The sequence below is a fragment of the Blattabacterium sp. DPU genome, assembly GCF_011290385.1.
Taxonomy (GTDB): Bacteria; Bacteroidota; Bacteroidia; order Flavobacteriales; family Blattabacteriaceae; genus Blattabacterium.
In genome coordinates this window covers 57,672-115,342 of sequence record NZ_CP049785.1, presented here as the reverse complement: position 1 = coordinate 115,342, position 57,671 = coordinate 57,672, and the positions used below count along the sequence as shown (strand labels likewise).

Sequence of the window (57,671 nt, the reverse complement as noted above, 5' to 3'; positions counted from 1 at the left end):
ACATGAAAAATGCATAAGATATTCTGGAATTTTTATTTCCAAAATAAAAATAGAACCATCTCCTTATTGGTTAATTTCTAGATTAAGATCTATAGGTATAGAATCTACAAATAATATAATAGATACATTATATTTTGTAATGTATGAATTAGGCCAACCCCTACATATTTTTGATATGGACCAAATAGAATGTGGAAAAATAATAATTAAAAATGGAGAAAAAAATACAAAATTTCTATCCTCGGACAACGTTATAAGAAAACTAGACAAAGAAGATTTAGTGATTTACGATGAAATAAAACCATTGTCTATAGCTGGAATGATCAATAATATTCAATCTAATATACATATTAGTACAAAAAATATTTTTATTGGAAGCGCTTCTTTTAATTCCAATATTATCCGAAATATTATAAAAAAACATTCAATACAAATAAAAACACAACATCTTTTTGAAAAAGATTCGGATCCAAATCAGACTGTATATGCTTTACAAAGAGTAGTTTTTCTTATCAAGAAAATAACAAAAAATGAAATCATATACTCTGATATAATTGATTGTTATCCTAATCCTATTTTTTTTTCAAAAATAAAACTTCGTTATAATAAAATTGTAAATATTATAGGAAGAAAAATATCTAAAAGAAAAATAAAAAAAATTTTATCATTATTAGAAATTATAATTCATTATGAAAATAATGAATATTTATTCATTAGTATTCCTTCTTATAGAACAGATGTTCAAAGAGAGATAGATGTAATTGAAGAAATATTACGAATTTATGGAATTCATAAAATTCCAATACATGATCAAATAAAAATATCCACACTTCCTAAAGTTTTTCATAAGACAGAATATGAAATACAAAAAATACTTTTTGAACAATTAGTTTCTTATGGATTTCAAGAAATTATTTCTCCTACTATGATCAAAGAAAAAGAATGTTCTTCTTTACTCAATTCTTTTTTTAATATAGAAAAAATTGAAGTAATGAATCCCGTGAATCAAAATCAAAAATTATTGCGTTTTAGTTTATTATTCAGTATGATAGAATGTATAATATACAATTATAATAACAATAGAATTGATTTGGATATCAAATTTTTTGAATTAGGAAAAATATATTTTAAAAAAAATAATAAATTTTTAGAAAAAACCTATCTTGGGATAATAATTTTTCAAAAAAAAATAACTGAATCTAAAAATTATATTTTTTTTTATTTAAAAGGAATTATCGAACAAATTTTTCAAAAAAGTGGGATTTCTAATTATACACAAATACTTTCTAAACATCTATTATTAGAAAATGGGATTTCTATATTATATAATCATAAAAATTTAGTTGAAATAGGAAAAATAAAAAAGTTGAAAAACAATGTGTTAAAAAAAAATGAAATATTTTATGCAGAGATTGATTGGCAATATTTAATATCTATTATTCAAGAAAAAAAAATAATTTATATTCCATTTTCCAGATACCCAACTTCAAGAAGAGATTTATCTTTATTAGTAGACAAATCTATTTCATTTGAAAGAATAAATCAATTAATCAAGAAAAAAGAAAATCACATTATTAAAAAAATTCAAATATACGATTTATACGAAGGAATAAATTTACCGATATCAAAAAAATCTTATACTATAAGTTTCTTTTTTGAAAGCCAAAAAGAAACATTAACTGATCAAATTATCAAAAATTATATGAAAAAAATTGAGTTTTTTTTGAAAAAAGAATTACAAGCTGAAATCAGAGGAATAGAAAAATGAAATTATATGAAATAAGACAATTTTTTGAAAATTTTTTTCAATCCGGTTTCTTGTTCTATAATATTTGATATTTCTTTGATATAAATTCTTTTTTGTTTCATACTATCTCTATTTCTCATGGTTACTGTATCTGTTTTTATCGTATCATAATCTACAGTAAAACAAAATGGAGTTCCTATTGCATCTTGTCTTCTATACAATTTTCCAATAGATTCTTTTTCATCGTAAACTAATCTATGATGGATTTTAAGATCATAAAATATTTTTTTTGCAATTTCTGGTAATCCATCTTTTCTAACTAATGGAAATATGGCAGCTTGAATTGGAGATAAATAATAGGGAAATTTTAATACTACACGTATTTTCCCATTTTTTAATTTTTCTTTTTTTAAGGAAGAAGAAAATATTGCTAAAAAAAGACGATCTAATCCTAAAGATGTTTCTATAACATAAGGAATATAATTTCTTTTTGATTCAAAAATTCTTAATTTTTTTTTCGAAAAAAATTCATGATTTTTTAAATCAAAATCTCTACGAGAGTGAATTCCTTCTATCTCTTTAAATCCAAAAGGAAAATGAAATTCTATATCTGATCCTACATTTTCATAATGAGCTAAATGATCATGATCACATAATTTATATGATTGTTTATTTTCTAAATTCAATTCTAAATGCCATTTTAATCTATTTTTTCTCCAGTATTCATACCATTTTATTTCTTCTTCTGGGAGTATAAAATACTGCATTTCCATTTGTTCAAATTCTCGCATTCTAAATATAAATTTTCTTGCAAAAATTTCATTTCTAAATGATTTTCCTATTTGTGCAATGCCAAATGGAATTTTTATTCTAGTGGATTTTAGAATATTATGAAAATTTGAAAATATACCTTGAGCCGTTTCAGGACGAAGATATAAATCTTTTTCATTTTTGATTTTGTACATCATATTAAAATGACGAATTTCTGTCCAATTTTTTGTCTTAAAAATGGGATCACAAATACACAATTCGTCAATTAAAATTTTTAACTCCCCCAAATTTTGATTTTGCAAAGATTGGAATAAACGAGATAATATTTCTTCTTTTTTTTTAGGATTATTTAAGAAATTTTTTTCTACATATTCTTGAATTAAAATTTCAGGACGATATCTTTTTTTAGAATCTTTATTATCAATTAATAACTCATTAAATTTATCAACATGACCAGAAGCATGCCAAACATCAGAATGCATTATAATAGAAGAATCCAATCCTATTATATTTTCATGAAGTTGGGTCATGGATTTCCACCAAAATTTTTTTATGTTATTTTTTAACTCAACTCCGTGTGGTCCATAATCATAAACAGCATTTAACCCTCCATAAATTTCGCTAGAAGGAAAAATAAAACCATAAACTTTTGCATGAGAAATTAAAAAATCAAAATTTATTTTACACATAAAGATAAATACCTTTCTAAATCTAATGCAGCCATACATCCGGTTCCAGCAGAAGTAATAGCTTGACGATAAACAGAATCTTGTACATCTCCAGCAGCGAATACTCCAGGTTTACTAGTTATAGTTTTTCCTTTTTGTACAACAATATATCCTTTTTCATCCAAATCTAATTTATTTTTAAAAATTTCTGTATTAGGAAGATGACCTATCGCAATAAATAAACCACTAATTAACACAATTCTGCTTGTTTTATTTTTTTGATTAAAAATTTTAATCCCTTCTAGAAAATTATCTCCAATAATTTCTATAACATTAGAAGAAAATAAAATATTAACATTTTTTTTTCGTGAAACACGATATTGCAAAATTTTGGATGCTTTAAAATAATTTTTTCTAACTATTACATATACTTTTTTACAAATTTTTGATAAATAATTTGCTTCTTCTAAAGCTTTATCTCCACCTCCTACTACTGCTACATCTTTTTCTTTATGGAAAAAACCATCGCAAATAGCACAAAAAGAAACACCTAATCCCATGAATTTTTTTTCTTTATTAATTCCTAAAAATTTGGGTTTAGAACCTGTAGCTACAATTAATCCTATACTTTCTATATATTTTTCTGTATCAAAAAAAATACGATGTACTCCTCCTTCTTTAGAAGATAAAATAACACGATTTACGGATTGATTTATGATTTTAGTATGAAAACGTTCTGCTTGTTTTTTAGAATTATTCATTAGATCATTTCCATGAATTCCTTCAGGAAATCCAAGATAATTATCAACATCAGTAGTCGTAGTTAACTGACCCCCAGGTTGATCTCCAGTAAAAATAATAGGATTCATATCTGCTCTTGCTGCATATATGGCCGAAGAATAACCAGCAGGTCCCGATCCAATAATTACACAATCTTGTATTTTTTTTTCTAAAAACATAAAAATTTTATAATTTTAATATTATTGTTTAATAATGCATTATTTAAATTTTTTTATCAGAAGACATTTACATTTAAAAATGATAAAAAATAGAATTCATATATTTTGCGTAATCAGAAAAAAATTTTATCTCTTTACTCAAGAAGAAGTGATACGACAATATATAATTTTTTTATTAAAAAAAATAAAAAACTATCAAAACTCCAACATATGGGTAGAGCATCCTTTAAAAGTAAATAAATTAAATAAACGACTAGATATTCTTGTCCAATTTCATAAAAAACCACATATACTTATCGAATGTAAAACACCAAAAATTCCTATTACACAAAAAACTTTTGATCAAATTTCTATATATAACAAAATAATAAAAGCTCCATTTTTAATGGTAAGTAATGGAGTAAATAATTTCATTTTTAAAATCGACAAATATAAAAGAAAATTTTTGTTTTTAAAATATATTCCATAAAAAAATTATTATGACAAAGAATCCATATATTCAATGAGATCTAATAATTTTGTAGAATATCCTACTTCATTATCATACCATGATATGATTTTTAAAAAATTGGAATTTAACATAATACTAGAATTGGCATCAAAGATTGAAATTCTTTCATCTCCTATAAAATCAGATGAAACAACAGCATCTTCAGTATATCCTAATATACCTTTTAATGTTGTTTGAGAAGCATGTTTCATACAAAATTTAATTTTATCAAAATTGGTACTATTTTTTAAATAAACCGTAAAATCCAACACAGACACATCTGCAACAGGAACTCTAAAAGCCATTCCTGTTAATTTTCCATTTAAACTAGGAATAATTTTTCCAACTGCATTAGCGGCCCCTGTTGATGATGGAATGATGTTGACTAATGAAGATCTACCTCCTCTCCAATCTCTATCGGATACAGAATCTACTACTTTTTGAGTAGCAGTAGAAGCGTGTATAGTTGTCATTAATCCCTCAGATACTACAAAATTATCATTTAGAACTTTGACAATTGGAGACATACAATTTGTAGTGCAAGAAGCATTAGATACAATATTTTGGCACTGTTTCATATTTGTATGATTTACTCCCATAACAAACATAGGAATATCATCTTTAGGTGGAGCTGATAAAATCACTTTTTTAGCCCCTGATTTTAAATGAGCATTAGCTAAATTTTTTGTTAAAAAAAGTCCCGTAGATTCAACAACATATTTTACATTTAAATTTCCCCAATTGAGTTTTTCAGGATTTTTTTCATTAGTAACCTTTATTCGTTTTTCATTCAATATTATATAATTTGTATCTTCAATACGAATATTTCCTTTAAAATAACCATGTATAGAATCATATTTCAACATATAAGCTAAATATTCTATAGATACTAAATCATTTATAGATACAATTTTAACATTTTTTCTATTTAAAGCAGCTAATAAAACTAGCTTTCCTATTCTTCCAATTCCATTAATTCCTATTTTGATAGACATATTTAAATAATTTTTTTGTTGTAAAATTAATTTTTAACTTTTAAAAAAGTCATAAAAGTGGATGACGGTATTTCAACTTTTCCTATTTGACGCATTTTTTTTTTCCCTTTTTTTTGTTTTTCTAAAAGTTTTCTTTTTCTAGAAATATCTCCTCCATAACATTTATCCGTGACATTTTTTCTTAAAGATTTAATCGTTTCTCTTGCTATGATTTTTCCAGAAACAGATACTTGAATGGGAATACTGAATTGATGTTTTGGAATTAATACAGATAATTCTTGACATATTTTTTTTGCTAAAAAAAAAGCTTTTGTTTTATGAACTAAAAGGGATAAAGGTTCTATTTTTTCGTGATTAATCAATACAGTAATTTTTTTTAGATCTGAACTTTTGTACCCAATAAAATTATAATCAAAAGAAGCATATCCATTAGAAATAGTTTTTAGTTTATCATAAAAATCAAATATAATTTCAGACAAAGGCATTTCAAACATAATTTTGATTCTTTCTGAATTCATATAATTATGGTGTTCAATCATAATTCCTCTTTTCTCAATGCATAATGACATAACACTTCCTATATAAATATCTTTAGTTATAATAGAAACCAAAACAAATGGTTCTTCTATTTTTTTTAATTTTTCCATTTCTGGAAAATCTGAAGGATGATTAATTAAAACTTTTTGATCATTTTTCGTATAAACTCTATAAGAAACATTAGGAATAGTAAGTATAATAGAAACCTCATATTCACGTTCTAAACGATCTTTCACTATTTCCATATGAAGAAATCCAAGAAATCCACAATGAAAACCAAATCCTAATGCAGGAGAAGATTCAGGTCTAAAAGAAAAAGCGGCATCATTTAACTGCAATTTTTCTATAGAAGAACGTAATTCTTCATATTTATCAGAGTTAACTGGATAAATACTAGCAAAAACCATAGGTTTAAACTTTTGAAATTTTTGTATTGCTTTTGTAGCTGGATTATAAGCATCTGTTATAGTATCTCCTACTTTTACCTCACTTGTATTTTTAATCCCAGAAACAACATATCCAACATCTCCTGTATTAATTTGATTTTTTGAAATACGTTTTATTTTTAAAGTCCCTATTTCATAAGCTGAATAAATTTTTCCTGTGGACATAAATCGTAATTTTTGTCCTTTTCGGATACAACCATTTTTTATCCTAAATAAAGCTTCAATTCCTCTAAATGGATTGTATAAATAATCAAAAATAAAGGCTTGCAAAGGGGCTTTTGGATCTCCTTTTGGAGCAGGAATACGTGTTATTATTTGATTTAATACATTATTTATGCCAAATCCATTTTTTGCACTAACTGGAATAATATCTTCCATTTTACATTCCACTAATTCCATAATTTCTTTCGTTACATATTCAGGAATAGAATCATACAAATCAATTTTGTTTAAAACTGGAATAATGACTAGATGATTTTTTAATGCTAAAGAAAGATTAGATATTGTTTGTGCTTGCACACTTTTTGTACAATCAACAACAAGTAAAGCTCCTTCACAAGCCGCAATAGAACGTGACACTTCATATGAAAAATCAACATGTCCAGGTGTATCTATTAGATTAAGAATATATATTTTATTTTTATATTTATATTCCATTTGAACAGCGTGACTCTTAATAGTTATTCCACGTTCTCTCTCTAAATCCATATCATCCAATAATTGACTTCGTTTTTTTTCTGAAACTGTTTTTGTAAATTCTAATAAACGATCAGCCAACGTACTTTTTCCGTGATCTATATGTGCGATAATACAAAAATTACGAATATAATGAATCATGATTGATTAAGTTTTAAAATAATTCAATAACCTTGAAGGGGATCGAACCCATACCATAGGAATCGGAATCCTATATTCTATCCTATTAAACTACAAGGTTAATTTTATCATATTTAAGTATGATGATTGAACATATTCATTGTTTTCTGTAATCCATTTTTTATAAATGAAAATATTATTTTTATACCTATGTCTAATTTGCAAAATACATAATCTATTTCTTCATTTGTCCAATTTTCCAATACATAAGAATCTATTTTTTGATCAAAATGATTTTTTTTTTAATGCCAAAACGAAGTCGTGCATAATGAGAAGTTCCTATTTCTTTTTCTATATTTTTTAACCCATTATGTCCTCCACTACCTCCTTGACCTCTTAAGCGAAAACGACCAAAATTCAAATAAATATCATCAGATATTACAATAATATTTTTTAATATTATTTTTTCTTGTATCATCCAATATTTAACAGCTATGCCACTTTGATTCATATAAGTGCTAGGTTTTAAGAAAAAAAGTAATTTATTATCATAATTGAATTTAGAAATAAAACCGAATTTTTTTTTAGAAAAAGAAAAAAAATATTTTTTAGATATTTGATCCAATATCATAAATCCTAAATTATGTCTATTTTTTCTATATAAATATCCTGGATTTCCTAATCCAATTATCAAAAATTTTTCTATACTATGTAAATTATTCATGATGAATTAATGAAGAATTTCATACACAGATTTTCCTATATCAGCTGGAGATTTAACGATATGTATTCCACTCTTTTCCATTATTTTCATTTTTTCTTGTGCTGTTTCTATTTTTTTTTCTATAATAGCTCCAGCATGACCCATCGTTCTCCCTTTTGGAGCTGTTTTTCCAGCTATAAAACCTACAACTGGTTTTTTATTTTTCAATTTTTTTATCCATTCAGCTGCATCAATTTCTAATTGTCCCCCTATTTCTCCAATCATAACAATACATTCAGTTTCTGAATCATCCAAAAACAATTTCATAATCTCCTTTATATTCATTCCGATAATAGAATCACCTCCTATGCCAATAGCTGTGGAAATTCCATAACCCCATTTTACAATTTGATCTGCCGCTTCATAAGTAAGAGTTCCTGATCTAGAAATTATACCTATATTTCCTTTTTTTTTAAATACTGAATTAGGCATTATTCCTACTTTAGATTCTTCTGGAGAAATAATTCCGGGGCAATTTGGTCCTATAAAATGAGATTTTTTATTTTTTAAAAAGTGTTTAACTCTAATCATATCTGAAACGGGAATCCCTTCTGTTATACAAACAATAATTTGTATATTCGCATAAATAGATTCTAAAATTGCATCAGTAGCAAAAGCATAAGGAACAAAAATTACGCTAACATTTCCTCCTGTTGAATTCATTGCTTCTTCTATAGTATTAAAAATAGGAATGCCTAAACACTTTTTTCCTCCTTTTCCCGGAGTGATGCCTCCTACTATAGTTGTTCCAAAATTGATCATTTGTTCAGTATGAAATAATCCTTCTTTTCCCGTTAATCCTTGCACAAGGACTTTAATATTTTTATCTATCAAAATGCTCATAATTTTTATGAATTAATTTTTATCTCCAATCATTTGAATTTTATTTTCTAACTCTTTCAACATAAGATTTATTTACTGTATTTATTTTAACAAAATCTCCTCTTTTAATAAAAGAGGGAACTAATAATCTTGTTCCTGTTTCTAAAATAACAACTTTATTTACATTATTAACGGTATCTCCCTTTTTTACATTTTCTGTCTCTTCTACTTTTAAAATTACTGTGGAAGGTATTTTAAAAAATAAAAAAATTTTTTCTTTTTCACTTTTAACATGAAAAAAAATAGATATTATCATCCCTTCTTTTAAAAATTCTATATTTACATTTTTTATTAACCTTTTTTCTATTTGTATTTGATCATAAGTACTATCATTTATAAAATAAAAAGTATTTTTTCCTTTATATAAATATCTATAGAAATGAGATTCTATTTGAACCTTTTTTAATTTATATTTTGCTGAAAAATTATTTTCTATAATATGACCAGTTATCAAATTTTTTAATTTTGTTCTAATAAAAGCATATCCTTTTCCTGGTTTTACATGAAGAAAATCAATAATTTTAAATATTTCATTTTTCCATTGTATATGCAATCCCTTTTTTATATTCATTTGATTGAAAATTTTCAAAACTTATCACAAATTTTTAACTATTTTTGCGACTACTTCTGCTTCCACTACAAGTTTGTTATTTACATACCCTTTTCCTTGCATATGAACAATCCCTCTTTTCATAGATTCTAATAAATAAACTTTAAAAACAATAATATCTCCAGGAATTATTTTATGTTTAAATTTTACTTTATCTATTTTCAAAAAATAGGTAGAATATAATTCAGGATGACTTAATTTATTTAAAACAAGTATTCCTCCAACTTGTGCGATGGCTTCTATTTGTAACACACCAGGCATGATGGGTTCTCTAGGAAAATGACCTATAAAAAAAGATTCATTCATTGTCACATTCTTGATCCCTACAATACTATTTTCTGTTAAATCTATAATTTTATCAACTAAAAGAAATGGAGGTTTATGAGGTAAAATTCTCATAATACTTTTTATATCTAAAAGAGGTTTCTTTTTTAAATCAAATTCAGGAATATCATTTTTTCTAAATGTTTGAATTTTATTCATTAACTCCTTTAAAAATTGCATAATAATATAGTTATCTGGATTATAAAAAATGAATTTACCTTTTAACTTAGTTTCCATTAAAGTTAGAAAGCCTAAAATATCTAAAATAAAATGTTTAGCAATTTCATTAAATGTTTGATACTGATCAGAAAATGTTTTATAAAAAAAAGAATACATAGAATCTTCTTTTATTTTACTAATTTTTTTGAAAGAAGAATTAATTATTTTTTTTCGCTTTTTTTTATCATTCAGAATACAAAAAATCTTTGAATTTGCAATTTTTTGAAATTGATATAAATGTTTAAAAATAATATTTTGCGCATAATATTTAGAGTTAAAATCTATAAAAATCATGATTTCAAATTTTTTAGCAGGTAAAACTAAGATTTCTCCTCCTGTTTTTGTATTCTCATAAGAAATAATTTCCGTTATAGAGTAATATTTTCTTATTTCGTTTTGTTCTATAATTCCCACTTTTTGAATTGCTTCTACAAAAAATTTAGAAGAACCATCCATTATAGGAATTTCCAAGTTATCTAATTCTATGATTACATTATCTAAATCCATACCTGTTAAAGCCGCTAAAACATGTTCAATTGTATAAATTTTGAATCCATTTTTTTCCAAAATAATACCTTTATCTATACTCTCCTTAACAAAAAAAGAATAATGTGCTTTGATACATGGTTTTTCTTTTATATCTGTTCTAACAAAAATGAATCCTGTATGGATTGGAGCTGGTTTGAAAGTAATAGTTACTTTTTTTTTAGTATATAAACCAAATCCTCTTAAAGAAATTTTTTCTGCAATAGTCTTTTGCTTTTCAAGCATATATAATATAAATTGAATAGAAATTTTACAAAAAAAATACCATAAAAATAAAAACTTTATGTAATTTCTCTCATATACATTACATGTTATATCATGAGTTTTTCAAGACGTATAATTTTCTTTTTTACAGGTTTTATTATTGGTATTTTGATATTATTTTTTTTTTCCTATCAAAAAAGATTATTGAATATAAAAAAGAAAAAAATAGTAGAAAAGAAAGATGTAAAATATTTTTATAAAAATATTAAAAAATAAAAAACAAATAAAATAATAAATAATATGAAAAGAACTTATCAACCTTCAAATAAAAAAAAAATAAATGTTCATGGATTTATGAAACGAATGAATACAAAAACAGGTCGTATGATTATATCTAGAAGAAGAAAAAAAGGAAGAAAAAGACTTGCCGTCTCTAATTATAAAAAATAAACTACAAAATTTTAAAATGTTCTATGTTTCCAATTTTAGGAAAACTTTCTCCACTTTTTCCATAATATTTTTTACCTGTAACGATAAATTCCTCGTAGGCAAAAAAATTGGATAAATCTCCTATGTCTACTATTTTGGTAATAGTATGAATATTTTTTTTTTCTAAATCAAATTTTTCAAATTTCATTAATCCTATGTCTACTAAAAATTTATTATATATTTGTACATTTCTGTAGATTTTATCTAATAAAATATTTTTGTTTTTCGGAATCAAAAAATAAGATTTATAATTTTTTTCCATATTTTCTATTTCGTGAGAAATATAATAAATTCCCGCAATAATAGACAGGAAAGCATATTTTCTAATAATTTTTTTTTCAAAATCTTTTGGATAATTTCCTGATTCTATTAGAACACAAGGATATCCTAACTTTTGTAACTGATCTCCAGTTGCTGTTGGATATAACTTTTCAGAAAATCTTCCTATTGATCCAATATTTGGTAAAATTTTATAAAGTTCTTTTGCTATAAAATTTATAATTCCCATAGATTTTTTTCTACTTATGGGGTAAGTTCCTTTTTTCAGAGATACAGATGGAGATAAAAAAGATAATAAAGCAGGGTTGAAGCTTTTATCTCCAACGTTGTAAATACTTCTTTGATCATGTAAATTAAATAAAACACTAGGTTTATTTTTTTCTATTTCTTTAAATAATATTTGTATTTCTGGAGATTGTAGCCGAATAGCATCTCTGTTTAAATCTATATTTACAGCATTCCTTCTTTGAAATTTTTCAGATCCATCAGGATTTAACATTGGAATAAATACAATAGTTAAACTTTTTTTTAAAAATTGAACTAAGTCACAATTTTCTTCCATTAAAAAAAAATGAAAAAGATCAAACATTGATTTTGTTCCAGTTGTTTCATTTCCATGCATTTGAGACCATATCAATATTTTTGTTTTTCCTATACCCCATTTGATTTTGAAAATCTTTCTTTTTTCTATAGACAATCCTATAGGAATAATAGAACATATATTTTTATACTTATTCATAATTTGCAATAAATCCGAGTATTTGAATATTTTTGATTGTCCAATACTTTTGTCTTTAAAACATTCATAATTATGAAATAGGAATGATATATCGAAAAAAAACATAATAAATTTTAATTTTCTTCTTTTAAATTACAATAAATTACAATTATGATTAATAAAAAAATTGTTATTATATTTCAAAAAAATATAAAAATAAAATATTTACTAAATTAAAAATGAATTTTAACATTTGTTATGAGAAATTATTTTAAAATAAATTATATCGAATCTATTTTACTAATAGTGGGATTTACTGCTTTAAACTTTTTCAATATAATTATTAGAAAATTATTAATTTATGTTAATCTACCTGAAAATATGATATTTTCAATATCGTATACTCTTCCTTTCATTTTTTTATTTATTTTTATATCTCATCAAGCTCAAAAAAAAAATATTTTTATAGATTTATCTATGAAATTATCTCCATGGTATATTTATTGTATTATTTTTTTTATGATGTTATGTATGATTATTATCAATGAATATATTTCTTCATTAGTTCCTAGAGAAGGACCAATATTAGGAAATATGTACAAAGAAATTGAAGAATTTATAAAAGAAGAAATTAAAAATCCAATCCCTTTCTTTTCTACTACAATATTGTTAGCACCTATATGTGAAGAAGTTCTTTTTAGAGGAATTATTTTAAATGGAATGTTAAAAAATAAGATACATCCTATTAAAGCTATTTTATTTTCTTCATTTCTATTTGGATTAACTCATATGAATCCATGGCAGTTTGTAGGAGGCATGATCATTGGAAGTTTTATAGGTTTTATTTATTTTATAACTTCTTCTATTATAGACTGTATATTATTACATGTTTTTAATAATGCTTTCGCTATATTCACTACGTTTTTCTTCATGAAAAATGAAGATCCTCTTTTTTCAAAAGAGGGAAATATGAATATTGTATTAATTTTAATAATGTCTTTCATAATAATAATGAGTGGGGGGATTTTTCTTTTTAAAAAAAAAAGTAAAATTTAAAACTCAATTATTTATTATTTTACCTCAATTAAAAGTAATTTCCTAATAAAGGACTGAATATTGTTTATAAAATAAATTATACTATTTAAAATTTCTCGATAATGAAAAAGTCTTCATTAACTATTTTGGGGTGTCATTCTTCCATTCCTACAAACAAGTTTTATCCCACTGCTCAAGTATTGGAGATGAAAGGATTTTCCTTTCTTATTGATTGTGGAGAGGGAACTCAAGTTCAATTAAGAAAAGCAAAAATAAAATTTAATAGAATAATACATATATTTATATCTCATTTACATGGAGATCATTTTTTTGGATTGATTGGATTATTATCTACTTTTCATTTATTAGGCAGAGAAAAATCAGTAAATATTTATGCTCCGAAAGGATTAAAGGAAATTATAGACATACATTTTAAGTGGTCTTGTACTAGACTTAAATATTGTATCGATCATATTGAATTATCATCTAAAAAATTGGAAAAAATTATGGAAAATGAAAAAATAGAAATTTTTTCAATCCCATTGAAACACAGAATTTATACAAATGGATTTCTTTTTAGAGAAAAACCCAGTAATAGAAAATTAAATATGGAAGAAATTAAAAAAATTCCCGATGTTAAAATAACAGACTATATGAATTTAAAATTAGGAAAAGATTTTAAAACTAATGAGGGAATAATTATTCCAAACTATAAATTAACATTTGATCCTCCCAAAATATTATCTTACGCTTTTTGCTCAGACACTTCTTTTTACTTACCTATAATTGAACATATAAAATATGTAGATTTATTATATCATGAGTCTACTTTTTTAAAAATAGAACAAAATAGAGCTATTAACACAGGGCATTCTACAGCTAATCAGGCAGCATATATAGCTAAGGAAGCTAAAGTAAAAAAATTATTATTAGGACACTATTCAAATAGATTTCCTAATATTAAAGAATTTGAAAAAGAAGCAAAAGAAATATTTTTTAATGTAGAAGCATCTGAACCTCTAAAAACATATTATTTATAAATCATATTACTAATTCTTTTTAAAGAAAAAAAAGATATAATTGATCCTATTATTAGGATAATACTTACTACAACAAAAGCATCTTCTACTGTAATTTTTATGGGAAAGGGGATTTTTTTTCCTACTTTAAATATTTTATATTTTTTTTGTATTAAAAAAACAATATAAGACATTAATAATCCAATTAAACAACCGAAAATAGTAATCATAAATCCCATATAAAAAAATATGGTCTTAATCTTATGCAAAGAGAATCCCAAACTCCATAATGTAAAAAGTTCTTTAACTTTATCTAATTGTAAAATGAAAATAGCACTAAATAAATTAAATCCAGTGATTAATGTCATTAATGTAAACAAAAAATATATAAATATTTTTTCTGTATTTAAAACCCTATAAAAAATTCTTTCTTTTTCTGAACGTGTTATGATATTAAATTTGGGACCTAATTTTTTTATTAAAATGTTTTTTATATTATATATATTAGCTTTATGATGAGTTTTTATTTCTAATCTATGAAAAACTTTTTTTTGTATTGTATTCTGAAGTTCATATAAATCACAAAATAAATATTTATTATCTATTTTAGAGCTAAAATGGTAAATTCCTTTTATATGAATTTTTTTTTTAATAAAAAATGGAATCAAAATATTTTTTTGATTTTTTTTATAATCAAAAATAAATATTTTTAAAGGTTTATTTATGATATGAAAAAATATGGGAAAATATGAAATCATAGAAGACCATCCTACATATATATTTAAAGAATCAAATATATTTATATTTTTTTTAAAATTTGTTTTTGTAAATTGACTCATTACTTTTTCATATTCCATATCTACTCCTTTTAATAAAAGAAAATATGTATGATTTTTATCATATAAAAAAACTTTTTTTTCCATAGTTTTAGAAAAAAATAGAATTCCTGGGACATATTTTATTTTTTTTATAATATTATCGTCAAAAAAAAATTTTTTTTCATTTGAATAGGAAATAGTAATATCAGGATAATGAATTTGATAAAATTTTTTATTTAAATCTTTTAATCCAGAAAAAATAAATAAAATTGTTGATAAAGAAAATGTGGAAATACTAATAGAAAAAATTGATAAAAAAACAATAATATTAACAATATTCGTTTTTTTTTTAGAAAAAAAATAACGTATAGATATATAAAAAGAAGTATTCAATAACCATTAATTTTTAATAGCATAAAAATCCAATTTTGGAATTTTTTTAACACGATATCTAAGTCTATCAGAAAGTAATTTTCTATAAAATCTAGATTTAGAACGAATAAATTTTAATATTTTTTTATCCAAAAAAGGATAAATACTAATATATACCTTTATTAGATTCATATCAGAAGTAATACATATTTTCATCAAAGTCACTAAAAATTTATTTTTACTTTGATTATAACAGATATCCTTATTAAGGATTTCTGCTATTTCCACAAAAAATATTGAATATAATTTTTCATTTTTAGTAAAATTCATTTCTTTTTTTTCATAGTTTTGTTTCTTGAATTATTTGTATAATAAAATCAAAAAATAAAAAATTTTCAAAAAATTTGTAATAGGAAAAATAATGTTGTAAAATTGTACATTTCTCTCTATTTTAGGTCCCATAGCTCAGTTGGTTAGAGCACCTGACTCATAATCAGGAAGTCGCTGGTTCAAATCCAGCTGGGACCATTATTATTTGCAACCGGGGAGGGATTCGAACCCACAACTTACAGTTTAGGAAACTGTTGTTCTATCCTATTTGAACTACCCAGTCTTAACATTTATAATAGAAACAATCGATCTTTTTTTTACTTTTTTAAAAGAAACATAACCATTCTTAATAGCGTATAAAGTATGATCTCTCCCCATTCCTACATTTATTCCAGGATGGTGTTTTGTTCCTCTTTGACGAACTATAATATTACCCGAATGTACATATTGATTCCCATATATTTTAACTCCTAATCTTCTTCCTATTGAATCTCTTCCGTTTCTAGAACTTCCAGAACCTTTTTTATGAGCCATATTTTATTTTTTTTTTTCTAAAAAAGAAATTATTTTTATTTTCGAAAATAAAGGTCTAAATCCATTCTTTACTCTATATCCTTTTCTTCTTTTCTTTTTAAAAATAATAATTTTATTACCTTTTATATGTTGTAATATTTCTATTTTTACACTTATGTTATCTAGAAAAGGATTTCCTAAAAAAAGTTTATCTTCTTTAAAAAATAAAAAAACTTGATTTAATAATATTTTTTCTCCTACATTCATAGAAATATAAGGAACATAAATATATTTGTTTTCAACAATTTTAAATTGTTTATCTTTTATATTAATAATAGCATACATTATAAATAATTTTTACCTTAATAATATTTTTTTTGCTTTTAAAAGACTTTCAAATAAATAATCAATTTCTTTAAAAGTATTATACACAGAAAAACTAACACGAATCATACCTGATACTTTAAAAAAATTCATGAGAGGTTGTGCACATAAATGTCCTGTCCTAACTGCAATTCCTAAACGATCTAAAATACTTCCTACATCAAAACAATGTAACTTATTTAAGTTAAAGGAAATAATTCCAGATTTTTCAGAAAAATCACTGGAATATCCATAGAATTGGATTCCATCTATAGATTTTAAACGTTTCATCGCATATGTTAAAAGTTTTTCTTTATAAGATCGAATATTTGATATACCTATTTCTTTTACAAAGTCTATAGCTGCTCCCCATACAACAATTCCTTCTATATTTGGAGTTCCTGCTTCAAATTTTAACGGTAAATCGGAATAAATTGTTTGATCAAAACTTACATTTTTAATCATTTCACCACCAAATTGATAAGGACATAACTTTTCTAATATTTTCTTTTTTCCATACAATATTCCAATTCCAGTAGGTCCATACATTTTATGGGCAGAAAAAACATAAAAATCAACATTTAAATCTTGCATATTCAAATATAAATTAGATGGAACTTGAGCTCCATCAATTAAAACTAAAGCTCCATATCTATGTGCCTTTTCTATGATATTTTTAACGGGATTAATAATTCCTAAAACATTAGATATGTGACTGATAGTCACTATTTTAGTTTTTTCTGAAATGAAAAATTCAAAATCTTTTAATTTCAAAAAACCATTTTTATAAATAGATATTATTTTTAAAATAGCACCTTTTTTTTTACAAAGAACCTGCCATGGAACAAGATTTGAATGATGTTCGATACAAGAAATGATAATTTCATCTCCTTTTTTTATAAAAGAGGCCAAACTAGAAGCTACCAAGTTAATCGATTCTGTAGTTCCTTTCGTAAATATAATTTCTGAAGAATATTTTGCATGAATAAATTTTTGAATTTTTTTTCTTACATTTTCTACATATAGAGTTGCTTTATGACTAAGATAATGTAACCCCCTATGGATATTAGAATTCATGGTTGAATAATAATTTTTAGTAGCTTGTATCACCTTTAATGGTTTTTGAGTTGTTGCCGCATTATCCATATATATTAAAGGATTAGAATATACTTTTTCTTTTAAAATAGGAAATTGATTTCTTATTTTTTGTATTTCTTTTTCTGAAAACATATGTTTTATAAATGTTTATCTAATTTTTCCTTCATTTTTTTATGTATAAATTTTTTCAACTCAGAAATATGAATAGGAATTAACATTTCTCCTAAAAAAGATAATAATAATAACATTTTAGCCTTTTTTTCAGGAATTCCTCTTGATTGAAGATAAAATAATTCAGATTCTTGTATGTTTCCTACAGTACAACCATGTGAACATTTTACATATTCAGAAAAAATCTCTAATTGAGGTTTAGCATATATACTTGCTTCATTAGAAAGAATAATATTATGATTTTTTTGAAAAGCATTTATTTCTTTTATAAATTCGTTAACAATTATTTTTCCATTAAAAATACCTTTAGATTTTCCACACAGAATATTTTTATATAATTGAAAACTATAAGTATTTGAATATAAATGATCTATTAAAGTATGATGATCTACAAATTGTTTTCCTGATAAAAGTGAAATTCCATATAAATAAGAATAAGCTTTTTCTCCATTAGAATAAAATTTTAAATTATTTTTTATAAAATTTCCTTGAAAAGAAAAAGTATAAACACTACACTTACTATTATTTTTTTGTTTTAAAAATGTATTATCTATTACAGAAGTTTCTTTTAAATCATTTTGTATTTTATAGTAATCAATTTTGCTATGATTCATAGCATAAATTTCACTTACAGAATTTATAAAAACTAAATGTTTTTTCAAACATTTATAATGTTCTATAATTTTAACATAGGAATGTTCTCCCACCACAATTAAATTCCTATTATTCAACATAATTTTAGATTCTTTACCTGTAGAAATATGTAATATCTCTATGGGAGATTCTAAAATAACATTGTCTGGAATATAAATATATGCTCCATCTTTTAAAAAAAGTGTATTTAAAGTATAAAATGCATCATATTGATATGACAGTTTTCCATAATAATCTTTAATATCGTTTTCTTTTAGTGATATTATATTTGATAAAATAATATTTTCCGCATGAGTAGAAGAAAGATAAGGATTATATTTTCCATCTATAAAAATCAAAATAAGAGATTTTTCTTTTTTAAGAAAGGTTAATTTTCTTATTTTTTTATATTCTACATTTTCTATTTTTATATTTTCTGTAATTATATTATAATCTTTTGAAAGAATTGAGTCAATATTCGTATTTTTCCATTCTTCATCTATAGAAGAAGGGAATCCTTTTTTGTTAAAGAAATCAGAATGTTCTCGTTGTAAAAAAGACATATAAGAATCTTTTTTTTTTACAGAAGAAAATTTTTTATTTAGTAAAATTATTTTTTCTTTTAACTGCATTGAGTTATAAAATTTAACGATTCTTTTTATACTTTATTTTTCACTATATGATCATATCCTTTTTGTTCTAATTTTTCAGCTAATTTTTTATCTCCTGACTGAATAATTTTTCCATCATATAAAATATGTACAATATAGTCTGATAAAATATGATCTAATAATCTTTTGTAATGGGTAATAATTAAAACCGAATTTTTATCATTTCTAAAAGTATTAATTCCTTTAGCAACTATACGTAAAGCATCTATATCTAATCCTGAATCAATTTCATCTAAAATCGATAATAAAGGATCTAACATCATCATTTGTAATATTTCATTACGTTTTTTTTCTCCTCCCGAAAATCCTTCATTTAAAGAACGAAATAAGAAATCTTTTTCAATATTTAATGAAGAGGATTTTTTGTTGATTTTTAATAAAATATCTTTAGCAGACATTTTTTCCATATTTTTTGCTTCACGAATAGAATTCACTGCTGTTTTAATAAAATTAATAATGGATACTCCTGGTATTTCTATTGGATGTTGAAAAGAAAGAAAAATTCCTAATTGTGCTCGTTCTTCTATAGAAAAATTTTTTAAATTTTGATTAAAAAAATAAATATTACCTTCAGTTATTTTATACTCTTTTTTCCCTGCTATGATAGAAGCTAGAGTGCTTTTTCCAGATCCATTAGGGCCCATAATCACATGACTTTCTCCTGCGTTAATTTTTAAGTTAATTCCTCTAAGAATTTTTTTCGTTTTTATAGAAGCATGTAAATTTTCTATATTTAACATAATTTTTTATTATTATCCAACAGATCCTTCCAAAGAAATTTCCAAAAGTTTTTGAGCTTCTATTGCAAATTCCATGGGAAGTTTTTTCAAAACTTCATTACTAAATCCATAAACAATTAAAGAAATTGCCTTTTCTGTATTTATTCCTCTTTGATTACAGTAAAAAATTTGGTTTTCTCCAATTTTTGAAGTTGTTGCTTCATGTTCTACTTTAGAATTGGAATTATATACACGAATATATGGAAAAGTATGAGCTCCACATTGATTTCCTATTAATAAAGAATCACATTGAGAAAAATTACGAGAATGCATTGCTTGAGGGGTTATTTTTACCAATCCTCTATAATTATTTTGAGCTTTTCCAGCAGATATTCCTTTCGATATAATAATACTTTTAGTGTTTTTTCCTATATGTATCATCTTAGTTCCCGTATCTGCTTGTTGAAAATCTTTAGTTAAAGCTATAGAATAAAATTGACCCATAGAAAAATCTCCTTTTAGAATACAAGACGGATATTTCCAAGTGATAGAAGAACCTGTTTCTACTTGTATCCAAGATATTTTTGCTCCTTTTTCACACAATCCACGTTTTGTTACAAAATTAAAAATCCCTCCTTCTCCTTTTTTATTTCCAGGGAACCAATTTTGAACCGTAGAGTATTTAATTTCAGCATTTTCTAAGGCAATAATTTCCACTACAGCGGCATGTAATTGATTTTCTTTTCTTTGCGGAGCTGTACATCCTTCTAAATAACTAACATAAGAATCTTTATCTGCGATAATCAAGGTTCTTTCAAATTGACCCGTTTGATTTTCATTAATACGGAAATATGTGGATAATTCCATAGGACAACGGACTCCTTTGGGAATATAACAAAAAGAACCATCCGAAAATACAGCTGAATTTAGAGCAGCATAAAAATTATCTTTTTTTGAAACAACTGAACCTAAATATTTTTTTACAATATTTGGATATTTTCTTAAAGCATCATTCATAGAACAAAATATAATGCCTTTATCTTTCAATTTTTTTTGAAATGTAGTTGCTAAAGAAACGGAATCTAATACTATATCTGTAGCTACACCTGAAAGCATTTTTTGTTCTTTTATAGAAATTCCTAATTTTTTAAATGTGTCTATTAATTCTGGATCTATTTCCTCCGAATTATTTAAATCTATTTTTTTTTTGGGAGCAGAATAATAACTTATATTTTGAAAATCTGGTATTTTGTATTTTATATTTGCCCATTTTGGAATATTCATTTTTTTCCATATAGAGAAGGATTCTAGTCTCCAATCTAACATCCATGTAGGTTCCTTTTTTTTTTCTGTTATTTTACGAATAACGTCTTCATTTAACCCTACTGGAATTTTATCGGATTCTATTGGAGTATAAAACCCATATTTATATTCAGAATTAGTAAAATTTTCTAATATTTTATTATTTTTTTTCATTATAATGAAAAACTTTTTCCGCATCCACAAGTATGTTTTGCTTTAGGATTTTTAAAATAAAATCCTTTTCCATCTAATCCATCTGAATATTCTAATGTTATTCCTTCTAAATAAGGAATGCTATTTTGATCTATTAATATTTTCATTTCTTTATGTTGAAAAATTTTATCCCCTTCTTGTTTTTTTTGATCAAAAGTAAGTTCATAAGACAAACCCGAACAACCTCCAGTTTTAACTCCAAATCTAACAAAAGAAATGTCGTGAGAAAGTCCCTCTTTTTTCATAAGAGAAATTAATTTAATTTTAGCTTTTTCGGATATAAAAATCATAATATCTTCATAATTTTTTAATTACACAAGATAAAGATAATTTTTTTGCATGATTATTTAATAAACCAAGTAATTTTTGTTACTCCTTCTTTTATACCCCATTTATTGGACATCCCTGCATTAATTTCTAAAATATATTTTATGCTAGTATTTGAAGGAAAATTCGTTATTTTTTCTATATCTCTCATAGGAGGAACATATTGATTCACAAAAATAACCGTATCAAATTGATTGATATATATAATATCTAAAGGAATTTGAACATTTTTCATGTTCATTTGTTTATACTCTTCTTGATGTTTGAATAAAAATAACATACCTCTATTTTCTTTTAAAAAAGACCTATATTTTAATCCATTTATTTTTTCTGTATCTCGATATGCTAATTCTATATCTATTTTTTTTATTATATGATTATTATTTATCAAATACAATTTTCCATTTTGAATAAATTCTATTTCTAGTGAATTTCCGATATCTAAAAACATATCAGAAATGTCATCAATTCTTTCAGAGGAATTTATAAAAAAACACAGAATTATCAAGGAAAAAAAAATCAATATTTTTTTCATAATGAAGAAAAATATTTTTTAATTTTTGAAAAATTAATAAGATAAAATCCCAAAATAATAAAAGGAATACTGAGCCATTGCCCTGTATTTATGGATAAAAAATTAATAATTTCTTCTCCTTGTGGTTCCTTAAAAAATTCTATTAAAAAACGCACAGACCAAAGTGAAATAAAAAAAATTCCGGACAAAAATCCTTCATAATTTTTTTTTCTTATTTTATATAAATACCAAAGTAATAAAAAAATTACTAGATAACCAATAGATTCGTAAATTTGGGTGGGATGTCTGGGGACAATTTCTCCATATTCTGTATCCATTTGTACAAATTTTACTGCCCAAGGCAATTTTTCATTACATGGTTTTCCTACTATTTCAGAATTAAAAAAATTTCCGATTCTAATAAAAACAGAAGATATTGATATAGGAATACATAATCTGTCACATAGCCAAATAAAAGATTTTTTATTTAATATTATTTTACTATAAAATAAAGTAGATAAAATAATTCCTATAGTCGCTCCATGACTTGATAAACCTCTATAACCGATGAATTCATATCCTTTTATAAATCCTAATAAAAAATTATGTTGATTTTCCCTTATAGGAAGGAAAGCTTCAATCCAATGATCTGAAAAATATGAAATATCATAAAATAATACTTGACCTAATCTTGCTCCTATAAGAGTACCAAAAAAAGTATATATAAATAAAGGATCCAAATATTTTTTATGAATATTATCATTTTGATAAATATATTTCATTATATACCATCCTAATAAAAAAGAAATCACAAACATTAGACTATAAATATGAATAAAAAAACCTTTCCATAAATTAAATTTTTGGATAGGATCCCAATTAATATATTCTAATGTTTTCATCTTTAAAATTGTTAATTGTTTGTTAATTAAATTGAATCTATCGGATCATAACCATATGGGCCCCACGGATTACATTTAATAAATCTTATGATACTTAAAAAAATAGCTTTGAAAAGATTCCATTTTTTCAATGATAAAATCATATAATTTGAACAAGTTGGTATATATCTACAATTATTTCCTATACATGGAGAAATACCAATTTGATATAATTGGATAATTTTTATGAATACAATTTTTACAATTTTCATGTTATTTATTTTGTAATGAAATTTAGTGAGGAACCGGCTTTAAACCATTGAATTTGTTTTTCATTATAAGAATGTTGAACAATGATTTTTTCTTTATATCCATTTTTATGAAATAACTCTACTTCTATATTTTTACCAGGACGCATATTTTTTGTATAAAAATGTATGAGATCTTCTTCTTGTATTTTATAGTAATCATTTGAATTTAAAAAAGTTACAGCTAAAACACCTTGTTTTTTTAAATTAGTTTCATGTATTCTTGAGAAAGATTGTACAAGAACAATACGAACTCCCAAAAAACGTGGTTCCATAGCTGCATGTTCTCTTGAAGATCCTTCTCCATAATTATTTTCTCCTACAATTAAAGTTTGTATATTTTTTGATTTATAAAATTTAGCTACATCATAAACAGAACTGTAAGTTCCTGTTATGATATTTTTTATTTTATTTTTTTCATAATTGAAGGCATTTATAGCACCCATTAACAAATTTTCAGAAATCTTTTCAAGATGTCCTCTATATTTTAACCATGAACCTGCCATTGAAATATGATCAGTCGTACATTTTCCTTTAGTTTTGATTAAAAGTCTAATATTAAGTAAGTCATTTCCATCCCATGATAAAAATGGAGATAAAATCTGTAATCTTTTAGAATTTTTTTTGATAGTTACAGATAAATTTTCTATATTTTTTTTTGGAAAATTTTCATATCCTAATTCTTTTGAAGAAAAAATCTTAAAAGGAATTTTCAGTGATTTAGGTTCATCAAATTTTACATACTCTCCGATTTCATTTTTCAACATATCTTTTCTAGGATCAAATGTTAAATCTCCAGAAAAAACTAAAGCCGTGACAATTTCTGGAGATGCTATAAAAGCATGTGTTTTTGGATTTCCATCATTACGAGATGAAAAATTTCTATTAAAAGTATGAACAATTGTATTTTTTTCGTTTGTTTTATTTCCTTTTCTTACCCATTGTCCAATACAAGGTCCACAAGCATTAGAAAAAATTTGAGCTCCAATATTTTTAAATATAGATATAAATCCTACCTCTTTCATAAGAGAATAAACTTTTTTGGATCCCGGAGATACCATATATTCTGAATTAATTTTTAATTTTTTCTCTTTTGCTTGTTGAATTATTGATATAGCCTTTGAAAAATCTTCGTAAGAAGAATTTGTACAGGATCCTATTAATCCTACCTCAATTTTAGTAGGCCAATTGTTTTTAATGGCTTCCTCTTTCATTTTAGAAATAGGAGTAGCCTTATCTGGAGTAAAAGGGCCATTAATATATGGTTCTAAAATATTTAAATTTATTTCTATCACTCGATCATAATAATGATACGGATTCTGATAAACTTCTGGATCTGCTTTCAAAAAATCTTTTATTTTCTCTGACATTATAGAAATTTTATTTCTCCCATTTTTATCTAAAAAATCTTTCATTTTAATGTCATAAGGAAATATGGAAGCCGTCGCTCCTATTTCTGCACCCATATTACATATAGTTGCTTTTCCAACACAAGAAATGTTATTGACCCCTTCACCAAAATATTCAATAATATGATTTTTGGCTCCTGAAACACCAATCATTCCAGACAATTTTAATATTACATCTTTAGAAGAAGTCCACCCATTCATTTTTCCTATTAAATTTATTCCAATTATTTTAGGAAATTTCAATTCCAAAAGTGATCCAGCCATAACTTCGGCTGCTTCAGATCCTCCAATTCCCATTGCAAGCATACCTAATCCCCCAGCATTAGGAGTATGAGAATCCGTTCCTATAATCATTCCTCCAGGAAAAGCATAATTTTCTAAAATAACCTGATGAATAATTCCTGATCCAGGATTCCAAAAATCAATTCCATATTTATAAGATGCTGATTTTAAAAAATTGTATATCTCTTCATTTTTTTCTATAGCATTTTTTAAATCTAAATCTGATCCATCTTTAGCAGATATGAGATGATCACAATGAATGGAAGTAGGAACAAACGTTTTGTTTTTTTTAGTTTGCATAAATTGAAGTAATGTCATCTGAGCTGTAGCATCTTGCATTACAATACGATCGGGTAAAAAATCCATGTAATATTTATCTCTCAAATTTTTAAATGCAAAATTATTTTCTGTTTTTTTTATTTCATTTATTCCTAAATGAGAATACAAAATTTTTTCCGAATAAGTCATAGGATGATCAATCACATTTCGAATATTTTCAATTTTATACAAAAAATTTGTATAAAAATCTCGAATCATATCAAGATCAAAAACCATAAAATTTTTATTTAATAATATTAATATACATAAATTATGTTTCGTTTAAAAAAACTCCGATTTTATTATAAAAATCAATGGGATTATCTATATGAATCCAGTGATCAGATTTTATTATGGTCCAAATTTTACATTTTGGAAATAACTGTTGTATATGATTATAATCTTTTTCAAGAATATAATTTGAATATTCTCCTCGTAAAAATAGGACAGGACCATGATATGAACCATTTTCTATTTTTTTATGAATTAAAGAATCATAATTTTTTTCAATGTTTAATAAAGAAAAACAAAAACATAGTTTTCCATTTTTTTGTTTTTTAACACATTTAGAAAAAAACGACCTGATTTTTATATTAGAAATCCATGTTTTTAAAAAAAAATCTAAATCTTTTCTTGTATTAATAATATTAAAATCTACTTTTTTTAAAATATGGATCAATTTTTTTTGATTGTCATCAATGTAATCCTTAGGACTGATATCCACAATAATAATTTTTTTTGGAATAATAGGATATTTTATAGAAAATTTCATAACAGTCTTTCCTCCCATAGAATGTCCTAATAATATAGGATGATTTAATTTATGATAATAAATATATTTTAGTATATCATCTGACATAATATCATAATTCATTTTGTTAGAAACAAAACTTTTTCCATGATTTCTCATGTCTAATAAATGAATTTGATGATTTTTTTCAAATTTTTTAGCAAAAGAAATCCAATTATCTCCATTACCAAACAAACCGTGAATTACTAAAACAGGAGGATAACCAGATCCATAAATTTTAGAATGTAGTATCATTTCGTCGATATTTATTATGAATTCTTTTCAAATAACTTTGTATTGTATTTTCTAGCCCCATATATATGGATTCATTAATTAAAGCATGTCCAATTGATACTTCTGATATATTGGGTATTTTTTTAATTAAAAAATAAATATTATCTAGATTTAAATCATGTCCAGCATTAATTAACATATGATTTTTAAGAATCATTTTTGCTGTATTAATATAAGGATCAATGCAACTCCATTTTTTTTTTGCATATCCTATAGCAAAATGTCCTGTATATAATTCTATTCTATCTGCTCCTGTATTTGCAGCATATGATACTAATTCTGGTTTTGGATCTAAAAATATGGAAGTACGAATTCCATAATTTTTTAATATTTTAATTTTATCAGTTAAAAAATCTTGATATAAAAAAGTATTCCATCCAGAATTTGATGTTATAATATTTTCAGAATCAGGTACTAAAGTAACTTGTGTAGGTTTAATATCTAATACTAATTTCATAAATTTTTCAGTAGGATTTCCTTCAATGTTTAATTCTGTTGTAATTACAGAATTTATATCATAAACATCTTTGTATGTAATATGTCTTTCATCAGGACGTGGATGTATGGTGATTCCTTGACATCCGAATTTTTGAACATCTATTGCTACTTGCAAAACATTGGGAATATTTCCCCCCCTTGCATTTCTTAATGTAGCTATCTTATTTAAATTTACACTTAATCTTACCATTTTTCTATAGTTTCTTTTCTAGTAACTTGTGTGACTTCTAAATTAAATTCTTTTGCCACTGTTAATAAATGATCAAAAACACTGGCTTGTATCTGTTCATATTTTATAGATTCAGAGGTATTTGTAAAACAATATAATTCTACAGGTAAGCCATAAGGAGTCGGTTCCAAATGTCTCACCATTAGAGTTTCTGATTGCGATATTTTTGGATGTTGTGCCAAATATTCTAATGCATATTGACGAAAAAGACCAATATTTGTTAATCTTCTTCCATTAATATTAATACTTACATCTATATTTTGTTTTCTATTGAAAATATTTATTTCTTTTTTTTTTTCTTGTATATAATTTTTTATTAAATATACGTTCTGAAATTTGTTTAATTGATCTGAATTACAAAAATGAAAAGATTGTATGTTGAATAAGATAGATCTTTTAATTCTACGTATATTTTTTTGACGCATAAATTCAAAATTAGTAACGGCTGTAGAAATTAAGTCATAAGTAGGAACACTAGTAATAGTTTTGTCAAAATTCTCTATCTTTGCGGAAGTTAAATTAATTTCAATAACGGTTCCTTCTATATTATATTTAGGAATTCTTATCCAATCTCCTACTTTTATCATTTTAGTGGAAGCCATTTGCACTCCTGAAACAAATCCAAGTATTGTATCTCTAAAAACCAAGATTACAAAAGCGGTGATAGCTCCTAAACTGGTTAAAATAGTAATGAGATCATTTTTTGTAAGAATAGCAATAATAATTAAAATGCAAAATATAATGGATATAATTTTCAGTAATTGTGAAAAAGAACGAACCGCTATAGTTTGATGATTATTTTCACTTGTGGCTATTCTCATAATAGAATTTACTACTCGAATTAAAAATTGTAAAACAATTAAAACGAATAATATATCAAATACTTTTTCTAAATAAATGATAATTGTATGATAGTTTTTAAAAAACGGTTCAATTAATATTAAACCAATAGATAATGGTAAAAAATGTGCTAAACTATCAAAAACTTTATTTTCATATAAAATATTATCCCAAACAAAATGAGTCGAGCTTACTATTCTTCTGCCTATAAAACGAATTCCTTTATTGAAAATAAACTCTAAAATTATTATAAATATAGTAAAAAGTAACATTTTACCAATTATAATTAGAGTTATGGTTCCCCATTTTTTTAAATCTAAATTATGGGTAAATTCATAAATTCCCTGAATTTCAAAAGTAATTGTGATTATTTTTTCAAAAAAAATTTTATAAAACATAAACCAAAATTATCATTATAAAATTGAATTATTAACCATATTTTGAGTTATTTTCAAAAAATTATTGTTTTGTAGATTGAATAATATAATAGATATTGAAAGATAAAAATTTTGATTCAATTTTTTAAAATTTTAGATTTATGGATAATGAAGCTTTAATAGGTTCTTTTTCAGATTTTAAATATGAAAAAAATATAGATAGAGTAAGTCTTATGGCTATTTTAGAAGAATCTATACGGTGTGTTTTAAGAAAAAAATATGAATCATCAAAAAATTACGATATTATTGTAAATCCAGATCAAGGTGATTTAGAAATATGGAGAAACCGTATAGTAGTACAAGATGGTAAAGTAAAAGATATAAATAAGGAAATAGAATTATCTACAGCCAAAAAAATAGAACCCGATTTTGAAATCGGAGAAGAGGTGACAGAAAAAGTAGAATTACAATCTTTAGGTCGTAGAGCTATTTTGTCTCTAAAACAAAATTTACTATCTAAAATTAATGAATATGATAATACAAATACCTATAAAAAATTTAAAAAAAAAATAGGAGAAATTATTAATGTAGAAGTTTACCATATTTTACCAAAACAAATAATTATGAGGGATGATGAACAAAATGAGATGGTTTTACCTAAACAAGAACAAATTCCAAGTGATTTTTTTAGAAAAGGAGATCCAGTTAGAGCTTTAGTTAAGCGAGTAGACTGGAAAGATAATAAACCTTTTGCTATTTTGACTAGAAAAGATGAATCTTTTTTAGAAGAACTTTTAAAATTAGAAATACCAGAAGTCTCTGATGGATTAATTACCGTAAAAAAAGTGGCACGTATTCCAGGAGAAAAAGCTAAAGTAGCTGTAGAATCATATGATGATCGTATAGATCCAGTTGGAGCTTGTGTAGGAATGAAGGGATCAAGAATTCATCCTATTGTTAGAGAATTAAAAAATGAAAATATTGATGTAATTAATTATACCTCTAATATACAATTATATATAACACGGGCTTTAAATCCTGCTAAAGTTTCTATGATGGAAGTAAATGAGGAACATAAATATGTAAATGTATATGTAAAAATTGAAGAGATATCGAAAGCAATTGGAAAAGGAGGACAAAATATAAAATTAGCGAGTCAATTAACCGGATACAAAATTCATATTTTTAGAGATTTTCCTTATGAAGATGATGTAGAACTAACAGAATTTTCTGACGAAATAGAATCAGAAGTATTAGAAAAATTTCATAAGGTGGGGTTAAATACTGCGAAATCTATTTTAAATTATAACAAAAATGATTTAAGAAAACGAACTAATCTTGAAGAAAAAACCATAAATAAAGTATTCACCATATTGAAAAAAGAATTTGAAGAAGAATTTAATATAAATACATAATTCTATGAAAATTCTTTTTTCAGTTATTTTTGTTTTTACATACATATATTTTTATGGATAATAAAATAAGATTAAAAACAGTATTAACCAAATTTAATATTTCTTTACAAAGAGTAATTAGTTTTTTAAAAAAAAAAGGAATTGAAATAGAAAATAATCCTAATGCAAAAATAGAAGAAAAAGTATACAAGTCTCTTGTCCGAGAATTTCAAACATACAAAGAAATACGAGATGCTTCTGAGAAAGTTTTTTTGCAAAAAAGAATGGAAAAAGAAAAAATAAAAAAAGAATTGAAATATATTCAAAATTGCGAAATTATACGGGCAAAATCAGAAAAACTAATTGGATTTAAAAAAATAGGAAAAATAGATATTGATATATTAGATCAAAAATATGGGACTAAAGAAACTAAAGAAAAAAAAAATCAAGAAAAAGAAAATAAATTTAAAAATAACAATAAACCTGAACATATAGATACTATCTATCAAAAATTAGATGGAGTTATGTTGACAGGAGACCGAATAGATTTATCTCAATTTGAAAAAAAGAGAACAAAATCAGAAATTAAGAAAAAACGAAGAAGAATTAAAAAAGAAATTTTCATTGAAGAAATGAAAAATGTTCATACAGGAAAAAAACAAAATAAAGAAAGAAAATCTTCCTTTTCTAATTCTAAGGAAAAAAAAATAGAAAAGCCAAAAAGTAAAAAAAATGTACAAAAATCAATAATTACTGAAGAACAAATAAAAAAACAAATTAAAGAAACTTTAGAAAAGTTATCGTCTAAAGGTATGAAGTCAAAAGCTTCAAAAGCTAGAAGAGAAAAACGTCAATCTAAAAAAGAAAAAAGGCTTATACAAAATGAAATGGAAAATAAAAAGGAAGAAAAAATTCTTAAATTGGCTGAATTTACTACAGTTAATGAATTAGCATCTATGATGAAAGTTAATGCTACTGATGTGATTGTGTCTTGTATGTCTTTAGGTATCATGGTCACGATGAATCAAAGGTTAGATGCAGAAATATTGACTTTAGTAGCAGACGAATTTGGATTTAATGTAAAATTTGTTGGATTAGATTTAGAAGAGGCGGTTCAAGATGATAAAGATTTAGAAGAACAATTAGAACTTCGACCTCCCATTATTACTGTTATGGGACATGTAGATCATGGCAAAACATCTTTATTAGATTATATTAGAAACACTAATGTTATTGCAGGTGAAGCAGGTGGCATCACTCAACATATAGCCGCTTATAGTGTTGAATGTTCAAATCATCAAAGTATCACTTTTTTAGATACTCCGGGTCATGAAGCTTTTACAGCTATGCGTGCAAGAGGAGCACAAATAACAGATATTGCAATTATAGTTATAGCGGCGGATGATCATATTATGCCTCAAACTAAAGAAGCAATTAGTCATGCTCAAGCCGCTAATGTTCCTATTATTTTTGTTTTTAATAAAATGGACAAATCTAATGCAAATTCTGATAAAATTAGAGAACAATTAGCTAATTTGAATTTTTTAGTACAAGAATGGGGGGGAAAATATACAACTCAAGAAATCTCCGCAAAATTGGGTACTGGAATAGACAAATTATTAGAAAAAGTTCTTTTAGTTTCTCAATCATTAAATTTAAAAGCGAACCCAAATAAACCTGCTATAGGAACAGTTATAGAAGCTTCTTTAGATAAAGGAAGAGGATATATTACTACACTTCTCATACAAGGAGGAACATTAAAAGTAGGAGATTATGTTTTGGCAGGAAGTCATCATGGAAAAGTAAAAAATATTTTAGATGAACGAGGAAAATCTATTTTTTTAGCAGGGCCATCTAAACCTATTACTATATTAGGATTGAGTGGAGCTCCTACTGCTGGAGACAAATTTAAAGTATTTAAAGATGAAAAAGAAGCTAAACAACTTGCTTCTAGAAGAGAACAATTACAAAGAGAACAAAATATACGAGCTCAAAAACATCTTACATTGGATGAAATAGGAAGACGTATAGCATTAGGTGATTTTAAAGAATTGAAAATTATTATTAAAGGAGACGTAGATGGATCCGTTGAAGCTATTGCTGATGCTCTTCAAAAATTATCTACAAAAACTATTATTGTTAATATTATTTATAAAGGAGTAGGTCAAATTACCGAATCTGATGTTTTATTAGCAAGTGCTTCAGATGCTATTATCATAGGATTTAATGTTCGTCCTAATATTGGAGCTAAAAATATAGCAAAAAAAGAAAATATAGAAATACGAACATATTCAATCATATATAATGTAACAAATGATATTCAAGAAGCTATGGATGGAATGTTATCTCCCGATATTAAAGAAAAAATATTAGGAAATGCTGAAATTAGAGAAATATTTAAAATACCAAAAATAGGAACTATAGCCGGATGTATGGTTACAGAAGGAAAATTATTACGTCAAGCAAAAGTAAGATTGATTCGAGAAGGAATTGTTATTCATAATGGAGAATTTACTTCTCTTAAACGTTTTAAAGAAGATGTAAAAGAAGTTTCAAAAGGATATGAATGTGGATTAGGAATAAAGAATTATCATAATCTAAGATTTGGAGATCTTATAGAAGTTTATGAAGAATTATATGATAAAAAAAATTAATATATGTATAGAACACATAATTGTGGAGAATTAAATATAAAAGATGTAGGAAAAGAAGTAATATTGTCTGGTTGGATTCAAAAAATAAGGAATTTAGGATCTTTATTTTTTATAGATATTAGAGATTATTTTGGTATTACACAATTAATTATTTCTAAAAAATCAGTAAAAAAAAATTTTTTTCTGGGAAAAGAATATTTAATTCAAGTAAAAGGAAAGGTAGTAGAAAGATTATCTAAAAATTATAATATTTCCACAGGAGAAATAGAAATATCAATTGATCATATAGAATTATTAAATTCATCTTTATCTCTTCCTTTTACTATAGAAAATAAAACAGATGGAAATGAAGAGATTAGGATGATTTATCGATATCTTGATATTAGACGAAATCCTATTAAAAATAATTTAATCGCTCGTCATAATTTATCTTTGGAAATACGTAATTTTCTGTCTAAAAATGGATTTCTTGAAGTAGAAACTCCTGTTTTGATAAATTCAACTCCAGAAGGAGCCAGAAGTTTTGTTGTTCCTTCTAGAACTCATATTAATAAATTCTATGCATTAGCTCAATCTCCACAATTATTTAAACAATTATTGATGATAGGAGGTATAGATAAATATTTTCAAATTGTTAAATGCTTTAGAGACGAAGACTCTCGCTCTGATAGACAAATAGAATTCACTCAAATAGATTGTGAAATGTCTTTTGTGAAAGTTCATGATGTATTAGTATTTTTCGAACATTTTATTAAACATATTTTTAAAAAAATTAAGAATATTCAATTAGATTCTTTTCCTTGTATTTCTTATTTTGATGCTATAAAAAAGTATGGTACAGATTCTCCTGATATTCGTTTTAATATGTCTTTTGTAGAATTAAATGATTTAGTTCAAAAAAAAGATATTAATTTTTTGAAAAAACAAGAATTGGTAATAGGAATTAAAGTCGAAAGATTCCAGGACAATAACAATAATAATGAAATTAATTCTTTCTTGAAAAAAATAGAAAAAAAAAATTTTTTTTGGATAAAATATTTATATGATAAAACTTTACTTTATTCTAAACAAAAATTTTTAAACGATAAAATTATAAAAATATTTATCAAACATTTTGAAGCTATACCTGGTGAATTATTATTTTTTTCCTATGGGAAAAAAAGAGATACTAGAAAAGAACTTGGAAAAATACGATCAAAAATAGCAGATTTTTTGAATTTAAAAAATTATAAAATTTTTAAACCTTTATGGATTACAGATTTACCTCTTTTAGAATGGGAAGAAAAATCTAAAAAATATAAATCTGTACATCATCCGTTTACTAGTCCAAAAGAGGAGGATATTTATTTATTGGAAATAAATCCAAAAAAGATTCGTTCTAAATCTTATGATTTGATTATAAATGGAATAGAGATTGGTAGTGGATCTATACGCATTCATAATAAAAAAATACAAAATTTAATTTTTAAACATTTAGGATTATCTCAAAAAGAAATAGAATCTAAATTTGGTTTTTTTATCAAAGCCTTTGAATATGGTATTCCTCCTCATGGAGGAATAGCTTTTGGATTAGATCGACTAATTAATCTTTTAGAAGGAAATGATAATATAAAAAATTTCATTGCTTTTCCAAAAAATAATTATGGAAAAGATATAATGATAAATGCTCCATCTTTTTTAGAAAAAGAAAAATTAAAAGAATTACATTTTCGTTAAAGAATTTTGATACCGCAAACAAGATTGTTTATATACATATATAGCTTCTTTTTGATCTTTCCAGTTTCCTATTTTTACTTTTTTGTTTTCTAAATCTTTATATACCAAAAAAAAATGTTCTATTTCTTTTTTAGTATGTAAAGCAATTTCATCTATATTGTTTATAATATTATAATTGGGATCTGAAACGGGAACACAAATAATTTTTTCGTCTTCTCCTTTTTCATCTATCATAAAAAAAATTCCTATAGGTTTTACTTTTATTAAACAACCCGGAATTGTAGGTTCTGTTAAAAAAACTAATACATCTAATGGATCTCCATCCATAGAAAGAGTTTTTGGAACAAAACCATAATCTGTAGGATAACTCATGGGAGAATATAATACTCGATCTAATCGAATTAGATTATTTTTTTTATCAAATTCATATTTATTTCTACTTCCTTTAGGAATTTCAATAAGTGCATCAAAACTAATTTCCATAATATTATATTTTTGTATAACAATTAAATTTTTCTAAATATAAAGCTACTTTTTTAGCAAAACATCCACCTAAAACACCATCTATTACACGATGATCATAAGAATGAGATAAATAAGTTTTATGTCTTATCCCTATTAAATCTCCTTTTGGAGTTTCTATTATAGACAATTTTTTCTGAATTAAACCTATCGCCATAATAGCTACTTGTGGCTGATGTATGATCGGTGTGCCAAAAAGATTTCCAAAACTACCTATATTACTTATAGTATAAGTACCTCCTTGTATTTCTTCAGGCTTTAATTGATTAGATTTCGCTCTTTTTATCAAATCATTAATTATTTTTATTAATCCTACCAAATTATAAGAATCTGCATTTTTTATAACAGGAACAATTAAATTACCATTAGGTAAAGCTGTAGCTAATCCTATATGAATATTTCTTTTTTTTATTATGCTTGTTCCATTTACGGAAATATTTATCATAGGAAGATCTTTTATGGCTTTCACTACACATTCTACAAAAACGGACATTAAGGTTAATTTTTCTCCTGTATTCCTCTGAAAAGTGTCTTTTATTTTTTCTCTCCATTTTACTATATTAGTCACATCCGCTTCAACAAAAGAAGTAACATGTGCGGAAATATTTTTACTACTAACCATATGTTCTGCAGTAATTTTACGCATTCTATCCATTTCAATGATTTCTTCATTATTTTTAGTACTTATAACATGATTAGGAATAACAATCGTATTATTTTTAATACGGATGTATTCTAATATATCTTTTTTAGTAAGACGTCCTTTATCTCCAGTTCCTTCTATGGTATCCAATTCATACAAACTAATTCCTTCTTTATTGGCAATAGTACGGACAAGAGGAGAATAAAAGCGTTTTTTCTTTTTTTCTATTGGAATCTCCTCTAAAGAATATTTTTCTTCCGTTTCTAAAATAGCAATAAAACTCCCCACTTTAGCAACTTCATTAGGAGCAAATAATTTTTTTTTCAAAATACCATTGACAGGAGAAGATATTTCAGAATCTACTTTATCTGTAGCTATCTCTACTAAAAGATCTTCTTTTTTTACAGAATCTCCCTCTTTTTTTAACCAACGAATGATAGTAGCCTCGGCTATACTTTCACCCATGGCTGGAAGGGTCAAATTATACTCGGCCATCTAGATTAATCGTTTTATATTTGCAGATACTAATCAGATTTCACTTTTTCATCAAAATAGAAAACTGACAAAATCAAAAATAATAAATTCATTTTAAAAAATGAAAATTCTTTCTTTAAATCAAATTAGAAAAGCAGATCAACATTGTATTGATTCCGAATCTATTTCTTCTACTCAATTAATGGAAAAAGCTGCTAAAAGTTGTTTCAACTGGATAATTCATAATAAATATTTAAAAATTACAAAAATTCCATTTATAGTATTAGTTGGAAAAGGAAATAATGGAGGAGATGGCCTCTCCTTATCTTATATGTTACACTTATACGGAGCAAAAGTTTCGGTATATGAAGTCAATATTTCTTGTCATTATTCAAATGATTTTTTAAAAAATAAAAATAAAATATTACAACATAAAATAAATTTTCAAACGATTTATGAAGAAGAAAAATTTCCTTTTTTTAATCCGGAAAGTTATCTTATTGATGCTATTTTTGGTATAGGATTCAATCGTACAATCAACAAATATTGGAAATCTTTTTTTCATTATATCAACGAAAAAAAATTCAAAGCGGTTATATCTATAGATATTCCATCTGGATTATTTATAGAAAAAAACCATGATAATTTTAACGGAATAATCAAAGCTACTCATACTTTAACTTTCCAAGTTCCAAAATTACCTTTTTTGTTACCAAATTATGTAGATTATGTTGGAAAGTGGTATTTGATAAATATTGGATGGAAAGATGATTGTATTCGTAAGATGGAAACAAAAAATTTTTTTATTAATAATGAATTTATTTATGCTATATATAAAAAAAAAATTAGGAAAAAATTTTCACATAAAGGAAATTATGGTCATGGAATCATTATAGGCGGAAGTTTTGGTATGATAGGATCTGTTGTCCTTTCTGCAACGGCTAGTTTTCGTACTGGAATAGGAAAATTAAGTGTATATATTCCTTCTTGTGGATATCATATTATTCAAAATGCACTTCCAGAAGCTATTGTTTATACAGATATCAATAAATATCGGATAAGTAATATTATTAATTATAATGAAAATATAAATGCAATAGGAATAGGAGTGGGAATGGGCATTCATACTAAAACTAAATATGCTTTAGAATCTTTTTTTTTAAATTTAAAAAATAAGAAAAAAAAAATACCTATGGTAATTGATGCAGATGCTATAAATATATTATCATCTCAATTAGAATTATTGAATCTTCTTCCTGAAAAAACTATTCTTACTCCACATCCGAAAGAATTTAAAAAATTATGCGGATCATGGAAAAACGATTATGAAAAATTACATTTTTTAAAAAAAATGTCTAAAAAATATACAATTTTTATTGTATTAAAGGGGGCTTATTCTATTATTTCAGATCCTAATGGAAATTTATATTTTAATAGCACAGGAAATTCAGGAATGGCAACAGCTGGAAGTGGAGATGTTCTTACTGGAATGATCATGAGTTTATTATCTCAAGGATATTCTGAAAAAGAATCATGTATTATGGGAGTTTATTTACATGGATTAGCTGGAGATATTGCCTCAAAAAAATTCAGTAAAGAAGCCATGATAGCTTATGATATTGTTAATCATATAGGAGAAGCTTATATAAAATTAAATAAAAATTAAAATTTTTTCATATTTTATATATATTACATATGATAGTATATAATAAAATTATAATCATTGTCAATAAACAAATTTTATAAAGAAAATCTCCATATTTTATATAAAAAGTTTTCTTTTTATTGAGATGTATTTTTTTATATAAAAAACCTTCCTTTCCATAAGGAATAGATGATATAATTTCTCCTTTTTCATCAATAAAACAAGAAATACCTGTATTTGCAGATCTAGCTACATATTTTCGATTTTCAATCGCTCTGATTCTCGCATAATACATATGTTGTTTATGTCCTTGAGAAAAACCCCACCATCCATCATTAGTAATAATAGCCAGTAATTCTACATTTTTTTTTCTAAAAAAATTAGAAACATATTCTCCAAAAACGGATTCATAACAAATAATAGGGGCTATTTTTATTCCTAAATAAGGATGTTGAAAAACAGAAGGATGATTTTCTTTTCCCAGTTCTATTACAGTTCCTCCAAAATTAAGTAATATATTTCCTAATATAGGTGAAAATATTTTTTTATAAGGAAAAGTTTCAACTGCTGGAACTAGTTTAGATTTATGATGAAATTCAATATTTTTATTTGTTCCTATTTGAATTACTGAATTAAAAATATCTATCCATTGTATATTTTTCATTTTTTTCAATAAAATGGGAATGGAAGTTTTACTTATATTTTTTTGATATAAAGATATTAATTCTACTCCCGTTATAAACACTGTATTTGGAGATTTTTTTTTCAAGTAATCTTTGAATGAAGAAACGATTTTATTTTTACTTATATTTTTTATTTGTATTTTTTCTGTAAACATGGTTTCTGGAGCTATGATTATCATAGATTCTTTAGATATTTTTCGATCTATTAATCTTTTTAATTTTGAAACTAATTCATTAGTTGAAATACAATATTTTTGATGATATGGATCAATGTTAGGTTGTAAAATTAATACATTTGCAGTACGATCATATTGATTTTTTTTATATTTTGTGTATATGAGGTTTGAAACAAAAATCATAAAAAAAATTATTCCTATATTAAAAAATATTCTATTGTAGAATGATAAAATATTTTTATCTTTTTTATACTTAATAATAGATTCTGTAAAACCAATATTAACGATCCATATCCATATAGAACCTCCTAAAATACCTGTGTATTCATACCATTGAATCCATTCTGTCCGATTAGCGAATCCATTTCCTAAGTTTAACCATGGCCAAGATAATTCCCACTCTAAATGCATTTTTTCGAATGAAATCCATAGACTAATCAGAAATACATATCCTATTCTTTTATTTTTTACATGTTTTTTAATACATGAATAAAAAGAAAAAACAACTGACATAAAAAGAGCATTCAATAATATAGGAATTAAATAAGCTTCTAATGCAAAAGTACCATTAGTTCTTCTTGCATAAGATAACCACCATGTAGAAATAGCATTCCATGTTAAAAAAGTAATAAAAGAAAATAAAAAAATATAAAATAGAGAAGAATTCAAATAATTTTCTATATACAATAAAGGAACAAAAGCCATAAATAAATATATGGGATCTCCATCAGTAGGCCATCCTAATCCCAACAAAATGCCCGAAAATATACAGTATATAAGAAATTCAATTTTTTTTATTTTATATAACGTTTTAATGAATAAATGGAGCTGGCGGGATTCGAACCCGCGTCCAAACAAGTAGTATAAAAGATTTCTACATACTTATCCAAAATAAAATTTCTACATTTCCATTCCAGTTTTGGATCTAGAATAAAAACTGAAGATTCAAAATTTAGGTTCAGAAAACCTCAGAATCATCTGTTTTCTTATCCTTAAAACTTATTAGTACCTCTAGATCAGAAATTATAAGGAAAAATTTCTGAGAGATATTTTGCTTCTGCATTTTTGCAGACTAAGGCTATTTACTAAGCAGCAAAAGCGTATTCTTTTTCGCCATTTATATATTTTGTAACGCTTTATTTTCGTGTAATACCTTACGTGACACGATATGCTATCTTTTATTACTAATATTGCTGTCAAATCCAAAATCAGCCCCTAAAAATCAGATCAAACTAGTTTGATCTGATGCATCTATTCTTATAAAGATAAATAATAAAATAGTAAAAGACCAAAGAGATGATCCTCCATAACTAAAAAAAGGTAAAACAATTCCTATTGTTGGAAAAAGGCCCATAACCATTCCTAAATTAATAATTAGATGAATAAAAAGAATATTTCCAACCGAATATCCAAAAATTCTACCAAAAATATCTTTTTGTCTTTCAGATAAAAAATAAATACGACTAATAAATAATAAATAAAATAGAATAAAAATTATACTTCCTACAAAACCCCATTCCTCTCCTATTGTACAAAAAATATAATCAGTATGTTGTTCAGGAACAAATTTTCCTTTTGTTACAGTTCCTTTTTTATATCCTTTTCCAAAAAATTTTCCTGAACCAATAGCTGTTTTAGAATATAATAAATTATATCCTACGTTATCTCTATATTTTCTGTCAAATTCGTTTTGAAATAAAATATTGATTCTATCTTTATGATGTTGTTTTAAAAATTTTTGAAAAAAAAATGGAGAAAAAATAGAAAAAAGTGAAAAACTAATAAATAAAAATATATAAAAAAATAAATCGAAAAATGATGTTCTTTTTTTTAAAAAATAAAATAAAACGAAAAAAATAAATAAAAGTGAAACTACAATCCAAGGAGATAAATTCAACGAAATTACAAATAAAAGAACATAAAATAAAGAATAAAGTATAAAATAAATAGATAATCCTTCTCTATATAATGTAAGAAGAAAAGAAGAAAAAACTATAGAAGAACCAGGATCAGGTTGCAAAAATATTAAAAAAGCAGGCAACACTAATATAATAGATATATGTAATAATGCTTTATTATTATTCTTGATATCTTCTTGACTCATAATATGAGCTATCATTAAAGATGTTGATATTTTAGCTAACTCAGATGGTTGAAAACTAATAGAGCCAAAAACATACCAAGATTTTGCTCCATTTATATTTTTTCCAAAAAAAAATACTCCAATTAAAAGAAACAACGTAAATAAAAATAAAAATGGAGTTATATGTTTATAATGAATAGGTTTAAATAAAAATATAACAAATATGAAAATAAAACTTAATAATATCCATATTAATTGTTTTTCTGCTTTTTCAGTAGAAACGGAAGATAAATTCATACATCCAAAAAAAATCATAATCATGTAAATGACAACAACTCCCCAATCTATGTTTCTGAACAATATTTTATTTCTTTTTAGCAATATTATTTTTTGTATAAGAATTGTTTAAAATATTAAATTTTTTCATTTTTGCTATTGTATTATACACTTTTTGTAGTCCTGAAGTCATAATTTTTTTTTCAAGACTTTTTCTACTTACATTATTTTTTATATACTTTTCTGCAATAAGACTAGCAATAGGTCCCGCCCAACGAGATCCAAAACCTCCATTTTCTATTATAACAGAAATAGCAATTTTAGGATCTTCTACTGGAGCAAACAATATAAAAATAGAATGATCGGGTAAAGAAATTATTTTCTGATTCATTTTAATGAAATTTTGAGCCGTTCCTGTTTTTCCAGCCATTCTAATGTCAGATGATTTAAAACTTCTTCCAGTTCCAATAATGAAAACTTTTTCCATACCATTAATAATGAAATCAAAATATTTACTTTTAACTTTTGTATATTTAGCTACAGTATAATTAGGATTAGATATCGGTTTATGATTAATTCGTTTTACTATATGTGGAGTATAGAAAAATCCTCTATTTGCTATAGCACAAACCATATTAGCTAATTGTATAGGAGTAACATTTATTTCACCTTGACCAATACTATTAGAAATAATAGTAATGGCATTCCATTTTGTATTTCCATATTTTTTATTATAATAATCTCCAGAAGGAATAACTCCTTTTTCTCCTGTAGCTAAATCGTTATATAAATAATTTCCAAAGCCAAAACTTTTTATAATATCACACCATTCATTCAATCCTTTTGTCAAATTTTTAGGATATTTTTCTATAACACGTTTATAAACTTGTGCAAAATAATTATTACAAGAAACGGCAACAGCAGTTTCTATTCCTATAGGTAATCCATGTATACCAGAATGACAATGAATTCTTTTTCTTCCATATCTAAATCCTTTATAACATATAAAAGTAGTATTAGTATCTACTACTCCCATTTGAAGACCCGCTAATTCAGTTAGCAATTTAAATGGAGAAGCTGGAGGATAACGAGCTTGTGTTGTCCTATCAAATAAAGGATTATCTATTGTATCTTTCATTAATTTTTTAAATTCCTTAGAACGATTTATTCCTACAAATAAATTGGGATTATTAATAGGACTAGATACTAAAGATAAAATCTCTCCATTTTTTGGATTTATAGCAACTATTCCTCCCTTTTTTTTATACATAAGTTGTTCTACATAATTTTGTAAATTCCAATCTATAGTTAAAGAAATATCATTTCCACTTATAGCTTTTACATTATTTTTACTATTATTATAACTTCCTATAATACATCCTTTTCTATCTCTTACCCAATATTTAACTCCTTTTTTTCCTCTTAATATTTTTTCATAAGACTTTTCTACTCCAGCCCAACCGATAAAATCTCCCATTTGATAATAATTAGATTCCTTTTTAATATCTTTTTGAGTGACTTCTCCTATGTATCCTAAAACATTAGCCGAACTATCTACCTTATAATCTCTAAGAGAACGTTTTGTCCAATCAAAACCTTTATATTTATAAAGTTTTTCTTGTATAGTCGCAAATTTTTCCTTTGAAATAAAAGGTAAAAAAACAGATGGTAAATATTTAGAATAAGCTTTTGCTTTTTCTAAATTTTTAGAAAAAGTATTTTCATTAATTCCTACAAGATTGCAAAATTCTACAACATTAAAATGTTCATCTATAAGAATAGGAATAACAATTAATTCGTAAATAGATTTATTAAATACTAATAGATTATCATTTCTATCAAAAATGGATCCTCTTTCAGGAATAATAATTTCCTGTTTTATAGAAGTATTAAAAGCATTCAGAATATACTTTTCTGTATATATTTGTATATAAAATAATCTAATTACCAAAATTAGACCTACAAAACTCAATAATATATAAAACTTATATAAGTTTTTCAATGTTTAATTTTTCTGAAAAAAAAATATATAATACATAAAACAGTTGTAAAAATACTGCTAAATATTGTTCTAAATAAAATAATTTTGTTGAAAATAGCACCTTTTAACACTTCTAATATTATCAAAGAAAAATGATGTGTAACAACTAAAGAAAATATATAAAGTATTTTTCTAAGAAAAGGTAATTCGTAAATTGAGAAATCATTTCTATTTATAAAATTTTTTCCATCAAAAAACTGTAAAAATTTTAATCTTAAAAAAGCAGATAAAGTAGAAGAAAAAGCATGAATTCCTCCAGAATTCATGCAATAATCTATAATACAACCTATTAAAAATGATAAAAATAAAAATGCAAATCTATTTTCATTATATGGATATACCAAAATGAAAATAACATAAATGTAAAAATAATATCCTAAAAATAGAAATAAAGAATTTAATATAGATATTTGAATTAAACAAAGAAAAAAAATATAAAAAACAGAAATAATAAAACTTTTGATTAATTTCATTGCTTATTTTCAACTTTATAAAGTTGAACCTCATTCCATTCTTTTTTTAATAAATTTTTTACAACATAAGCATTTTCTATGGTAGAAAAATTAGCCATAAGTTTCACTTTTATAATATAATTAGCATGTTCTTCATCAAATTTATAGGAATGAACTCTTCCAATTGGTATTCCTTCAGGAAAAGTAGCAGATTTTCCGTCTGTTTCTACAATATCTCCTTTATGTATAGTGGAATGTCTGGGTATATCATATAAAATGACATATTCATGATCTAAGCCATCCCAGCTTAAAGTTCCAAAATATTTATTTTTTTTTAGTCTAGCATTAACTTTAATTTGGGAATTTAAAAGAGAAATTGCTATACTAAAGTGGGGAGACGTTTTTATAATAATTCCTGCGATTCCATCAGATAATATAATTCCCATGTCTGGTTTTATTCCGTCTATACTTCCTTTATTAATAGTTATATAATTTTCCTGTTCGTAAATACTATTATTAATAATTTGTACTGGAGTAAAAACATATTCTTGTAAATAATTAATGTTTTCTTCTTTAAAATCTCTAGATATTTTTCTAATTTTAGAAGAAATGAGATCCTCACGTAATCTTTTATTTTCATCTATAAGTTTTTTATTTTCAATTTCTAATAAAAAATAACTACGTAGCTTATAGATACTTTCATAAATTTTTCCAATCATAAAATTGGAAGAACCAGCATAAATATATTGATGAATTTTTGAATCTGAAAAAGAAAGAAAAATAGCTACGGATTCTAGTAAAAAAAAGAAAATAAAAAAACGACATTTCAAAAAAAAATTAAAAAATTCACGCATAAAATTAATCTATCAACCCTATTTCATTAAAAATGTAAATTTATCAATATTTTTTAACGCAACACCTGTTCCTTTTACTACAGCTCTTAGAGGATCCTCTACTAAAGAAACAGAAAGACCCGTTTTATTAGATATTCTTTGATCTAAACCTCTTAAAAGAGATCCTCCTCCAGCCATATATATTCCTGTTTTATAAATGTCTGCTGCAAGTTCTGGAGGAGTTCTAGAAAGTGTTTCCATCACAGCATCTTCTATTCGTAAAATAGATTTATCTAAAGCAGGAATCGTTTCTTTATAAGAAAGATTCATTTCTTTTGGTTTTCCTGTCGGAAGATCTCTTCCTTGTATGTGAATATCCTCTGGAGGTGTTTCTATGGATTCCATAGCCGCTCCTATATCTATTTTTATTTTTTCTGCAGTTCTTTCTCCAATATATAGATTATACTTAGAACGAAGGAAATAAGCTATATCATTAGTAAAAACATCTCCTGCTATTTTTATAGATTTTTGACATACTATTCCACCTAAAGCTATTACTCCGCATTCTGTTGTTCCACCTCCTATATCAATAATCATATTTCCTTCTGCTTTAGTTACAGAAATACCTGAACCAATAGCAGCTGCCATAGGTTCTTCAATAAGATAAACTTCTTTAGCATTAAGATGTTGTGCAGAATCTTTCACTGCTCTTTTTTCTACTTCAGTTATTCCAGATGGAATGCAAATAACCATCGTTAATGATGGAGTAAAAAATTTGTTATTGACACCTGGAACTTTTTTAATAAATTCTTTGATCATAAGTTCTGCAACTTGATAATCAGCAATAACTCCATCTTTCAATGGTTTATATATTTTAATATTTTCATGTGTTTTTCCTTGCATTTGCTTAGCTTCCTCTCCTACAGCTAATACTTTTTTTGTTCTTACATCTATTGCGATTATTGAAGGTAAATCTACTATTACCTTATTTTGATGCATAATCAGCGTATTTGCCGTTCCCAAATCTATAGCTATTTCTTGGGTGAAAAGATTCTTCATAAAATCTACTACTAATCCCATCAATATTTTTTCTATGAAAATATTTACCTAATTTAAATAAAAAATACAGTTTTTCAGTATATTGAATTTATTTAAAAACTTTTTTTTTGAAAGAACATAATGTATTCTTATTGCAAGGAAGTAACAAAGAAGATAAAAAAAATTTTTTGGATAAATCTTTGATTTTAATATCTCAAAAGATAGGTAAGATTGTTAAAATTTCATCATATTTTGAAAGCGAAGCATGGAATATGAAAAATTCGTCTATTTTTTATAATAGGATCTTACATATAAAAACAAATTATTCTCCTGTGGATCTTTTAAAACATATTTTGAATTTAGAATACCTCATAGGAAGAAAAAGAAATTTTTGTAAGAAAGAATATCAAAATAGAGAAATAGATATAGATATTTTATTTTACGATCATATCATCATACGTAGTTTAATTTTGACAATTCCACATCCATTATTACATTTACGTAGATTTGTTTTAGAACCTATGTGTGAAATAGCTCCAAACAAGAATCATCCAATATTTAATTTAACCATATTAGAAATATTAGGATTATGTATGGATAAATTATATGTAAAAAAAATTTTTTAGTGAACATTCTTTCATTAAATAAAATAAATTTGTATCAAATTCAATTTTACGTTTATATCATATTGTTATCCATTTTTTCAACATATACTTTTTACGGAAACGAAAAAAAAGAAAATGATAATGTTATATATGATAAAACAAAAAATAATTTTTCTTTTTTAAAAGATGTTTTAAAATACAAATCTAATATACAAGAACACGATATAAAAAAAGGAAAATCATATTTAAAAGGACAAGCTTCAATAGAATATTATAATACAAAAATTGAATCAGATTACATAGAATTTAATTGGAAAAATGGCGATTTGTATGCTCAATCAAAAGATAAATATGTTTTTTTGAAAAAGGGAGAACATCAGTATTTTTTCAATCAAATTCACTTAAATTTAAATAATCAAATAGGAGAAGCAAAAAAATTTTCTATAAAAGAAAAAAATTATATCGTTGTAGCTGATGAGGTTTTTAAAAAAAACGATGATTTTGTAATGAAAAAAATTACATATATATCAGATCCTTTTTTTTTAAAAAAAAAAGATGATTTTCCTGATTTTTATTTAAAAACAGATTATTTAAAATATTATCATTCAAAAAAATATATTTTTTCCGGTCCTATTTTTTTTTACTGGTATAAAGTCCCAATGCCTATTTTTTTTCCTTTTTTTTATATGCCTATAAAATTGAATCAGACTTCTTATGAAATTAAGTATCCAAAATTAGGAATTCAAAATAAAAAAATATACATGGAAGATTTAGAATTATTTTTTCCTATTTCTGATGTTCTAAATTTTAGGATGAATTCTTCCATATATAATACTGAAACATGGAGAATTAAAACAATAATAAAATATAAATTGATAAATGCTTGTCATGGATTTATTAATTTTAATTATCAAAATTTTTCAAATCAAAAAAATTATCTATTTCAATGGAAACATGATTCAGATTTAAAATCTGAAAAAATAAATTTCAATGCAAATATTAATTATGATAGTAATATTTTGTACAATCAAAATGAAGTTTTTTCTTCCATAAACATAAAAAAAAAGTTATCTAATTATTTATGGTTTATGGATTTTTATATGATTCAAAATCATGATAAAAATAGGAAAATAAGATTTATAATTCCAGAATTTATTTTACATACAAGAGAAATATTATTTAATAATAAAAAAAACTTTTTTTTAAATCAGGTAAATATTGAAAATAGACTGTATTTAAAAAATTTTATAGATTTTAATAACAAAAAGTATTTCCGTACTGAATTTAGTCATGACATGAGTATGACTACTTATTTTCCTTTTTTTTATCCTTATTTAAAAATTTCATCTCAAATTTTTTATCATGATTTTTATACATGTAATTTTCCTGATTTTTTTTATATATCTAGTATTCAAAAAATGGATTTTTTAACAAATATAGTTTCGATTCCATTTTATAAAATTTGGAAATTCAAAAATACTACTCTATTAAAACATCAAATCAAACCGATTTTATCTTTTCATATGAAATATTTTCCTCCTGTTTTCTATAATGTAAAAAATAATTTTGAAAAAAAAATAAATTTTATTATCGATAATAATTGGATGATAAGAGATACATATAATCATGTTAATATATACAAAAAAATAGAAGTATTAAAAGAAATAAAATCCTCATTTATTATTGATGATAATTTTATTAAATGGGAAAAATTTCATATTATGGGGAATGCTGATTTAACAAAAAATTTGGAAGCAAAATATAAAACAGGAATAAATTTTGTAAAAAATAAAATGATATATTTCGATTTTTGTTTTTCTTCTAATTATGACATAAATTTTTTTCCTATAAAAAATGAATTTCAAAAAAAAGGAAAAAATCGTTATGATTACTTTTTTTTTGATCAGAAAAATTATGCAAGATATACAATTCCGGTGAATTTGAAAATTGATTTTCATTCTAATTATGAAAATTATTTCAACAAAAAAAAATTTTTTCAAACTTTTTTAAGTTTGAATGGATCTATAAATATTACAAAATATTGGAAAATTAATTTTCACACAGATTATGATTTATTGAAAAATAAAATCATATTCGCAAATCTTATTTTTCATAGAGATTTAAGAAGCTTTGAAATGAATTTCAATTGGATTCTAGGGGAGAATTGTTCTTGGTCTTTTTTTATAGGATTGAAAGATCCTAATTTTAGAAATATTATACAGTATAATGAAAAAAATTAAATTATGACACCAAAAAAATTTTCAATTTATAAAATACCATCTTATGGACCATATAGTACATGTGTTTTTGTTGGAAATCTTTTATTTATTTCAGGACAAATAGCTGTAGATCAAAATAGAGAAAAATTAATTTCCGATAAAAATATCGAAATGGAAACAAAACAAGTGATGGAAAATATCAAAATTATTCTTTCAGAAAATGGAATAGGATTTCAAAATGTTGTCAAAACCTCTATTTTCGTAACAAATATGAGTTATTTATCTAAAGTAAATAACATATATTCCAAATTTTTTTGTAAAGGTAATTATCCAGCTAGAGAAACTATACAAGTATCTGGGTTACCTAAAAATGCCAACGTTGAAATATCTTTAATAGCATACAAAAATTAAATCAATTCTTATTTTTTGTGAAATATGGATTTTTAATTTTTATTATTTTTTTATTATTATCGCCTGATAAAACATTTTCTCATTCTAATAATATAAGGGAAACTGTACAAATAATTCATGCAGATATAATAGATAATTATCATCAATCTTTCGTTTTAATAGGAAACGTTCATTTGAAATATAGAAATAATCATCTTTTTTGTGATAAAATTATATATGACAAAAAAATTCATAAATTTTACGGGTATGGAAATGTAAATTTAGAATCAGGAAAAAATAAAATAATATCTCAAAATATAGAAGGAAATTTTTCCGATTTCCAATTATCAGGTAAAGTTGTTCTATATCGAGAAAAAATCAAATTAATAGCGAATATCGTTAATTTTAATCTAAAAAAAAAGCTATTTAAAGCTATCAATAATGTGGTCCTATTTTTTGGTAAAAATAAATTACAAACTAATACATTAGAATATAATTTGATTTTAAATCAAATTTTTTATAAGAAAAATAGCATTATTCATTATGGAGATTTTACTATATCTAGTAAAGAAGGTTTTTTTTATCTTAATAAGAAAAAAATAGAATTAAAATATGAAATTCAATTGATTAATGAAAATTATATCATATATGCTAATGCATTAGAATATCTTTTAGAACAAGATCAAGTTAATTTTCTTAATACAGCTATTTTTATACAAAAAAAAAATTTTGATAATTTTATTTATGCTAATAAAGCATTTTTTTCATTGAAAAAAAAAATATTTTTATTTAAAAATTATGTAAGTATTCATTATAATGGACGAATTTTAAAGGGAAAATATTTATTTTTTGACCATAAAAAAAAATGTGGATTCATTGAAGATCTTTTATTAGAAGATCCAAATAAAAAATATTTTTTGACAAGTGGATATGGAAAATTTGATTTTCATTCCAATTCTTTAACTTTAGAAAGAAATCCCAAAATTATTAAAACATCAAAAAATAATTCTATTTTTATTTATTCCAACATTTTAAAAATAAATATAGAAAAAAATAATGCATATTCAATTCAAGCTTTTTCTGTAGAAAGTTTTTTTTTGAATCAGAATTTCAATGAAAACATTCAAGGAAAATGTAATTTTCTTAATTATAAATCTTCAAATAATTATATCCAATTTGATGGAAATCCTATATTTTGGGGGAAAAATCGACAAATTAGTGGAGATGTTATCTCTATTCATTTTGAAGATAATGAAAATCATAATTTTTTAAAAAAAATAAAAATTATTCAAAATGCTTTCTATACAGAAAAAATAAACTCCAAAGAGTTTAATCAGATAAAAGGAGATATTATGATTGGTTTTTTTAATAAAAATTATTTAGAAAAAGTTATGGTAGAAGGAAATATTAACAGTATTATTTTTCTTAATACTCATAATAAAGAAAAAAAAATAATGAACAGATTATCTTGTAAAATTTTATCAATATATTTTGATCAATCAAAAAAAATAAATAAAATTTCTTCTTCTGATGAAGTATATTCAGAATTGATTCCAATACATAATAAAGAAATTTATAATAAGTTTCTTTATCTTCCTAAATTTTCTTGGAAAGAAAAAAATAAACCCCATAAAAAATTTTTTGCATATAAAGAAATGGATAAGTATAAAAAAGAAAGTTTATTAGAAAAAGTAAAAATGAAAAATATAATAAAAAATAAATAGAATAAAATTATTATGTATGTATGAAAGAATTAGAAAAAGATTTTTTTCAATATCAAACTCAAATTAATCCATATCCTATGAATATTATGGTAAGTCATGCTGAAGGAAGTTATATTTATGGAATAGATGGAAAAAAATATCTGGATTTTGTAGCAGGTGTTTCCGTGAATGTATTAGGACATGGAAATAAGAAAATAAAAAAAGCTATAAAAAAACAAGTAGATCAATACTTACATACTATGGTATATGGAGAATTCATACAAAGTCCTTGTGTTAGACTTTGTAAAAAAATATCAGAAAATATACCAGATCCACTTACTAACACTTACTTAGTGAATTCAGGAACAGAAGCAGTAGAAGGAGCTTTAAAATTAGCTAAATGTTATACAGGAAAGGAAGAAATTATATCCAGTAAATGGTCTTATCATGGAAGTACACATGGTTCTATGAGTATTATGGGATATGAAAATTATAAAAGGCCTTTTAGGCCTCTATTACCTTTAGTTAAATTTATTACATTTAATCATATAGAGGAATTAATAAATTCTATTACAGAAAAAACAGCTTGTGTGATTTTAGAAACGATTCAATGTTCTTATGGAATCATACTCCCTGATCATTCCTTTTTAAAAGAAGTAAGAAAACTGTGCAATCAAAAAAATGTTTTAATGATACTTGATGAAATTCAAACTGGATTTGGAAGAACAGGAAAACTTTTTGCATTTGAACATTATGAAATTGTTCCTGATATATTAATTATGGGAAAAGGAATGGGAGGAGGAATGCCTATTAGTGGTTTTGTATCATCTGAAAAAATTATGAAAACTTTTATTGATATTGCTCCTTTAGGCCATTTAACTACTTTTGGAGGAAATCCTGTTTCTGCTTCTTCTTCTTTAGCTACTTTAAATCAACTTATCAATTCTAATATAATGGAACAAGTTTCATTAAAGGAAAAGTGGATTAGGAAATATTTAATTCATCATGAAATCAAAAATATTCATGGAAAAGGACTTCTTTTATCTATTGAACTAAATAACAAAGAAACAGTAGAAAAAGTTTTAAAAACTTGTTTAAAAAAAGGATTAATATTATTTCGTTTTTTATTTCATAGGAATTTTATACGGATATCTCCTCCATTGACTATCACAAAAAAAGAAATCCAAAAGGGATGTTCTATTATTATTGAAAGTTTAAATCAACTTTATAATTGAGATTTTTTATTGAATTATCTTATAATGGTAAACATTTTTTTGGATGGCAAATTCAGAAAAAAGTAAATACAGTAGAAGAAAAATTAGAATATTGTTTGTCAAAATTATTGAAAACATCTATAAATATTGTAGGGGCTAGTAGAACGGATAAAGGTGTTCATGCTAAACAAATGTTTGCCCATTTTGATTATGAAAAAAAAATAAAAAATGATTTTGTAAACAGATTAAATGTTTTTTTACCTAATTCTATTAAAGTTTTCAATATTTTTCCAGTGAAAAAAAATTTTCATGCAAGATTTAATGCTATAAAAAGAACATATAAATATTATTTAACACGCGAAAAAAATCCATTTAATCAAGATTTTTCTTGGTACTGTTTTTACCCTCTAAATATTCAAAAAATGAATGAAGCTTCAAAAAAAATTATGGAATATCAAGATTTTAGTTCTTTTTGTAAAAAAAAAAGAACTAATAAAAATCAAAGTGTAAAAGAAAATAATATATGTCAAATATATCATGCTCATTGGTATGAGTATAACAATGTTTTATGTTTTACTATTGAAGCTAATCGGTTTTTAAGATCTATGGTTAGGAGTATTATAGGAACACTGATTGATGTAGGAAGAAATAAAATAAGTATTAACGAATTTATAAAAATTATAGAATCACAAAATTCTAATTTTTGCAAATTTATAGTTCCAGCATGTGGCCTATTTCTTACTCAGATTCTATATCCAGAAGATATTTTTTTATGAAAAAAAATTTGAATAAAAAAAAATCCTCCTTAAAACAATTAATTATAATTAGTTTAAATTATAAACTCATATTAATATCAACAATTACTACTTCTATACTAATTTCTTTTATATCTGCTTATCGTCCTAAATTAATACAAAAAGCTATTGATATTCACATTCTTTACAAGGATTTTTTAGGATTAAAAAATATATTAATGTTAATTATTATACTTCTTTTTTTAGAAAGTATATTTCATTTTATTTTGTTATATCTTTCTAATGTATTAGCTCAAAATGTAATTGAAAGAATAAGAATTCTTTTGTTTGAAAAATTATTACATTTTAAAAATTCCTTTTTTAATAAAACTCCAATAGGAAAATTAGTATCTTATTCTGTATCAGATATAGAAACTATAACTGTAATATTTAATGATGGAATTTTACTTGTTTCTGGAGATGTTTTGAGAATAATAATGATTATTATTATGATGTATACGGTCCATAGAAAATTATCTTTTTTAGTTTTTATAACTATTCCTTTTATATATATCATTACTCGTTTTTTTCAAAAAACCTTAAAAAAAACGTTTCATGAAGAACGTATTCAAGCTTCACGATTGAATAGTTTTTTACAAGAAAATATTATAGGAATGTCTATTATTCAACTTTTCCATAAAGAAAAAGAGGAATATTTAAAATTTAAATCTATTAATCATAAATTAATGAATGCTCATTTTAAAACCATTTTTTATTTTTCTATTTTTTTTCCTATAGTAGAAATAATTTCTGCGGTAACAATAAGTATTGTCATATTTTATGGAGGTTTTTATGCAAAAGTAAAACCCGGACAAATTATTGCTTTTATTTTTTTCATTTATCTTCTTTTTCGTCCTATGAGACAAATAGCAGATAGATTCAATATCATACAAAGAGGCATAGCTGGAATAGAACGAGTATTTTCTATATTAAATTCTTCAGAATTTATTATTAATAGAGGAAACTTGCGTTTTGAAAAATTAAAAGGGCATATTGTATTTAATAATGTTCATTTTTCTTATATAGATGATGAAAAAGTATTAAATGGAGTTTCTTTTGAAATTAAACCAGGAGAAAAAGTTGCTATAGTAGGATCAACAGGTTCTGGAAAATCGACGATAACTCATTTAATTTCTAGATTATATGAGATCAATACAGGAAATATTTGGATTGATGGACATTCTATTCAAGATATAGAACTTAAAAATTTAAGATCTCATATAAGAGTAGTTACACAAGATACTTTTCTGTTTAATGATTCTATTATTAATAATATTACTTTAGGCGATCCATCCATTAGTATAAATAAAATAGAAAAAATGGCAAAAAAAATAGGAATACATAATTTTATTACATCATTGCCTAATGGATACAAATTCATAGTAAAAGAAAGAGGAAACTTACTCTCTATTGGAGAAAAACAATTAATTTCTTTTTTAAGAGTTCAAATGCATCCTTATTCTGTACTTATATTAGATGAAGCAACAGCATCTTTAAATAAAGAATTAGAAAAAATAATTTATCATGCTACAGATCTTTTGACAAAACATAAAACTTCCATTATTATTACTCATCGTCTTTCTACATTAGAAAATGCGGATAATATATTAGCTATTGATAAAGGATATATAGTCGAAAAAGGGACACATCAGGAATTAATTCAATTGAATGGATATTATGCCGGATTATATAAAGAATCTTTCAATAAAAAAAACTAACAGTTTATTTTTAAGTAATAAGTTTTTTTCAATATTTCTTTTGCCCAATTTTTTATTTTTTCTTTTTTTTTGATATTTATTACAAAGTTTTTTAAAATCGTATAATCTTTTTCAAAAGAAACGGGTTTAGATGGAATTTTATCTAATAATTTGATCATAACAAATGCTTCTTTTCCATTTATTATTTCCTTATAAGGATTAGTGATTTTTCCTTTTTTTAAAAAAAGGAATATTTTTTTCATTTTTTTTGATAATTGATTTTCCTCTAACCAAACTTGATTCCGTACTATTACATCAATTGTATTATTTTGATTCAATAAATCAGATATTTTTTCTAAATCGATTTTCTTATTAAGAATACGTTTTCTAAATAGTTCTGCAAATGATTTTGTTTTATGTAATTCATATTTTGAGTATTTAGGTTTTATTAAAATATGTCTAAAATCAATATCATCTTTTCTTTTTTTATCCAATTTGATCAAATGAAATCCTAAATCTGTTTCGAATGGTTCAGATATTTCTCCTTCTTTTAAAGAAAGAACATAATCTACAAATTTTTTTGAAAGATTATTTATTTTCATTCCTTTTACAAGACCCCCTTGTAACGCTGATAAATTATCTTCAGAAAATAAAATAGCTTTAGTGGAAAAATCAATGTCAGAATGTATTTCTTTTTTAATTTTATTTAGAAAATAAATTATTTTTTTTTTGTTAATTATACTTAATTTAGGATGAAAGATTATATAAGAAATGCATATTTTTTTGGGAAAAAAAGGAATTTTATACTGTTTTTTCGTAAAAAAGTATTTTACCTCTTCAGGAGAGGTTTCTATTCCTTCCGTTATTTTGTTATAAAATTTTTCTATATACTGTTTATTTTTAATTTTTTCAGTTAATTCTTTTAAAAAATTTTTATTTTCAAATTGTATTAAAAATTCTTCTTGATTGATATATTTTTTTCTCATATCTGATAAAAAGACTTGAGTTTTTAATTCTAACTCTTGATCACTAATTTGTATGCTTTTATCTTTTTTTGCATAATAAAGCATTAATTTTTGAATGATAAAATCATCTATAACATCAGTGTTACAATGTAATTTATTATTATTACTATTTTTAAGATCAGAATCTAATATGACATCATTTCCAATAATCATAGCTATTCCACTCATTTTTTTTAAATCAGAAGAATGTAAAAAATTACTACATATAAATATGAGAAAAAAATATTTTTTAATAAAACTTACCATAATGTACAAATATTCATATTTTTTTTATTTTAAATATAAACTATATTCAATATTCTATCATTGAGATTATGACTTTAATAGCTCAAAATATATATAAAAAATATAAAAATCAATATGTAGTCAAAAATGTTTCAATTCAATTGAATCCAGGAGAGATAGTAGGCCTAATAGGACCTAATGGAGCAGGAAAAACCACTTCTTTTTATATGATTGTAGGATTTATTAAACCAGATAAAGGGAAAATATTTCTTTTTGATCAAGATATTACATCAAATCCAATGTATCAACGTTCTAAAAAAGGAATTGGATATTTATCTCAAGAACCATCTATATTTAGAAAATTATCTGTAGAAGATAATATTTTATGCATATTAGAAATGAAAAACATGTCTAATAAAGAAAGAATACAAATTACAGAAAAACTAATTGAAGAATTCAAATTGAAAAAAATCAGAAAAAATAGAGGAGATCTTATTTCTGGAGGAGAACGAAGACGGACCGAAATAGCTAGATGTTTAGCTATCAATCCTAAATTTATTCTTTTAGATGAACCTTTTTCTGGAATAGATCCAATTGCTATAGAAGAACTACAAAAAATAATTTTTTCCCTAAAAAAAAAAAATATAGGTATATTAATTACAGATCATAATGTGCAAGAAATATTCACAATAGCAGATCGTATTTATTTAATGTTTAATGGAGAAATTATCAAGTGTGGAGAGACTAAAGAGATTATGAAAGACTCTATAGTAAGAAAAGTTTATTTAGGAAACAGATTAAAAAAATGAGAATGAATCATAGGTTTAAAACTCCTGAAGTTGGATTATTTTTAAATGGAGAAATTCCCCCTATTTTAGAAAATAAATTTTCCTTTTATGAAAAAATATTTGCGGTAGATGGAGCTTTTTATTATTTAAATGTATTTGGAATTTCAGTAGATTATGTTATTGGAGATTTTGATTCTATTTTAAAAAAAGATATCCCTTTGGAAACACATTTATTAAAAGCTTATAATCAAAAATATACAGATTTTGATAAAGCTCTAAATATCATTTATAAACAAGGATTTTTTAACATAAATGTTTGGGGAGCAAGTGGTATGGAACAAGATCATTTTTTAGGAAATTTATCAACAGCCTTAAAATATAAAAGTAAATTATCTATTATATTTCATGATAAATATCATTATTATTTTTTTTCTGATAAAAAAACTTCTTTTTATCAGAAAAAAAATAAAAAAGTGTCTTTATTTCCATTTCCTAAAGTAGAAGGATTATACACTTATGGACTAAAATATTCCATAAAAAAAGGTTTATTAAAAATAGGAAAAAATATAGGAATAAGGAATGAAGCATATAATTGTAGTCGAAAAATAGAAATAAATTACGAAAAAGGAGAACTATTAATATTCATAGAAAAATAGAAATATTTAGTGAATTAATTTACTAATCATATTTTTCACATGATCTGCAGATTTTTTTAACAGATTTTTTTCTGTTTTATTTAATTGTAATTCTATAATTTTTTCTATTCCATATTTTCCCAAAATAACTGGAACTCCTAAATATATATTTTCTAATCCATATTGTCCTTTTAAAAAAGCAGAACATGGAAAAATACGTTTAGAATTTTTTAAAATGGCTTCCACCATTTTTATAACAGAAGCACTAGGAGCCATCCAAGCAGATGTTCCTAATAAGTTTACTATTTCTTCTCCTCCTTTCTTTGTTTTTTCAATAATTTCATTATTTTCTTCTTCTGATAAAAACTCTTTAATAGGAATTCCTGATATAGATGTATATCTATATAAAGGGACCATTGTATCACCATGTCCTCCTAATAACAAAGATTGTATATCAATAGGAGAAACATTTAATCTTTTTGATAAAAAAAAACGATATCTGGTAGAATCTAATATTCCAGCCATACCTATAATACGAGAAGAATCTATTTTTGCTGTTATATAACTTACATATGCCATAACATCTAATGGATTAGATACAATAATAAATTTAGCTTTTGGAGAAAAAAAAATAGATTTTTTAGTTACAGTACGAATAATTTCTGCATTTGTATTAACAAGATCATCTCTACTCATTCCAGGTTTTCTAGGAATTCCACAAGTAATAATAATAATTTCAGAATTTTCCGATTTGGAATAATCATTACATACTCCAAGTACTTCAGTATTTGATTTTATCATAGGAAGCATTTGGGATATATCTAGACTTTTTCCTTTTGAAAGTTTATTTCTAATATCTAATAAAACAATTTTTTGTACTATATCCTTTTGAGCTAATAAACTAGCACAAGAAGATCCTACATTTCCTGCTCCAATAATAGTTACTTTCATTTTATTTT

General features: G+C 24.2%; 53 protein-coding genes, 3 tRNA genes and 1 other RNA gene (1 of these 57 only partly in view). 19 read left to right on the top strand and 38 right to left on the bottom strand.

Going from position 1 to position 57,671, the window contains the following annotated elements; genetic code table 11:
• Positions 1 to 1,768: the 3' portion of a phenylalanine--tRNA ligase subunit beta gene (pheT, locus tag G9C01_RS00545; RefSeq protein ID WP_166265057.1), read on the top strand. The gene continues 317 nt to the left of window position 1, outside the view; only the last 1,768 of its 2,085 coding nucleotides appear in the window; its start codon lies beyond the left edge, outside the window; its stop codon occupies positions 1,766 to 1,768.
• A gap of 2 nt (positions 1,769 to 1,770) precedes the next feature.
• Here the strand turns inward: pheT and G9C01_RS00540 are convergent, their stop codons facing one another.
• A complete protein-coding gene (locus tag G9C01_RS00540; RefSeq protein ID WP_166265054.1) occupies positions 1,771 to 3,207 on the bottom strand; it encodes a glycine--tRNA ligase in 1,437 nt (478 codons plus the stop codon).
• Entirely contained in the window at positions 3,195 to 4,145 is a 951-nt protein-coding gene (gene trxB, locus G9C01_RS00535; RefSeq protein ID WP_166265051.1) for a thioredoxin-disulfide reductase, read from the bottom strand. The genes G9C01_RS00540 and trxB overlap by 13 nt, the downstream gene beginning before the upstream one ends.
• 34 nt (positions 4,146 to 4,179) lie before the next feature.
• Between trxB and G9C01_RS00530 the strand changes: the two genes are divergently transcribed.
• Positions 4,180 to 4,614, top strand: a complete 435-nt coding sequence (locus G9C01_RS00530; RefSeq protein ID WP_166265048.1) for a type I restriction enzyme HsdR N-terminal domain-containing protein — start codon at positions 4,180 to 4,182, stop codon at positions 4,612 to 4,614.
• 8 nt (positions 4,615 to 4,622) lie between these two features.
• Here the strand turns inward: G9C01_RS00530 and gap are convergent, their stop codons facing one another.
• The 7 genes from gap to G9C01_RS00495 all read right to left on the bottom strand — a co-directional run bounded on the left by gap (position 4,623) and on the right by G9C01_RS00495 (position 10,998).
• Entirely contained in the window at positions 4,623 to 5,630 is a 1,008-nt protein-coding gene (gene gap, locus G9C01_RS00525; RefSeq protein ID WP_166265045.1) for a type I glyceraldehyde-3-phosphate dehydrogenase, read from the bottom strand.
• A gap of 26 nt (positions 5,631 to 5,656) precedes the next feature.
• The gene (gene lepA / locus G9C01_RS00520; RefSeq protein ID WP_166266338.1) at positions 5,657 to 7,447 is read right to left on the bottom strand and encodes a translation elongation factor 4; all 1,791 of its coding nucleotides are present in this window, start codon (positions 7,445 to 7,447) and stop codon (positions 5,657 to 5,659) included.
• 30 nt (positions 7,448 to 7,477) lie between these two features.
• A tRNA-Arg gene (locus G9C01_RS00515) sits at positions 7,478 to 7,550 on the bottom strand.
• 153 nt (positions 7,551 to 7,703) lie between these two features.
• Positions 7,704 to 8,153, bottom strand: a complete 450-nt coding sequence (gene pth / locus G9C01_RS00510; RefSeq protein ID WP_242673947.1) for an aminoacyl-tRNA hydrolase — start codon at positions 8,151 to 8,153, stop codon at positions 7,704 to 7,706.
• Positions 8,154 to 8,159: 6 nt separating this feature from the next.
• The gene (gene sucD / locus G9C01_RS00505; RefSeq protein ID WP_166265043.1) at positions 8,160 to 9,035 is read right to left on the bottom strand and encodes a succinate--CoA ligase subunit alpha; all 876 of its coding nucleotides are present in this window, start codon (positions 9,033 to 9,035) and stop codon (positions 8,160 to 8,162) included.
• Positions 9,036 to 9,075: 40 nt separating this feature from the next.
• Positions 9,076 to 9,645, bottom strand: a complete 570-nt coding sequence (locus G9C01_RS00500; protein ID WP_166265041.1) for an elongation factor P — start codon at positions 9,643 to 9,645, stop codon at positions 9,076 to 9,078.
• 24 nt (positions 9,646 to 9,669) lie between these two features.
• Positions 9,670 to 10,998, bottom strand: coding sequence for a bifunctional UDP-3-O-[3-hydroxymyristoyl] N-acetylglucosamine deacetylase/3-hydroxyacyl-ACP dehydratase (locus G9C01_RS00495; RefSeq protein ID WP_166265038.1), 1,329 nt, complete (start codon positions 10,996 to 10,998; stop codon positions 9,670 to 9,672).
• A gap of 279 nt (positions 10,999 to 11,277) precedes the next feature.
• Between G9C01_RS00495 and rpmH the strand changes: the two genes are divergently transcribed.
• A complete protein-coding gene (rpmH, locus tag G9C01_RS00490) occupies positions 11,278 to 11,427 on the top strand; it encodes a 50S ribosomal protein L34 (RefSeq protein WP_166265035.1) in 150 nt (49 codons plus the stop codon).
• A gap of 1 nt (position 11,428) precedes the next feature.
• Here rpmH and G9C01_RS00485 read toward each other — a convergent pair whose 3' ends face one another.
• Complete coding sequence (locus tag G9C01_RS00485) at positions 11,429 to 12,484, bottom strand: M14 family zinc carboxypeptidase (protein ID WP_242673946.1); 1,056 nt, start codon at positions 12,482 to 12,484, stop codon at positions 11,429 to 11,431.
• A gap of 237 nt (positions 12,485 to 12,721) precedes the next feature.
• On the opposite strand from G9C01_RS00485, the gene G9C01_RS00480 reads away from it, so the two are divergent.
• Both G9C01_RS00480 and G9C01_RS00475 read left to right on the top strand, forming a co-directional pair.
• Positions 12,722 to 13,519 carry a CPBP family intramembrane glutamic endopeptidase gene (locus G9C01_RS00480; RefSeq protein WP_166265029.1) on the top strand — a complete coding sequence of 266 codons (798 nt, stop codon included), beginning with the start codon at positions 12,722 to 12,724 and terminating at the stop codon, positions 13,517 to 13,519.
• Positions 13,520 to 13,620: 101 nt separating this feature from the next.
• Positions 13,621 to 14,538 carry a ribonuclease Z gene (locus tag G9C01_RS00475; protein WP_166265026.1) on the top strand — a complete coding sequence of 306 codons (918 nt, stop codon included), beginning with the start codon at positions 13,621 to 13,623 and terminating at the stop codon, positions 14,536 to 14,538.
• On the opposite strand, the gene G9C01_RS00470 is transcribed toward G9C01_RS00475, so the two are convergent.
• Both G9C01_RS00470 and G9C01_RS00465 read right to left on the bottom strand, forming a co-directional pair.
• Positions 14,529 to 15,728 (bottom strand): ABC transporter permease, encoded by a 1,200-nt coding sequence (locus tag G9C01_RS00470; RefSeq protein WP_166265023.1) that lies wholly within the window; start codon positions 15,726 to 15,728, stop codon positions 14,529 to 14,531. The two genes, G9C01_RS00475 and G9C01_RS00470, sit on opposite strands and share 10 nt — an antisense overlap.
• 6 nt (positions 15,729 to 15,734) lie before the next feature.
• On the bottom strand, positions 15,735 to 16,037 hold the full coding sequence (locus G9C01_RS00465) for a ribosome-binding factor A (RefSeq protein ID WP_166265020.1): 303 nt from the start codon (positions 16,035 to 16,037) through the stop codon (positions 15,735 to 15,737).
• Between the two features lie 124 nt (positions 16,038 to 16,161).
• On the opposite strand from G9C01_RS00465, the gene G9C01_RS00460 reads away from it, so the two are divergent.
• Positions 16,162 to 16,235, top strand: a tRNA-Ile gene (locus G9C01_RS00460).
• Between the two features lie 10 nt (positions 16,236 to 16,245).
• Here G9C01_RS00460 and G9C01_RS00455 read toward each other — a convergent pair.
• From G9C01_RS00455 to G9C01_RS00385, 15 genes are all read right to left on the bottom strand, one after another.
• A tRNA-Arg gene (locus G9C01_RS00455) sits at positions 16,246 to 16,320 on the bottom strand.
• Positions 16,311 to 16,571 (bottom strand): 50S ribosomal protein L27, encoded by a 261-nt coding sequence (rpmA, locus tag G9C01_RS00450; protein ID WP_166265017.1) that lies wholly within the window; start codon positions 16,569 to 16,571, stop codon positions 16,311 to 16,313. Before rpmA ends, G9C01_RS00455 begins: the two co-directional genes overlap by 10 nt.
• Before the next feature lie 3 nt (positions 16,572 to 16,574).
• Complete coding sequence (rplU, locus tag G9C01_RS00445; RefSeq protein ID WP_242673945.1) at positions 16,575 to 16,895, bottom strand: 50S ribosomal protein L21; 321 nt, start codon at positions 16,893 to 16,895, stop codon at positions 16,575 to 16,577.
• Positions 16,896 to 16,907: 12 nt separating this feature from the next.
• A complete protein-coding gene (locus tag G9C01_RS00440) occupies positions 16,908 to 18,143 on the bottom strand; it encodes a SufS family cysteine desulfurase (protein ID WP_166265013.1) in 1,236 nt (411 codons plus the stop codon).
• 5 nt (positions 18,144 to 18,148) lie between these two features.
• Positions 18,149 to 19,447, bottom strand: coding sequence for a Fe-S cluster assembly protein SufD (sufD, locus tag G9C01_RS00435; protein ID WP_166265010.1), 1,299 nt, complete (start codon positions 19,445 to 19,447; stop codon positions 18,149 to 18,151).
• 26 nt (positions 19,448 to 19,473) lie between these two features.
• Positions 19,474 to 20,226: a Fe-S cluster assembly ATPase SufC gene (gene sufC / locus G9C01_RS00430; protein WP_166265007.1), complete on the bottom strand. Its 753-nt coding sequence runs from the start codon at positions 20,224 to 20,226 to the stop codon at positions 19,474 to 19,476.
• 12 nt (positions 20,227 to 20,238) lie between these two features.
• Positions 20,239 to 21,681 (bottom strand): Fe-S cluster assembly protein SufB, encoded by a 1,443-nt coding sequence (gene sufB / locus G9C01_RS00425; protein ID WP_166265004.1) that lies wholly within the window; start codon positions 21,679 to 21,681, stop codon positions 20,239 to 20,241.
• Entirely contained in the window at positions 21,681 to 22,010 is a 330-nt protein-coding gene (locus G9C01_RS00420) for a HesB/IscA family protein (protein ID WP_166265001.1), read from the bottom strand. Before G9C01_RS00420 ends, sufB begins: the two co-directional genes overlap by 1 nt.
• 53 nt (positions 22,011 to 22,063) lie before the next feature.
• The gene (locus tag G9C01_RS00415) at positions 22,064 to 22,582 is read right to left on the bottom strand and encodes a DUF192 domain-containing protein (RefSeq protein ID WP_166264998.1); all 519 of its coding nucleotides are present in this window, start codon (positions 22,580 to 22,582) and stop codon (positions 22,064 to 22,066) included.
• On the bottom strand, positions 22,579 to 23,463 hold the full coding sequence (lgt, locus tag G9C01_RS00410; RefSeq protein ID WP_166264995.1) for a prolipoprotein diacylglyceryl transferase: 885 nt from the start codon (positions 23,461 to 23,463) through the stop codon (positions 22,579 to 22,581). The genes G9C01_RS00415 and lgt overlap by 4 nt, the downstream gene beginning before the upstream one ends.
• Positions 23,464 to 23,489: 26 nt before the next feature.
• Positions 23,490 to 23,714, bottom strand: coding sequence for a membrane protein insertion efficiency factor YidD (yidD, locus tag G9C01_RS00405; RefSeq protein WP_166264992.1), 225 nt, complete (start codon positions 23,712 to 23,714; stop codon positions 23,490 to 23,492).
• Positions 23,715 to 23,719: 5 nt separating this feature from the next.
• A complete protein-coding gene (locus G9C01_RS00400; RefSeq protein WP_166264989.1) occupies positions 23,720 to 25,996 on the bottom strand; it encodes an aconitate hydratase in 2,277 nt (758 codons plus the stop codon).
• A 34-nt stretch (positions 25,997 to 26,030) separates the two neighbouring features.
• Entirely contained in the window at positions 26,031 to 26,804 is a 774-nt protein-coding gene (locus tag G9C01_RS00395) for an alpha/beta fold hydrolase (protein ID WP_166264986.1), read from the bottom strand.
• On the bottom strand, positions 26,788 to 27,531 hold the full coding sequence (locus G9C01_RS00390) for a pyridoxine 5'-phosphate synthase (RefSeq protein ID WP_166264983.1): 744 nt from the start codon (positions 27,529 to 27,531) through the stop codon (positions 26,788 to 26,790). Before G9C01_RS00390 ends, G9C01_RS00395 begins: the two co-directional genes overlap by 17 nt.
• Complete coding sequence (locus G9C01_RS00385) at positions 27,525 to 28,808, bottom strand: mechanosensitive ion channel family protein (protein ID WP_166264980.1); 1,284 nt, start codon at positions 28,806 to 28,808, stop codon at positions 27,525 to 27,527. The genes G9C01_RS00390 and G9C01_RS00385 overlap by 7 nt, the downstream gene beginning before the upstream one ends.
• A 140-nt stretch (positions 28,809 to 28,948) precedes the next feature.
• Here G9C01_RS00385 and nusA point away from each other — a divergent pair, with 140 nt between their 5' ends.
• From nusA to aspS, 3 genes are read left to right on the top strand one after another with little or no spacing between them, the layout of a single operon-like run.
• Positions 28,949 to 30,202, top strand: coding sequence for a transcription termination factor NusA (nusA, locus tag G9C01_RS00380; RefSeq protein WP_166264977.1), 1,254 nt, complete (start codon positions 28,949 to 28,951; stop codon positions 30,200 to 30,202).
• Positions 30,203 to 30,255: 53 nt separating this feature from the next.
• Positions 30,256 to 32,835 (top strand): translation initiation factor IF-2, encoded by a 2,580-nt coding sequence (gene infB / locus G9C01_RS00375; protein WP_166264974.1) that lies wholly within the window; start codon positions 30,256 to 30,258, stop codon positions 32,833 to 32,835.
• A gap of 3 nt (positions 32,836 to 32,838) precedes the next feature.
• Positions 32,839 to 34,551, top strand: coding sequence for an aspartate--tRNA ligase (gene aspS / locus G9C01_RS00370; protein ID WP_166264971.1), 1,713 nt, complete (start codon positions 32,839 to 32,841; stop codon positions 34,549 to 34,551).
• Here the strand turns inward: aspS and G9C01_RS00365 are convergent.
• On the bottom strand, positions 34,537 to 35,034 hold the full coding sequence (locus G9C01_RS00365; protein ID WP_166264968.1) for an inorganic diphosphatase: 498 nt from the start codon (positions 35,032 to 35,034) through the stop codon (positions 34,537 to 34,539). The genes aspS and G9C01_RS00365 overlap by 15 nt on opposite strands.
• A 4-nt stretch (positions 35,035 to 35,038) precedes the next feature.
• The gene (locus G9C01_RS00360; protein ID WP_166264965.1) at positions 35,039 to 36,211 is read right to left on the bottom strand and encodes a dihydrolipoamide acetyltransferase family protein; all 1,173 of its coding nucleotides are present in this window, start codon (positions 36,209 to 36,211) and stop codon (positions 35,039 to 35,041) included.
• A gap of 100 nt (positions 36,212 to 36,311) precedes the next feature.
• Between G9C01_RS00360 and G9C01_RS00355 the strand changes: the two genes are divergently transcribed.
• Entirely contained in the window at positions 36,312 to 37,856 is a 1,545-nt protein-coding gene (locus G9C01_RS00355; protein WP_166264962.1) for an NAD(P)H-hydrate dehydratase, read from the top strand.
• Positions 37,857 to 37,863: 7 nt separating this feature from the next.
• Here the strand turns inward: G9C01_RS00355 and lnt are convergent, their stop codons facing one another.
• The 7 genes from lnt to G9C01_RS00320 form a co-directional block, all read right to left on the bottom strand.
• Positions 37,864 to 39,447 carry an apolipoprotein N-acyltransferase gene (lnt, locus tag G9C01_RS00350; RefSeq protein WP_242673944.1) on the bottom strand — a complete coding sequence of 528 codons (1,584 nt, stop codon included), beginning with the start codon at positions 39,445 to 39,447 and terminating at the stop codon, positions 37,864 to 37,866.
• 67 nt (positions 39,448 to 39,514) lie between these two features.
• Positions 39,515 to 39,910: a transfer-messenger RNA gene (gene ssrA / locus G9C01_RS00345) on the bottom strand.
• A 6-nt stretch (positions 39,911 to 39,916) separates the two neighbouring features.
• On the bottom strand, positions 39,917 to 41,158 hold the full coding sequence (gene rodA / locus G9C01_RS00340; RefSeq protein ID WP_166264959.1) for a rod shape-determining protein RodA: 1,242 nt from the start codon (positions 41,156 to 41,158) through the stop codon (positions 39,917 to 39,919).
• Positions 41,142 to 43,055 (bottom strand): penicillin-binding protein 2, encoded by a 1,914-nt coding sequence (gene mrdA, locus G9C01_RS00335; protein WP_166264956.1) that lies wholly within the window; start codon positions 43,053 to 43,055, stop codon positions 41,142 to 41,144. Before mrdA ends, rodA begins: the two co-directional genes overlap by 17 nt.
• Entirely contained in the window at positions 43,052 to 43,567 is a 516-nt protein-coding gene (locus tag G9C01_RS00330) for a hypothetical protein (RefSeq protein WP_166264953.1), read from the bottom strand. Before G9C01_RS00330 ends, mrdA begins: the two co-directional genes overlap by 4 nt.
• The gene (gene mreC, locus G9C01_RS00325; protein WP_166264950.1) at positions 43,564 to 44,400 is read right to left on the bottom strand and encodes a rod shape-determining protein MreC; all 837 of its coding nucleotides are present in this window, start codon (positions 44,398 to 44,400) and stop codon (positions 43,564 to 43,566) included. The genes G9C01_RS00330 and mreC overlap by 4 nt, the downstream gene beginning before the upstream one ends.
• Before the next feature lie 18 nt (positions 44,401 to 44,418).
• On the bottom strand, positions 44,419 to 45,459 hold the full coding sequence (locus G9C01_RS00320; RefSeq protein ID WP_166264947.1) for a rod shape-determining protein: 1,041 nt from the start codon (positions 45,457 to 45,459) through the stop codon (positions 44,419 to 44,421).
• A gap of 86 nt (positions 45,460 to 45,545) precedes the next feature.
• Between G9C01_RS00320 and folK the strand changes: the two genes are divergently transcribed.
• The 7 genes from folK to G9C01_RS00285 are packed head-to-tail and all read left to right on the top strand — an operon-like array spanning position 45,546 to position 54,060.
• Positions 45,546 to 46,043, top strand: a complete 498-nt coding sequence (gene folK, locus G9C01_RS00315; protein ID WP_166264944.1) for a 2-amino-4-hydroxy-6-hydroxymethyldihydropteridine diphosphokinase — start codon at positions 45,546 to 45,548, stop codon at positions 46,041 to 46,043.
• Positions 46,043 to 48,262 (top strand): putative LPS assembly protein LptD, encoded by a 2,220-nt coding sequence (locus G9C01_RS00310; RefSeq protein ID WP_242673942.1) that lies wholly within the window; start codon positions 46,043 to 46,045, stop codon positions 48,260 to 48,262. Before folK ends, G9C01_RS00310 begins: the two co-directional genes overlap by 1 nt.
• A gap of 3 nt (positions 48,263 to 48,265) precedes the next feature.
• Entirely contained in the window at positions 48,266 to 48,652 is a 387-nt protein-coding gene (locus G9C01_RS00305; protein ID WP_166264941.1) for a RidA family protein, read from the top strand.
• Positions 48,653 to 48,669: 17 nt separating this feature from the next.
• Positions 48,670 to 50,355 (top strand): LptA/OstA family protein, encoded by a 1,686-nt coding sequence (locus tag G9C01_RS00300; RefSeq protein WP_242673941.1) that lies wholly within the window; start codon positions 48,670 to 48,672, stop codon positions 50,353 to 50,355.
• A 20-nt stretch (positions 50,356 to 50,375) separates the two neighbouring features.
• Entirely contained in the window at positions 50,376 to 51,569 is a 1,194-nt protein-coding gene (locus G9C01_RS00295; protein ID WP_166264938.1) for an aspartate aminotransferase family protein, read from the top strand.
• Complete coding sequence (gene truA / locus G9C01_RS00290) at positions 51,566 to 52,324, top strand: tRNA pseudouridine(38-40) synthase TruA (protein WP_166264935.1); 759 nt, start codon at positions 51,566 to 51,568, stop codon at positions 52,322 to 52,324. Before G9C01_RS00295 ends, truA begins: the two co-directional genes overlap by 4 nt.
• Complete coding sequence (locus G9C01_RS00285; RefSeq protein ID WP_166264932.1) at positions 52,321 to 54,060, top strand: ABC transporter ATP-binding protein; 1,740 nt, start codon at positions 52,321 to 52,323, stop codon at positions 54,058 to 54,060. Before truA ends, G9C01_RS00285 begins: the two co-directional genes overlap by 4 nt.
• Here the strand turns inward: G9C01_RS00285 and G9C01_RS00280 are convergent.
• On the bottom strand, positions 54,057 to 55,310 hold the full coding sequence (locus G9C01_RS00280; RefSeq protein ID WP_166264929.1) for a peptidylprolyl isomerase: 1,254 nt from the start codon (positions 55,308 to 55,310) through the stop codon (positions 54,057 to 54,059). The genes G9C01_RS00285 and G9C01_RS00280 overlap by 4 nt on opposite strands.
• A 68-nt stretch (positions 55,311 to 55,378) precedes the next feature.
• Here G9C01_RS00280 and lptB point away from each other — a divergent pair, with 68 nt between their 5' ends.
• On the top strand, positions 55,379 to 56,098 hold the full coding sequence (gene lptB / locus G9C01_RS00275; RefSeq protein WP_166264926.1) for an LPS export ABC transporter ATP-binding protein: 720 nt from the start codon (positions 55,379 to 55,381) through the stop codon (positions 56,096 to 56,098).
• Positions 56,099 to 56,100: 2 nt separating this feature from the next.
• Positions 56,101 to 56,733 (top strand): thiamine diphosphokinase, encoded by a 633-nt coding sequence (locus G9C01_RS00270; RefSeq protein WP_166264922.1) that lies wholly within the window; start codon positions 56,101 to 56,103, stop codon positions 56,731 to 56,733.
• A gap of 6 nt (positions 56,734 to 56,739) precedes the next feature.
• Here G9C01_RS00270 and mdh read toward each other — a convergent pair whose 3' ends face one another.
• Entirely contained in the window at positions 56,740 to 57,663 is a 924-nt protein-coding gene (mdh, locus tag G9C01_RS00265; RefSeq protein ID WP_166264919.1) for a malate dehydrogenase, read from the bottom strand.
• Between the last annotated feature and the right edge of the window lie 8 nt (positions 57,664 to 57,671).

Bases quoted from the DNA above. Each gene is read 5' to 3' on its own strand.
- G9C01_RS00540 (WP_166265054.1), bottom strand. From the start codon at position 3,207: ATGTGTAAAATAAATTTTGATTTTTTAATTTCTCATGCAAAAGTTTAT.
- trxB (WP_166265051.1), bottom strand. From the start codon at position 4,145: ATGTTTTTAGAAAAAAAAATACAAGATTGTGTAATTATTGGATCGGGA.
- G9C01_RS00530 (WP_166265048.1), top strand. From the start codon at position 4,180: ATGCATTATTTAAATTTTTTTATCAGAAGACATTTACATTTAAAAATG.
- gap (WP_166265045.1), bottom strand. From the start codon at position 5,630: ATGTCTATCAAAATAGGAATTAATGGAATTGGAAGAATAGGAAAGCTA.
- pth (WP_242673947.1), bottom strand. From the start codon at position 8,153: ATGAATAATTTACATAGTATAGAAAAATTTTTGATAATTGGATTAGGA.
- sucD (WP_166265043.1), bottom strand. From the start codon at position 9,035: ATGAGCATTTTGATAGATAAAAATATTAAAGTCCTTGTGCAAGGATTA.
- G9C01_RS00500 (WP_166265041.1), bottom strand. From the start codon at position 9,645: ATGAATATAAAAAAGGGATTGCATATACAATGGAAAAATGAAATATTT.
- G9C01_RS00495 (WP_166265038.1), bottom strand. From the start codon at position 10,998: ATGCTTGAAAAGCAAAAGACTATTGCAGAAAAAATTTCTTTAAGAGGA.
- rpmH (WP_166265035.1), top strand. From the start codon at position 11,278: ATGAAAAGAACTTATCAACCTTCAAATAAAAAAAAAATAAATGTTCAT.
- G9C01_RS00485 (WP_242673946.1), bottom strand. From the start codon at position 12,484: ATGAATAAGTATAAAAATATATGTTCTATTATTCCTATAGGATTGTCT.
- G9C01_RS00480 (WP_166265029.1), top strand. From the start codon at position 12,722: ATGAGAAATTATTTTAAAATAAATTATATCGAATCTATTTTACTAATA.
- G9C01_RS00475 (WP_166265026.1), top strand. From the start codon at position 13,621: ATGAAAAAGTCTTCATTAACTATTTTGGGGTGTCATTCTTCCATTCCT.
- G9C01_RS00465 (WP_166265020.1), bottom strand. From the start codon at position 16,037: ATGAATTTTACTAAAAATGAAAAATTATATTCAATATTTTTTGTGGAA.
- rpmA (WP_166265017.1), bottom strand. From the start codon at position 16,571: ATGGCTCATAAAAAAGGTTCTGGAAGTTCTAGAAACGGAAGAGATTCA.
- rplU (WP_242673945.1), bottom strand. From the start codon at position 16,895: ATGTATGCTATTATTAATATAAAAGATAAACAATTTAAAATTGTTGAA.
- G9C01_RS00440 (WP_166265013.1), bottom strand. From the start codon at position 18,143: ATGTTTTCAGAAAAAGAAATACAAAAAATAAGAAATCAATTTCCTATT.
- sufD (WP_166265010.1), bottom strand. From the start codon at position 19,447: ATGCAGTTAAAAGAAAAAATAATTTTACTAAATAAAAAATTTTCTTCT.
- sufC (WP_166265007.1), bottom strand. From the start codon at position 20,226: ATGTTAAATATAGAAAATTTACATGCTTCTATAAAAACGAAAAAAATT.
- sufB (WP_166265004.1), bottom strand. From the start codon at position 21,681: ATGAAAAAAAATAATAAAATATTAGAAAATTTTACTAATTCTGAATAT.
- G9C01_RS00420 (WP_166265001.1), bottom strand. From the start codon at position 22,010: ATGATTTTTATATCCGAAAAAGCTAAAATTAAATTAATTTCTCTTATG.
- G9C01_RS00415 (WP_166264998.1), bottom strand. From the start codon at position 22,582: ATGAAAAAAATATTGATTTTTTTTTCCTTGATAATTCTGTGTTTTTTT.
- lgt (WP_166264995.1), bottom strand. From the start codon at position 23,463: ATGAAAACATTAGAATATATTAATTGGGATCCTATCCAAAAATTTAAT.
- yidD (WP_166264992.1), bottom strand. From the start codon at position 23,714: ATGAAAATTGTAAAAATTGTATTCATAAAAATTATCCAATTATATCAA.
- G9C01_RS00400 (WP_166264989.1), bottom strand. From the start codon at position 25,996: ATGGTTTTTGATCTTGATATGATTCGAGATTTTTATACAAATTTTTTG.
- G9C01_RS00395 (WP_166264986.1), bottom strand. From the start codon at position 26,804: ATGATACTACATTCTAAAATTTATGGATCTGGTTATCCTCCTGTTTTA.
- G9C01_RS00390 (WP_166264983.1), bottom strand. From the start codon at position 27,531: ATGGTAAGATTAAGTGTAAATTTAAATAAGATAGCTACATTAAGAAAT.
- G9C01_RS00385 (WP_166264980.1), bottom strand. From the start codon at position 28,808: ATGTTTTATAAAATTTTTTTTGAAAAAATAATCACAATTACTTTTGAA.
- nusA (WP_166264977.1), top strand. From the start codon at position 28,949: ATGGATAATGAAGCTTTAATAGGTTCTTTTTCAGATTTTAAATATGAA.
- infB (WP_166264974.1), top strand. From the start codon at position 30,256: ATGGATAATAAAATAAGATTAAAAACAGTATTAACCAAATTTAATATT.
- aspS (WP_166264971.1), top strand. From the start codon at position 32,839: ATGTATAGAACACATAATTGTGGAGAATTAAATATAAAAGATGTAGGA.
- G9C01_RS00365 (WP_166264968.1), bottom strand. From the start codon at position 35,034: ATGGAAATTAGTTTTGATGCACTTATTGAAATTCCTAAAGGAAGTAGA.
- G9C01_RS00360 (WP_166264965.1), bottom strand. From the start codon at position 36,211: ATGGCCGAGTATAATTTGACCCTTCCAGCCATGGGTGAAAGTATAGCC.
- G9C01_RS00355 (WP_166264962.1), top strand. From the start codon at position 36,312: ATGAAAATTCTTTCTTTAAATCAAATTAGAAAAGCAGATCAACATTGT.
- G9C01_RS00330 (WP_166264953.1), bottom strand. From the start codon at position 43,567: ATGAAATTAATCAAAAGTTTTATTATTTCTGTTTTTTATATTTTTTTT.
- mreC (WP_166264950.1), bottom strand. From the start codon at position 44,400: ATGCGTGAATTTTTTAATTTTTTTTTGAAATGTCGTTTTTTTATTTTC.
- G9C01_RS00320 (WP_166264947.1), bottom strand. From the start codon at position 45,459: ATGGGATTAGTAGTAGATTTTATGAAGAATCTTTTCACCCAAGAAATA.
- G9C01_RS00305 (WP_166264941.1), top strand. From the start codon at position 48,266: ATGACACCAAAAAAATTTTCAATTTATAAAATACCATCTTATGGACCA.
- G9C01_RS00295 (WP_166264938.1), top strand. From the start codon at position 50,376: ATGAAAGAATTAGAAAAAGATTTTTTTCAATATCAAACTCAAATTAAT.
- G9C01_RS00285 (WP_166264932.1), top strand. From the start codon at position 52,321: ATGAAAAAAAATTTGAATAAAAAAAAATCCTCCTTAAAACAATTAATT.
- G9C01_RS00280 (WP_166264929.1), bottom strand. From the start codon at position 55,310: ATGGTAAGTTTTATTAAAAAATATTTTTTTCTCATATTTATATGTAGT.
- lptB (WP_166264926.1), top strand. From the start codon at position 55,379: ATGACTTTAATAGCTCAAAATATATATAAAAAATATAAAAATCAATAT.
- G9C01_RS00270 (WP_166264922.1), top strand. From the start codon at position 56,101: ATGAATCATAGGTTTAAAACTCCTGAAGTTGGATTATTTTTAAATGGA.
- mdh (WP_166264919.1), bottom strand. From the start codon at position 57,663: ATGAAAGTAACTATTATTGGAGCAGGAAATGTAGGATCTTCTTGTGCT.